This window comes from Aliiglaciecola sp. CAU 1673, assembly GCF_029223185.1.
GTDB lineage: Bacteria > Pseudomonadota > Gammaproteobacteria > Enterobacterales > Alteromonadaceae > Bowmanella.
The window spans coordinates 172306-229976 of sequence record NZ_JARHUG010000005.1 but is presented as its reverse complement, the minus strand read 5'-3'; the positions used below and the strand labels follow the sequence as shown (position 1 = coordinate 229976).

43 protein-coding genes and 1 tRNA gene (2 of these 44 only partly in view) are annotated in these 57671 nt (G+C 51.3%); 25 read left to right on the top strand and 19 right to left on the bottom strand.

The window, feature by feature from the left end; genetic code table 11:
• The 7 genes from P2G88_RS06805 to P2G88_RS06775 all read left to right on the top strand — a co-directional run.
• On the top strand, positions 1-709 hold the 3' portion of the coding sequence (locus P2G88_RS06805; RefSeq protein WP_275795046.1) for a discoidin domain-containing protein. The gene continues 167 nt to the left of window position 1, outside the view; the window shows 709 of its 876 coding nt (coding positions 168-876); its start codon lies off the left edge, out of view; the stop codon is at positions 707-709.
• Between the two features lie 132 nt (positions 710-841).
• Complete coding sequence (locus tag P2G88_RS06800) at positions 842-1549, top strand: transporter substrate-binding domain-containing protein (RefSeq protein ID WP_275795045.1); 708 nt, start codon at positions 842-844, stop codon at positions 1547-1549.
• A 90-nt stretch (positions 1550-1639) separates the two neighbouring features.
• The gene (locus P2G88_RS06795; RefSeq protein WP_275795044.1) at positions 1640-3475 is read left to right on the top strand and encodes an ATP-binding protein; all 1836 of its coding nucleotides are present in this window, start codon (positions 1640-1642) and stop codon (positions 3473-3475) included.
• Positions 3476-3477: 2 nt separating this feature from the next.
• Positions 3478-4830, top strand: a complete 1353-nt coding sequence (locus P2G88_RS06790; protein ID WP_275795043.1) for a sigma-54 dependent transcriptional regulator — start codon at positions 3478-3480, stop codon at positions 4828-4830.
• Between the two features lie 274 nt (positions 4831-5104).
• A complete protein-coding gene (locus tag P2G88_RS06785; RefSeq protein WP_275795042.1) occupies positions 5105-8110 on the top strand; it encodes a TonB-dependent receptor in 3006 nt (1001 codons plus the stop codon).
• 51 nt (positions 8111-8161) lie between these two features.
• Complete coding sequence (locus tag P2G88_RS06780; RefSeq protein ID WP_275795041.1) at positions 8162-9070, top strand: alpha/beta hydrolase; 909 nt, start codon at positions 8162-8164, stop codon at positions 9068-9070.
• An 11-nt stretch (positions 9071-9081) separates the two neighbouring features.
• A complete protein-coding gene (locus P2G88_RS06775) occupies positions 9082-10572 on the top strand; it encodes an SLC13 family permease (protein WP_275795040.1) in 1491 nt (496 codons plus the stop codon).
• A gap of 66 nt (positions 10573-10638) precedes the next feature.
• On the opposite strand, the gene P2G88_RS06770 is transcribed toward P2G88_RS06775, so the two are convergent.
• Positions 10639-11820, bottom strand: coding sequence for a helix-turn-helix domain-containing protein (locus tag P2G88_RS06770; RefSeq protein WP_275795039.1), 1182 nt, complete (start codon positions 11818-11820; stop codon positions 10639-10641).
• Positions 11821-12006: 186 nt separating this feature from the next.
• Here P2G88_RS06770 and P2G88_RS06765 point away from each other — a divergent pair, with 186 nt between their 5' ends.
• Positions 12007-13152 (top strand): hypothetical protein, encoded by a 1146-nt coding sequence (locus P2G88_RS06765; RefSeq protein WP_275795038.1) that lies wholly within the window; start codon positions 12007-12009, stop codon positions 13150-13152.
• Positions 13153-13449: 297 nt separating this feature from the next.
• Here the strand turns inward: P2G88_RS06765 and P2G88_RS06760 are convergent, their stop codons facing one another.
• Genes P2G88_RS06760 through P2G88_RS06750 form a run of 3 tightly spaced genes read right to left on the bottom strand, consistent with a single transcriptional unit; the run spans position 13450 to position 16016 of the window.
• Positions 13450-14094 (bottom strand): response regulator transcription factor, encoded by a 645-nt coding sequence (locus P2G88_RS06760; RefSeq protein WP_275795037.1) that lies wholly within the window; start codon positions 14092-14094, stop codon positions 13450-13452.
• A gap of 10 nt (positions 14095-14104) precedes the next feature.
• Entirely contained in the window at positions 14105-15265 is a 1161-nt protein-coding gene (locus P2G88_RS06755) for a histidine kinase (RefSeq protein ID WP_275795036.1), read from the bottom strand.
• A gap of 1 nt (position 15266) precedes the next feature.
• Entirely contained in the window at positions 15267-16016 is a 750-nt protein-coding gene (locus P2G88_RS06750) for a CPBP family intramembrane glutamic endopeptidase (protein WP_275795035.1), read from the bottom strand.
• A 546-nt stretch (positions 16017-16562) separates the two neighbouring features.
• Here P2G88_RS06750 and P2G88_RS06745 point away from each other — a divergent pair.
• The 3 genes from P2G88_RS06745 to P2G88_RS06735 all read left to right on the top strand — a co-directional run bounded on the left by P2G88_RS06745 (position 16563) and on the right by P2G88_RS06735 (position 21361).
• A complete protein-coding gene (locus P2G88_RS06745) occupies positions 16563-17090 on the top strand; it encodes a hypothetical protein (RefSeq protein WP_275795034.1) in 528 nt (175 codons plus the stop codon).
• Positions 17091-17157: 67 nt separating this feature from the next.
• Positions 17158-18528, top strand: coding sequence for a hypothetical protein (locus tag P2G88_RS06740; protein ID WP_275795033.1), 1371 nt, complete (start codon positions 17158-17160; stop codon positions 18526-18528).
• A 1-nt stretch (position 18529) separates the two neighbouring features.
• Positions 18530-21361, top strand: coding sequence for a tyrosine-type recombinase/integrase (locus P2G88_RS06735; RefSeq protein ID WP_275795032.1), 2832 nt, complete (start codon positions 18530-18532; stop codon positions 21359-21361).
• Between the two features lie 41 nt (positions 21362-21402).
• Here P2G88_RS06735 and P2G88_RS06730 read toward each other — a convergent pair whose 3' ends face one another.
• Positions 21403-21648 carry a helix-turn-helix domain-containing protein gene (locus P2G88_RS06730; protein WP_275795030.1) on the bottom strand — a complete coding sequence of 82 codons (246 nt, stop codon included), beginning with the start codon at positions 21646-21648 and terminating at the stop codon, positions 21403-21405.
• Between the two features lie 243 nt (positions 21649-21891).
• Between P2G88_RS06730 and P2G88_RS06725 the strand changes: the two genes are divergently transcribed.
• Complete coding sequence (locus P2G88_RS06725; RefSeq protein ID WP_275795029.1) at positions 21892-22437, top strand: hypothetical protein; 546 nt, start codon at positions 21892-21894, stop codon at positions 22435-22437.
• An 81-nt stretch (positions 22438-22518) separates the two neighbouring features.
• Here the strand turns inward: P2G88_RS06725 and P2G88_RS06720 are convergent, their stop codons facing one another.
• The 5 genes from P2G88_RS06720 to P2G88_RS06700 form a co-directional block, all read right to left on the bottom strand.
• The gene (locus tag P2G88_RS06720; protein WP_275795028.1) at positions 22519-22797 is read right to left on the bottom strand and encodes a helix-turn-helix transcriptional regulator; all 279 of its coding nucleotides are present in this window, start codon (positions 22795-22797) and stop codon (positions 22519-22521) included.
• Entirely contained in the window at positions 22790-24121 is a 1332-nt protein-coding gene (locus P2G88_RS06715) for a HipA domain-containing protein (RefSeq protein WP_275795027.1), read from the bottom strand. Before P2G88_RS06715 ends, P2G88_RS06720 begins: the two co-directional genes overlap by 8 nt.
• Positions 24093-24392 (bottom strand): hypothetical protein, encoded by a 300-nt coding sequence (locus P2G88_RS06710; RefSeq protein ID WP_275795026.1) that lies wholly within the window; start codon positions 24390-24392, stop codon positions 24093-24095. The genes P2G88_RS06715 and P2G88_RS06710 overlap by 29 nt, the downstream gene beginning before the upstream one ends.
• A 277-nt stretch (positions 24393-24669) precedes the next feature.
• Complete coding sequence (locus P2G88_RS06705) at positions 24670-26667, bottom strand: VIT and VWA domain-containing protein (RefSeq protein WP_275795025.1); 1998 nt, start codon at positions 26665-26667, stop codon at positions 24670-24672.
• A complete protein-coding gene (locus P2G88_RS06700; RefSeq protein WP_275795023.1) occupies positions 26657-27067 on the bottom strand; it encodes a MerR family transcriptional regulator in 411 nt (136 codons plus the stop codon). Before P2G88_RS06700 ends, P2G88_RS06705 begins: the two co-directional genes overlap by 11 nt.
• Before the next feature lie 111 nt (positions 27068-27178).
• Here P2G88_RS06700 and P2G88_RS06695 point away from each other — a divergent pair, with 111 nt between their 5' ends.
• Positions 27179-27799, top strand: a complete 621-nt coding sequence (locus tag P2G88_RS06695; RefSeq protein ID WP_275795022.1) for a hypothetical protein — start codon at positions 27179-27181, stop codon at positions 27797-27799.
• 1000 nt (positions 27800-28799) lie between these two features.
• On the opposite strand, the gene P2G88_RS06690 is transcribed toward P2G88_RS06695, so the two are convergent.
• The 7 genes from P2G88_RS06690 to P2G88_RS06660 all read right to left on the bottom strand — a co-directional run bounded on the left by P2G88_RS06690 (position 28800) and on the right by P2G88_RS06660 (position 34879).
• Positions 28800-29537: a hypothetical protein gene (locus tag P2G88_RS06690; protein WP_275795021.1), complete on the bottom strand. Its 738-nt coding sequence runs from the start codon at positions 29535-29537 to the stop codon at positions 28800-28802.
• Between the two features lie 894 nt (positions 29538-30431).
• Complete coding sequence (locus P2G88_RS06685; protein ID WP_275795020.1) at positions 30432-31178, bottom strand: hypothetical protein; 747 nt, start codon at positions 31176-31178, stop codon at positions 30432-30434.
• A 210-nt stretch (positions 31179-31388) separates the two neighbouring features.
• Positions 31389-31898 carry a hypothetical protein gene (locus P2G88_RS06680; protein WP_275795019.1) on the bottom strand — a complete coding sequence of 170 codons (510 nt, stop codon included), beginning with the start codon at positions 31896-31898 and terminating at the stop codon, positions 31389-31391.
• Positions 31891-32472 carry a DNA-binding protein gene (locus tag P2G88_RS06675; protein ID WP_275795018.1) on the bottom strand — a complete coding sequence of 194 codons (582 nt, stop codon included), beginning with the start codon at positions 32470-32472 and terminating at the stop codon, positions 31891-31893. The genes P2G88_RS06680 and P2G88_RS06675 overlap by 8 nt, the downstream gene beginning before the upstream one ends.
• 33 nt (positions 32473-32505) lie before the next feature.
• On the bottom strand, positions 32506-33435 hold the full coding sequence (locus P2G88_RS06670) for an HD domain-containing protein (RefSeq protein ID WP_275795017.1): 930 nt from the start codon (positions 33433-33435) through the stop codon (positions 32506-32508).
• A gap of 48 nt (positions 33436-33483) precedes the next feature.
• Positions 33484-34647 (bottom strand): DUF3596 domain-containing protein, encoded by a 1164-nt coding sequence (locus tag P2G88_RS06665; protein WP_275795016.1) that lies wholly within the window; start codon positions 34645-34647, stop codon positions 33484-33486.
• Entirely contained in the window at positions 34640-34879 is a 240-nt protein-coding gene (locus P2G88_RS06660; protein WP_275795015.1) for a hypothetical protein, read from the bottom strand. The genes P2G88_RS06665 and P2G88_RS06660 overlap by 8 nt, the downstream gene beginning before the upstream one ends.
• A 154-nt stretch (positions 34880-35033) precedes the next feature.
• On the opposite strand from P2G88_RS06660, the gene P2G88_RS06655 reads away from it, so the two are divergent.
• The 10 genes from P2G88_RS06655 to P2G88_RS06610 all read left to right on the top strand — a co-directional run bounded on the left by P2G88_RS06655 (position 35034) and on the right by P2G88_RS06610 (position 53425).
• Positions 35034-35234, top strand: a complete 201-nt coding sequence (locus P2G88_RS06655) for a helix-turn-helix transcriptional regulator (protein WP_275795080.1) — start codon at positions 35034-35036, stop codon at positions 35232-35234.
• Positions 35235-35310: 76 nt separating this feature from the next.
• The gene (locus P2G88_RS06650; protein ID WP_275795014.1) at positions 35311-36204 is read left to right on the top strand and encodes a WYL domain-containing protein; all 894 of its coding nucleotides are present in this window, start codon (positions 35311-35313) and stop codon (positions 36202-36204) included.
• Positions 36195-36662 (top strand): BREX-3 system P-loop-containing protein BrxF, encoded by a 468-nt coding sequence (gene brxF, locus P2G88_RS06645; RefSeq protein ID WP_275795013.1) that lies wholly within the window; start codon positions 36195-36197, stop codon positions 36660-36662. Before P2G88_RS06650 ends, brxF begins: the two co-directional genes overlap by 10 nt.
• A 34-nt stretch (positions 36663-36696) precedes the next feature.
• Positions 36697-40437 (top strand): DUF6079 family protein, encoded by a 3741-nt coding sequence (locus P2G88_RS06640; RefSeq protein ID WP_275795012.1) that lies wholly within the window; start codon positions 36697-36699, stop codon positions 40435-40437.
• 70 nt (positions 40438-40507) lie between these two features.
• On the top strand, positions 40508-43303 hold the full coding sequence (locus P2G88_RS06635) for a DNA methyltransferase (RefSeq protein WP_275795011.1): 2796 nt from the start codon (positions 40508-40510) through the stop codon (positions 43301-43303).
• Positions 43303-46077, top strand: coding sequence for a DNA methyltransferase (locus P2G88_RS06630; protein ID WP_275795010.1), 2775 nt, complete (start codon positions 43303-43305; stop codon positions 46075-46077). The genes P2G88_RS06635 and P2G88_RS06630 overlap by 1 nt, the downstream gene beginning before the upstream one ends.
• Positions 46078-46099: 22 nt before the next feature.
• On the top strand, positions 46100-47890 hold the full coding sequence (locus tag P2G88_RS06625; protein WP_275795009.1) for an RNA-binding domain-containing protein: 1791 nt from the start codon (positions 46100-46102) through the stop codon (positions 47888-47890).
• The gene (locus P2G88_RS06620; protein ID WP_275795008.1) at positions 47887-50700 is read left to right on the top strand and encodes a helicase-related protein; all 2814 of its coding nucleotides are present in this window, start codon (positions 47887-47889) and stop codon (positions 50698-50700) included. Before P2G88_RS06625 ends, P2G88_RS06620 begins: the two co-directional genes overlap by 4 nt.
• The gene (pglZ, locus tag P2G88_RS06615) at positions 50697-52712 is read left to right on the top strand and encodes a BREX-3 system phosphatase PglZ (protein ID WP_275795006.1); all 2016 of its coding nucleotides are present in this window, start codon (positions 50697-50699) and stop codon (positions 52710-52712) included. The genes P2G88_RS06620 and pglZ overlap by 4 nt, the downstream gene beginning before the upstream one ends.
• Entirely contained in the window at positions 52709-53425 is a 717-nt protein-coding gene (locus P2G88_RS06610; protein WP_275795005.1) for a hypothetical protein, read from the top strand. The genes pglZ and P2G88_RS06610 overlap by 4 nt, the downstream gene beginning before the upstream one ends.
• 263 nt (positions 53426-53688) lie before the next feature.
• Here the strand turns inward: P2G88_RS06610 and P2G88_RS06605 are convergent.
• Positions 53689-53763: transfer RNA gene (locus tag P2G88_RS06605), tRNA-Arg, on the bottom strand.
• Positions 53764-54036: 273 nt separating this feature from the next.
• On the opposite strand from P2G88_RS06605, the gene P2G88_RS06600 reads away from it, so the two are divergent.
• Positions 54037-54435, top strand: coding sequence for a cytochrome c5 family protein (locus P2G88_RS06600; RefSeq protein WP_275795079.1), 399 nt, complete (start codon positions 54037-54039; stop codon positions 54433-54435).
• Positions 54436-54577: 142 nt separating this feature from the next.
• The gene (locus P2G88_RS06595; RefSeq protein ID WP_275795004.1) at positions 54578-57202 is read left to right on the top strand and encodes an EAL domain-containing protein; all 2625 of its coding nucleotides are present in this window, start codon (positions 54578-54580) and stop codon (positions 57200-57202) included.
• A gap of 8 nt (positions 57203-57210) precedes the next feature.
• Here P2G88_RS06595 and rep read toward each other — a convergent pair whose 3' ends face one another.
• Positions 57211-57671, bottom strand: partial view of a DNA helicase Rep gene (gene rep / locus P2G88_RS06590; RefSeq protein WP_275795003.1) — the final stretch only. 1552 nt of this gene lie beyond the right edge of the window; the window shows 461 of its 2013 coding nt (coding positions 1553-2013); the start codon falls outside the window, past its right edge — the gene reads right to left on this strand; it ends in the stop codon at positions 57211-57213.

Genomic DNA, 57671 nt, shown 5'->3' with positions numbered 1-57671 from the left:
TGGCGACTGGCCACTGGAATTCAGTCTCGAGCAGGCCTATACCGACAAGTGGCTGGATTTCCTGATGCTGGCCAGAAACACCAACCAAACCGTGCGGATTGGCTATGAAACCGCTACCGATAAAAATTGTCAGGTTGATTATGTGGCGGTACGTCGCGAAGACGGCTTTGGAAACGGCACCGGCATTGGTGAGGAAGGCGGAAAACTCATCGAAACAGGCGCATTGGGGAATGTGGCCCTAATCAACACCAATGGGCTGACCGCATCCAGTTACAGCGCCAATAGCCATTACTCAGGTGATGTGGCGGCCGCTGCTTTTGATGGCCACACCTGGTCCGAGCAAGTTAACGCCGATGCCGGCGATAAAGTGAATCGAGGACTTTGGCTGGTACGCAAGGAATCTGGCGTGACCCCCTACATACAGGTGGATTTCGGTCAGAAGGTTAAAGTCTCTGGGCTGCGGGTCATTCTCAACGAAAAAGCCAGCGAGTTGGGACGTGGTCCTCAGGAAATCACTATTCAGGCCTCGTTGGACGGCGAAAGTTTTGCCAATCATGAGTATTTCCGATTGGCCAAGTCGCCTGACCAAACTGGTAGTCTGACTTCGGCCATCGAGCTTAAGGTGCTGCGGTTGCAGATCCACAGTAATTTTGGTGACGCCAACTTTATCGAAATTGATGAACTGGAAATCTATCAGGCCACGAACTGATCTAGTCCAAGGCGTGCTGTCACTGCTATGATGAAGGCGTGACCTTCCTGTTGCAGTGACTTCATGCGGATTGTTGTTTTTTGTTTGAGCCTGTTTTTTTGCGCTTTGCCAAATGCGCAGGAACTATTGCGAGTGGCGTATTTCCATTCGCCGCCATTTAGCGTGGTGCATGAAAATGGTTCAGCCAGTGGCATGGACAGAGAAATTCTTGAAGCGATTGCAAAGCAGATGGATATCCAGCTTGAGATGGTGACCTGTCCGTTCAACCGCTGCCTGCTACTAATGGCTGACAGCGAGCTGGATTTGATGATGGGGCTTATCAAAACCGAAGCGCGAGCAGAATTTCTCAACTTTGTTGAGCCACCTTATTACAGCCTGCGCTCCTCCTACAGTTTTTATAAGTTAAACAGTAAGCCGTTCACTGTCAGCGCCTATGAAGACTTATATGATCACTCCATTGCCCATACCAGAGGTGGCGTGTACTTCCCGCGCTTTAACCAAGACCACAAATTGCGCAAAGTACCGCTAATGACTGAAACGCAGCAGTTACAATTATTATTGCGTGGCCGCGTCGACTTGGTGATCAGCGTAGATGAAACCTTCGACTTTGTGTTGCGTTCCATGGGCGTGGATGACCAGCTGGAAAAAGTCGCCTATCAGGAATTTTATCCGGTCAGCAGTTATATGTCCCTCTCCAAAAAATCCGAATTCAATAAACGCATCAATGACTTTGGTGCCGCTATTCAGACCTTGCGTATTAACGGCAAGTTACCAGAAATACTGGCCAAATATGGTATTGAAGAGATTCCTTCTTCGCAGGGGATTCCTGCAGAGAAATAAGCCAGATTGAATCGAAGTTGTAGATTGGCAAGTCAACATCCCGTATCTTCGTCTCACCTGTCGAGATTTCGACTTTCACTGACGGTTTCAATGAAAGAGTGGTTGACGGCATCCAGCCGTATGCCGGGGCGATGGCATCAGAATCTGCCCCATTGGCTTGTCTTTAGTTTCATTTACCTCATTCTAGCCACGGCTGTTGGGGCATTGGCTCATCGCCAAGCTGAAAAGCTGATAGAGGACAGCGCGACCAAAGCCCTCTCAGAGTTGAGTTCCAAGCTTGAAATCGAGCTTGATAAATTTCGCACTCTGCCGAAAGTCTTAACCTTGCATCCTGCTATCGAAAGCGCGCTTTTATGGCAAACGCCAACAACCATTGATACTGCAAATAAACTTCTCAGCCGATACAACGCCTCTCTGCTGACAGATGCGGTTTATTTACTCAATCAAGACGGGGTGACATTGGCCTCAAGCAATTGGGATGCAGCGGATAGTTTTGTCGGTAGCAATTATGGATTCCGACCTTATTTCCAAGAAGCCATGTCCGGCAATCCAGGCAGCTACTTCGCCTTGGGTACCGTGTCGGGACGAAGAGGCTATTACTTTTCAAACCCAGTCTATGTTAACGGAGAGGTCCGTGGCGTGCTGGTGATAAAGGTTGCACTCTCTGCATTAGAGAATGATTGGCCGCAAAGCGATTTTGATTTCTTACTAACCGATATTTATGGTGTGGTGTTCTTCAGCTCGCAACCAGACTGGAATTACAAAACACTGGCGGAATTAGATACCTCTGTCGAGCGACAGTTGCGCAGTCAAATGCAATATGGCGGGATATCCATATTGCCGTTGACGGAGGCCATCGATATTCAGCAGGTATTAGAATCAAGGTATCTCAATATCTCCCATCAGGCATCTCAGGGCAGCTACCGGCAAGTCCACCAGGATATGAGCCCCATTGGTTGGCGGCTATTTGCGTTGGCCCCCGCGGGGATGACTACTCAGTATGTGTTGTGGTCACTGGTGCTTTTCACGCTTTTTTTCTCGCTGGTCTATTTGATCAGTTTCTCATGGCGAAAAACCGCCGATGCTCGTAGGGCGCTGGCTGCTATCAATGAGCAGCTCGAGCAGTTGGTTGAGGGACGAACCATGGAGTTGCGGCAATCGAATGCGCAGTTGATCGAGATTATCGAGAAGTATAAGCAAACTGAGTTGACACTAAAGCGGACTCAAAACGAACTGATTCAAGCGGGTAAATTAGCCATGTTGGGGGAGATGTCTGCAAGCATCAATCATGAGCTGAATCAGCCTCTCGCGGCCATGCGCATTTATACTGAAAATCTGCCCTTGTTGGCAAAGCGTGAAGATTTGCGCAGCATCGAGAGCAATGCTCAGGAAATTCTCAAGCTCAATAAAATGATGGCAAAGATCATCGGCCAATATAAGCTTTTCGCCCGCAAATCAGCCGGTAAGCTGGGGCCGGTATCATTAGCGGAAACGTTGTCGGCTTCCCTGGCCATACTGGACAACAAAATTCAGAGAACGGGTGCTCAAGTGGTTCTGGTTGGCAATGGCGAACAAGTGCAAGTGATGGCCGATGCCGTGCCCCTGGAACAAGTCATTATCAACCTGCTTAACAATGCGTTGCAGGCGACGTCGAATGTCCCCCATCCGCGTATCAAGATCGATGTTCTTGAACACAGTGGCAAAGTCTTGTTGAGTGTGGAGGATAATGGGCCGGGGTTTTCCGATGAAGAACTGGAGAGGGTCTTCGAGCCATTTTACACCACCAAAGGCCAGGGGCTCGGGTTGGGACTCACTATCTCAAAGCGTATTGTGGAATCCTTCGGTGGAGAAATTATTGCTGAGAATCTGTCGCAAGGCGGTGCCAAGTTTGTTGTCAGTCTGATCAGAAATACAACCCAGGATTAAAGATGAGTTTACCCGTCATATTAATCGATGATGAGTCCATTATTTTAAATGCCCTCCAGCAGTTGCTGAGCATTGAGGGCTTTGAAAGTCAGGTGTTCAATTCAGCCTCTGATGCCTTTAAAACATTAACCCCAGACTGGCCTGGCATCGTGGTCACCGACATCAATATGCCAGGCATGGATGGCATTGCCTTTCTGCGTGAGGCTTTGAAGCAAGACCCCGAACTGCCGGTCATCATGCTTACCGGACATGGTGATATATCCACCGCCGTCGAGGCGATGCGCATTGGCGCCTATGACTTTTTGGAAAAGCCGTTTTCCAATGAACATTTGCTGGATGTGCTCAGACGAGCTTCAGACAAACGCAAGTTGGTGTTGGAAAATCGCCAATTGAAAGAAGAATTATCGGCTCAGGGAACCGCCGGCCCGCGCATACTGGGCAACAATCCGAAGATCAAAGCGTTACGTCAAGTGCTTGCCCGCATCAAGGATATTCCTGCAGATGTTCTGATCAAAGGGGAAACCGGCTCCGGTAAAGATCTGGTCGCCCGCTACCTGCATTACAACAGCAAGCGGGCCAATGAAAATTTTGTCGCCATTAACTGCGGTGCCATCCCGGAGACGATGATCGAAAGTGAACTTTTCGGTTTTGAAGCAGGTGCGTTCACCAGTGCACAGAAGCGCCGGGTGGGAAAAATAGAGCATGCCAATGGTGGCACTTTCTTTCTGGATGAAATTGAAAGTATGCCGATGCCGCTGCAGATAAAACTGCTACGGGTGTTGGAAGAGCGCAAAATAGAGCCTCTGGGGACCAATAAGGCCGTTGATCTCGACATACGCTTTGTGGCTGCAGCCAAGGTTGACTTAAAAGAACTGGTTGAAGCCGGCCAGTTCCGGGAAGACCTCTATTACCGTCTCAATGTTATCAATGTTGAAATTCCGCCGTTGAGAGAGCGCAAGGAAGATATTTCCCTGTTGTTCCAGCATTTTACTGCAATTGCCAGTAGTCGCTTTGGCACCGATGTGCCTAAGCTTGACTCTGAGCAGTTGTATAAGCTGGAGTCCCACAATTGGCCAGGCAATATCAGAGAGCTTCGCAATACTGCAGAGCGATTTGTGTTGATGGGAGGCGAATCGGTACAGTCAGAGCCAGTGGTTGACGATGGTCAGGCAACAGGAATGACTCTCGCGGAAAAAGTCGCTTACTTTGAACGTTCCGTATTGCAGAGCGCTTTACAGGAGCATGAGGGACGCCTGGTGGATGTGCAGCAACAGCTTGGCCTGCCGCGTAAAACGTTGTATGACAAAATGCGCAAATACGGTTTGGTCAAAGATGATTTCAAAGTAGTGCAGTAACAGGATTGTGGCGTTTAGTTAAAAAGGAGTGGAAACTCCCCCGCTGAAATCAGTAAATGGGTGGGTTTCCACCCGCTCCCGTCTTATATTTTTCTCGTTAATTTCTCAACTATCTGATTTAAATGAAATTTATTTTTAAATGGTAAGTTGGCAGGTATGTTGCAATTACGTTAATGATGTGAACATTTGTGCCATATTTGGCCGCTTTATTGCGGTCAAGTCACGCTAGATAAGTCACGTATTAACAACAATAAAGCACCTATCAGGTACCACAATGATAAATCCAATAACTCAGATCATCAGACAACGTTACCTAAGCCGCAAGCCTCTGCATCTTCTTACCTTGGCTTCCGTGCTGGCTTCCCCGGTGGTTGCACAAGCGCAATCTGCAGAGCCGGAAGTGGAGAAGATCGCCATCGTGGGCTCGCAGATTAAAGGCGCAGAAATCAGTGAAGCTTTGGCTATGTCCCTGCTTGATGGGGAAGAAATTGAAAGTATGGGCATAGATTCGGGCGATGAGTTACTGCAGCTTATCCCTGAGAATGGACAAAACTTTTTCAATGAAGCGGGCAATATCAGTGGTGGTGTCAACTCGGCCAGAGGTGATATAGGCGCCTTCAATTTACGCAATTTGGGCACTGGCAACACCCTGGTGCTGCTAAATGGCCGTCGTTTGGTAAATGCTGCAGCTTACCAAACAGAAGAGGTTGGAGGCAGTTTTGTACCTGTGAACACAGTCAACTCGCAAATAATTCCTGTGTATGGGATTAAGCGCGTGGAAGTCCTGCGTGACGGCGCTTCAGCCATATATGGTGCAGATGCAGTGGCCGGGGTGGTTAATACGGTTACACCGGATGATTTTGAAGGCTTCAATGTTCATCTTAAATGGACTGAGTTTGAGCATTTACCCCGGGATGACCAGACTCTGTCGATGCAATGGGGTAAAAATTTCAACGAGGGTCGCACCAATGTTGGCTTGATGTTTAATTACTACCAGCGTGACCGTGTTAATTCCCAAGATGATCCACGATGGTCTAATTCCGATTTGACTGACCGCGTAGCTACTGACTCGCCTTGGTATGGCCACCCGGAATTTGACGGCAGCAGCGCCAACTCCTTATTCGGTCAGTTCGATATTGTGGACAGAGTGACCAGTGGCAACAGTTTGCGCCAGAATGGCCTGGTCGATGGCAGTGGAGAATTTGAGACTTATCCGGTTGGCGACCCCCGCTGTGTGTATGAGATTGGCAATGGATTGTGTGCGGCTCCCGACGGTCAGGGCACCTATCGCTTCAATCTGAATGAGAACCGCGATCTCACTTCAGAGTTGCAGCGCATGAATCTGTTTATGAATATCAACCATACGTTCGACAACGGTTGGGAAGCCTTCACCGAGATCCTTGCCTATCGTTCTGATACCAGTTTAATCCGCCATCCCACTTCATCCTTTTCCACCTCCAAGCTGATTGTGGCGGCGGACAACTATTACAACCCGCTCGGGCCTTGTGGCTCACCGAACCGCCTGCCAGACAGCCTGATTGGTGATGATGTTCCCTGCAGTGGATTAGCGCTGGAAATCGATAATTATCGATTTGCCGAGCTGCCACGTATCGTCGACAACGACGGTCAAACCTGGCGAGTCCTGCAAGGGCTGCGTGGTCAGAGTGGGGATTGGGATTGGGAAACAGCCGTATCCTGGTCAAAAGACAAAAAAGACGATATTACCCGCAACAGGGTTTCCAATATCCTGATGCAGGAAGCGCTTAATGACACCACATCTGCTGCTTACAATCCGTTCAGCGGTGGCGTAAACAGCAATATCGAGCGTGCTTTGATTGATGTCAGTCGACTCAGTGAATCAGAGCTCAAAACATTTGATATCAAGGCGTCGACGCCCTATTTGTTTGAACTGCCTGCCGGTTGGATTGGGTTTGTCACTGGCTTTGAATACCGTGAAGAATCTTTCCTGGATGACCGGGACCCGCGTTTGGACGGCACTATCCAGTTTGTAGATCAAGATGGTGACACCTATCCCTTTGTTTCCGATGTGGTGAACTCCAGTCCCACCCCCGACAACAGCGGTGAACGGGATGTATCTTCCTTGTTTGCTGAATTGCAGGTGCCTGTACTGGAGAATCTGGATGTGCAGTTAGCCCTGCGCTATGAAGATTTCTCCGACGTGGGAGACACCACTGTCGGCAAGGTGGCTTTTGGATGGCGTCCGTTGGAGTCCTTGTTGGTGCGAGGTTCCTGGTCAGAGGCTTTCCGGGCCCCCAATTTAGTGACCATCAATGAAGAAATCGTCGCCAGGCAAGGGACCAATACCGATTATGTCTGCTTGTATGCGGCACAAAATGGTGGCGATCCGGAGCAGAACTCACTGGATTGCAGGGATTCTATTCAACGTATCGCCCAGGGCAGTGAATACCTGCAGCCCGAAGAGTCTGACAATACCTCCATCGGTTTTGTGTGGGAGCCGTTGGATGGCTTGGCCATTACTGTGGACTTCTGGTCAATCAAGAAAAAGAACACCATCGGCTTGTTGGGTGAGGAAAACCATACTTTGCTGGATTTGGTCGCCCGATTAGAGCAAGGCCTCAATAATTGTGCTTCCACTAATTTCAATCCGGCCATCAGTCGCGAAGCAGTGGCTGCCGACGATGCGGTGTTCTATGAAAATGCCGGTATCTGCCCGGCTGGCAATATCCGTTTTGTGGATGACCGCTATGCCAACCTAGATAAGCGAACAGTACAAGGGCATGACATCGCGGTTTACTACGATGTGGATACCGACGTCGGTCGCTTCAAGCTGGATTACAACGTCTCTTTCCTGGATAAATTTGAGCAGGAAGCGGGAGGCGATGCTGCCCTTCTTGTAAAAGCGCAGCAGGATGCTGTGTTGCCGGAAAGTTTCCCGGTAGCCGGCTTCGCAGATTTGGTTGGTCGTGATGGTAACCAAGAGGAAAAACATAGTTTGCGGGTCAGTTGGCGGCATGGCGACTTTGGTGCTTCCCTGTCCGGATACCGCATCGGAGAGTTTTATCAGAGTGCGTTGACCCTGGATGACGGCAGCCGCTATGTGATCCCCGCCATGACCACGGTGGATGCGACCTTTGACTATCATACCCAGATTGCTGATGCAGACACCCGCCTGCGCCTGGGTATTAAAAATCTGACCGATGAGCGGGCGCCATTGGCCGCCTCTTCGTTCGGCTATTTTGAGGATGCCCATCAGGATTATGGCCGGTATTTCTATCTGGACGTGAAAGCCAGTTTCTAATCTTAAGTTCCATGGGCGGGTCAATCCCGCCCTTTTCCACGGGAAATTGTAATGTTGCACTACATAATCAAAGGCGCGACCGGACTCTCTCTGCTATTTGCCAGCTGTCTGATGGCGCAATCGACGATGCCAAACCAAAGTCTGCCTTGGCAGAATTTGGAAAAGGGCAGCTACACCTACAACGGATGGGCCGACAAAGTATTAGAAATCGCCTTCACTGTGCCCAAAGGCAGCGATGCCGAGACGCCGGTGTTATTGGTTATCCCAGGCGCCAAGCGAAATGTCCGGGATTATCGGGATCACTGGCATGAACTGGCCCTGGAAATAGGTTTTATTGTGCTTTCCATCGGCTGTGACAGACACAACTGCCCGGGTGAGTATCAGTATAACCTGGGTGGCTTGCTGGATGAAAACGGCACAGAGCAGCCACAGGGAAAGCAGTTCTTTTCTGCGCCAGAGCTGGTCTTTAACGATTTTGTAAAGCGCTTCGGCTCTAACCAAAAGTACTTTGCCATTTATGGTCACTCTGCAGGCGGCGGCTTCGTACATTTGTATATGTTGGCCAGGCCAAATGCACCTGTAAGTCATGCAGTGTCAGCTAATGCGGCGTTCTTTACTATGCCTGACCTGACAGAGGCCTATCCTTTTGGCTTAAAACTGACAAGCGTCAAGATGGATGAGATCAAAGCGTGGATGCAGCAACCGCTGACATTTTTATTGGCAGATCAGGATTTGGCCCCACGCACCAAAGCGCTCAGTAACAGCGAGCAAGCGCAGAAACAGGGGCTTAACGTGTTTGCACGTGGTCTTTCCTTCTACGCGCGCAGTGTCAATTGGGCCACCGAGCACGAGGCATCACTGATATGGAAACTGGATATAGTTCATGGTGTTGGCCATGACAGTGGTGCAGTGACTCCCCGAGCTTTGCCATATCTTTTCCCGCAATTTCAGGAGCAATGAGGGTGGCAGAAGTGAGTCAACAATTCACCTCCGGGAAAGGGCAAGATACAGAGGTCAATGCAACTTACAGGCCTTGGTCTTTGATTGCAGGACCCTTGATCGCCTTGCTTATGCTGTGCATACCGGCGCCGGAAGCATTGGGGCAGGCAGGTTGGGCAACGGCCGCCATTGGCATTTGGATGGCCATTTGGTGGTCTTTTGAAGCCATACCCGTAGCGGTTACCGCCTTAATTCCTTTGGTGTGCTTTGCGCCCTTGGGCATTGTGGACATGAAATCAGCCGCTGCCCCCTACGCCAATCCAACTATCTACTTGTTTCTGGGTGGTTTTGTATTAGCTGCGGCAATGCAAAAAAGCGGTTTGCACAGGCGTATCGCGTATTTGATTTTATCCTTTGTCAGTCAAGGCGCACGCTCGATTGTATTGGGTTTTATGCTGGTCAGTGCCTTACTCAGTATGTGGATGACCAACACCTCTACTACGATGATGCTGCTGCCCATTGCCTTGTCCATCATATCCACCTTGGATCTGAGTGAAGAGCAAGCTACCCCGAAGGCGCGTAAGCATTTTCAATTGTCTTTGCTGCTTGGCATCGCATATGCAGCGACGATTGGTGGCATGACAACCCTGGTGGGGACACCACCTAATGCCTTTTTGGCCGGCTTTATGAGCGAAACCTTTGGCATGGAGATTGGTTTCGCCCAATGGATGGCCCTTGGTGTGCCTCTGGCAGTCATCCTGCTGCCGCTTACTTGGTGGTTGTTGACTTGCTGGATCTACCCGGTGAATTTCAAAACACCCCAGGAAGCCAAGGTTAAACTGATGCAGCAGCGTAGTGCATTGGGGGCGGTCAGTCCGGCTGAATGGCGTGTAGGCGTTATTTTTTCATTGGTAGCGCTGGCCTGGATGATGCGTCCGCTTCTGGAACAGTGGCTGCAACTGGACGGGCTTTCAGATGCGGGTATTGCCATGCTGGCGGCCGTCTCTTTGTTTGTCGTCCGGGATGGCAATACGGTCTCGGACACCCTGATGAACTGGGATGATATGCGGGATATCCCCTGGGGGATTTTGCTCCTGTTTGGCGGGGGATTAAGCCTGGCTGCCGCAGTTTCCAGCACCGGTTTGGCACAATGGCTGGGGCAAAGTCTGGTCCATTTAAACAGTTTTGGCGTGTTGGTGCTGGTATTGAGTGCGACTGCCATGGTGATCTTTCTAACTGAAATGACCAGCAATCTGGCAACTGCGGCTACCTTTTTGCCCGTTGTAGCAGCTATCGCCCTTGAAATCGGCGGTATGCCGATGAGTCTGACGGTGCCGGTGGCATTGGCTGCCAGTTGTGCCTTTATGTTACCGGTAGCGACACCGCCCAACGCTATTGTGTTTTCATCTGGTCACATCACCATTGGGCAGATGGCAAAAGCGGGATTTATCTTGAACTTACTGAGCATTGTCTTGGTAACTGCGGCTTCCCTGTGGCTGGCGCCCAGAATATTCGGCGCTTAAAATAAGGATTTGGCTGCCTTCTCAATAGTGGGAAAGGCAGCCAATATCGGGCTGGTTCGCTATAAATTAGCTTGCCTCCCGCACCTGCTTCTTATAATCCGATGCAGTGCCGCCGGTGATTTCCTTAAACGCTTTGCTAAAGGTTACGCGGTTACTGAAACCTGATTCCAAAGCAATACGTTCCAATGACCAACTCAATTTTTTGTCTTCTATTAAGCCGATGGCATGTTGCACTCGATAGCCATTGATGAGTTTGTAGAAATTGGAATGCATCTGTTGGTTTATTACCTGCGACAAGATGTGACTTCTCAGCTCCAGCACAGCTGCCAAATCACTCAGGGTAAGCTTGTCATTAAGATACAATTTATGTTCCCCCAGACAATTTTCAATTTGCTTGGCAATTTCGTTTGCGGCCGTTTCTGATAAGCTGGAATGGAAGTATTTAATATTGGAGTCAGATTGATTGCTTTGCTGTTTCTGCGACTGCAACAGCACTCGCTCTTCACGGGTGAATACAAAGTGAGGGTGTTGCAAAGCAATATACCCAAGTGTCAGTAACACCAAGGACAACAACAAAAGCCAGATATCACTGACCATGGCTAAAGTGCCCACAGCAAAAAACTGTTGGGCACAGAACAGTACTACCCACAGCACTTCCAGACCTAGAAACGTCATTACCAACATTGCAAGTTGGGTGGTGAATATGGGGGTGGCATCGGCTCGCAACTGCTGCGCAGCCTGACGTAAGGTTTTGAGCTCGCACCAACTGGCCCAAAGATAACTGGCAAGGTGAATTTTGATCAGAAATAACAGGCCCACAATCATCCAAGGCAGGCTGACCGTGCCAGAAGAGTCCAGAACGCCATCCCACATTGCAACTTTTGCTTCTGCATTGCGAAATATGCCAGGTAGCTGATAGAGCCATAAGGCCATAGCCGGAGAAAAGTGCAGCCATCGGGGTAGCCGAGCTTGGGTTTGATTGCCGCCGCATTGAAGGGCATAAAAATAAATCAGTGGACCAATCAACAGCACTTCGCCAGGCAGCAAATCCAGCAGATGCGGCACTGCGTGGTAAAGTCCGGTATACAGCATGCCCGCTTCAAATAGTTTATAGGCCACCACCATCATCACCAATGACAATACACGGCCTGGCTCGCTGGCTTGGGTGCGTCGCCAAAGCACGAATGCCAGCATCGCCGCGTGGCTAAAAGCGATCAGATAGATAACGCCCAGCAGAGTCTGATTCATCAAAAATGTCCAACAGTGTTTGTGGCCTTATAAGGCAGTAGCTGCATCAACCTGTAAAACTCCATAAAGATTTACCCATATTCTTGTTGCTGGTGCTCGTAGCCGTAATTCTCCACCCATATTTACAAACGCCGTCAAGCACGGAAATAGTCTGGAGCTGCTTTTGTAACAATGCCGGAGAGCAGAATGAACAGACATTTTATCAGAAAAAGCCTACTAGCCGCTGGATTGCTATCAAGTACGCTAATTAGTATCGGTGTCATGGCCAAGGAGCAATATTTTGGCCATCTGATGTTTAGAGAAACCCCCTACGCCAGCTATCGTGGAATTCATGCCATGGCGGAGACTAACAACCCTAACGTTGCCCATTACGAATTTCAGTACGACGACAAAGGTCGGGTGACGCAGATTGCCTATCAATTGGGCGATAAGTTGATCCGCAACAATCAGGTATGGGACAGCTTTATCTGGTTTGCGCCTATGGTCAAGATCGCCTATTCACCAGGTAAGGAAGTACATACTTACTTTGATGCCAACGGTAACCAAATCGAAACCCATGGTAAGGTTTTCCGGGCTGAATACAAACTCAACCAAGAAGGGCAACGCACTGCTTTGGCGTTTTTTGACAAAGACGGCAAGCCCAGTGAAAGCGAGTGGGGCGTGCACAGATACGAGTGGCAGGTAGCCGGTGATCGCCTGATTAGAGAGAAGCGCTTTGGCCTGGATGGTGAGCAAAAGACTATTCGACCGGACTTTCAATTCCATGAGATAGAGTTGGAGTACGACAAGGACGGCAAGCTGGCTTTTATGCGTAATCTTGGGATCAATGGCCAGCCTACCAACAATGACAGCGGAGCAGGTATCGACCGCATTACCTATGATTTGGCTGGCAACTTTATCCGCTGGCAGGTGTATGACAAAGACGGTAATCCGGTGGAGGGAAATGACCCAATGGTGCATTTGGGTGAGCACCTGTATGACGCCAGAGGCAACAAGATTGGTCTTCGCGGTTTCGACCGCCATGGTAAGCAAGTAACCTTCAGCTGGGGCGTTTATGAGCATGCCATGAGCTATGATAGCCACGGTAACCAGACCGATCACAAGACCTATAACGAGCAGGGCGAATTGCTCAGTCATTTGAATTTTCAGTATAACCCCACTGGGACGGCCTTTGCCTGGCTGAAATCACTTGGGCAAAACGGACAACTTCAGGAAAGTCCCATGCTTGGTGGGGCGGCAGCCCTTGAATTCAGCTACCAGCAAAATGGTCAGGCAGAACGCAAGCGTTACGACAGTCAGATGCAGCCGATCGTGGCTGAGGCGCCAAGGTAACTGAATTAGCTTTACCATAGTCGGCAGCCGCCAAAAGACTAAGAAAAGCCCGCTGATGCGGGTTTTTTTATGTTGAAGACAATGAATCGGGTAGTTCCCCTACAAGGCAGTAGGGCTCAGGCCACTGTTGCAGAACAAATTAAGACTTTATGTTAGTTCCAGGGTAAAGGTCACTATGATGGCAATGCTGAAGCTGAAAATGTGTTCTCGCTTTTCTCGGAAAAACCCATCAGGCGTAAAAGCCCTTTGAATACTGTGCTAATCTGTTGTTTTGATTAGGAAGCGCCGAAACCATACTTAATCGATCAGCTTCTGTTCTTTGGCGACGCGCACAGCCTGATAACGATCCGGCGCCTGCAGTTTTTCCAGGATTTGTGTAACGTAATTCTTTACTGTGCCCTTGGCTAGTGCCAGTTTATCGGCAATATCGCGATTACTTGTATTCTTCGCCAATAGTTTCAGAATTTGCTCTTCCCTGACTGTCAGAAACGGCTTCACATTGGTTTCATTGTTCTCAGACAAGGCCCGATAGCTCTCCATCAGCATTTCAGTCGACTGGCTATCCAAAACGGCCTTTCCCTGACTGATTTTGCGAATTGACTGTGACAACTCTTCTGCCGATACGGCCTTTAACAAAAAGCCCTGGGCACCGGCCAATAGGGCATTGCTGAGATATTCCTGCTGGCCAAAGGTAGTCAATACCATCACCTTCGCGCCCGCATCCAGGGTCTTAATCTGGCGTGTCGCATCAATCCCATTCATGCCTGGCATCTCAATATCCATCAATACCACATCGGGTGCGCACTCCTGGTAGAGTCTGACTGCTTCATGCCCATCACCAGCCTCTGCAATCAGCTCAATATCCGTCTCCAGATCCAGCAACATTTTAATGCCATCACGCATCAATTGCTGGTCATCCACCAACATCACCTTAATTGACACTCTCTTTTCCTCATATCCCCGCTGGGACTAAGACTCTAAGCCTGGTGACGCCGTCTTCCCGGGTAAAAGTCAGTTCACCATTCAGTTCAGCGACCCGACTTTCGATGGATTTCACGCAGGGTAAAGGTTGCCCCTGGAAATTATCTAGACGCACACCATTGTCTTCCACCAAAACCTCGATGGCGCTCCCGGCTTTGACAGAGCTAATGTTGATGTTAGCCGAAGTGGCATTGGCGTGACGGCTAATATTGGTCATCGCCTCTTGCACTATACGAAGCACATGGACTTTGCGTTGATCGGACATGCATGAGCTGTCGCAAGTGAGTTGCAAATCAATAGTCAGGCCTGTGGCCGATTTAAACGCACTGACCATCGGCCTGACTAGGTCCTCAAGTGACTGCCTACCGAATTTATCCTGGTCCAGTAGGCGCACGATATTGCGGGTTTCAGCCAAGCCGTCTTTTAGAACACTTCGCACAGTCGGCAGAATGCTCTTTACTCTTTGTGGTTCGAGATCCAGGTATTTTTCGGCGGCTTCAAGTTGCACAATAGACGTGGTCAGTCTGTGACCCAAAGTGTCATGTAATTCACGAGATAAATGTTGTCTTTCTTGCAGCCTAGATTGCCGCTCATGCTCGGCAATAAAGGATGCCAGTTGCAGGTTTTTATCTTCCAATTCATCCAGCAACTGACGGTTCTTTTGTCTACCCTGTTCCGCCTCGCTCCTCAGAAAAGCAAAACCACTGATAAACAACACCAGTAAACCGTTGACGATGGCATCCTGAACACTTGAAGGCGAAGGTGAATAAAACAATTCGGTGCCAAACACACTCGCTATGCTTAGGCTAACCCAAAACATGGCTGTCGGTTTTGGCTGGGTTTCAATCGCCAGTAAACACACCACCAGATAAAGCATGGTCAGATGCTGATGAATCTGGACCGTCATTAAGGTGACAAGCACAAGAAGCAATGCCCATATTGCTTGATGGCCCTTACTGACATAGGAGCCTGTCATCAGTGTACTGAGCAAGGTTAACAACAACCAGGTTGTTGCCAGCCACCACTGGCCGCTCCCTTTGAGCCCCATGGCGACAAAATATCCGCCGCCAAGGATTAAGCCAAGGATGCAAAGCTTCACCCAGCGGGAAACAACAGGCAAAGCGTCCGTCATATCATCTACACCAAAGCTTTTTATTCAACAATAAGGGTAATGCCAGTAACCATAATAGTCCGCTGTAGATAAGAAAAGCGGTGTTATTGCCGGTGATCTCTGGCAGAAAGGGCAAGGTATTAAAGGCCATATTAGAAGACACATGAGCCAAAATAACCAGGTAGACATTTTTGGTCCAATGATAAAGGTAGGCTATCAACAAACTGGCGGGGACTAACATCAAGGCAAACAAGCCAAATGACAGTTCATCGGGCGTTCCCATGCCAACAAGATGGCCTGGATAGTGCCAGAAAAGCCATATAACAGACACTAACAGTGCCGACATCATAAAACTATAGTGGGATGACAAGCGTGCAAAAGCATACCGACGCCAGCCATATTCCTCGCCCGTCATTAATATCAATAAAATAGGCAGTTTCCCCGGCATGATGGAAAACGCTGGCAATACCCATTTTCCGGTATCCAGGGCGATACTGAATATCATTAAGGCAAAGGGTAAAAACAGCGCCAGGCAAAACGCCAGCACATTAAACTGGAAACCTTGAGGATGACCCAAAAAGGACTTTACTGCCGCCCAGCGACCTTCGTAAAAGCTAAAAGCAATGGCCAGCAACAACGGACTGATCACGCCCAACAAAACGATAGGGATAATATTAAAGAGCGACCCTAACTGGGTGGTTAGGGTGATGGCCAGCAAGGTAGCAGCCAAATAAATATAGGTAAGTTTTCGCGTATCAGCGGCATCTTTCATAATGTTCCCCCGGATAGTAATGTCAGTTATCAGGCTATCCGCCTTGGGGTCATGAAAAGAAGTGCCGCGGGTCATATGACTTGCGAATATGCCAACATACCATGCCCAGCGCAGAGCTATTGCTGCACATCGGCCAGTAACGGGCTGCTAAAAGGAAAAGATAAACTTAGATTCGAGAGTGAGATGGGCAAAATCTCTGGATAGAGAAACGGGCCAGGAATAGTCCTAACAGTCAGGGGATAGATTAGTCTTAATGGCGCTCTCGATAGGGATCGAACCTATAACTTGGCCTCCGGAGGGCGCCCCTTCTAAAAGTTTTCAATTTACTCATTTCGTCGTTAAATGATATTGATAGATAAATCAACAGCATATAGTCTTTGTGTTATGAGGCCAGTTAACGCCAGCAAGCAACTTTCACTTTGGCATGGTCACAGAAATGGTCACAAAATAATGCAGAAAAATCTACATTAACTGAGCGTGGCGACGCTAAAGAAGCGTGATTCTTTGGGTAGTTAAGGGCGGTTGTAAAGTGCGCAAGAGGTGAATATGGAATGGAAACCGGTGGGGATAATAAACGTCAATGCGGCGGATATTGTTATCTCCTCAGAGGCAAGAGATGCATTCCTTTTCACTCAGGAATTGCGCTTCCTACTCGATAAATTGACCCTGACCGATCTGATTGATGATGGGGCGTTTGTGCTGCCTATGGTAGTGAAGAGCGAAGACAAGTCTCGCTACGAAGTGTTCGCTAATTGGTTGCCATTGCTCCCCCAAAGAAGGACAAAGCGGGAGCAATTTGATGCCATCCTCTGTGAGATACCTGGATATATTTCGATGGGAACAGTAGACCGAATTGCATGGGGATACGCCACGCAATTGGTCTCATTGTCATTGAGCAACACTACCGTATTGGCGCATGTTGAAGAACTTTTCGAAAAAATCTCAACGAAGTTTGCCAAGAAACTTTCGGCTGATCTTGAGGGGCGTTCGGCTAGATCTTTGTGCTGCCACTTTACAGAGAGAACCCGGTCTCAGGTTGAAACACACATTAAAAATCTAGCCCAGAAAGCCTGAAAAATTTATGGAGCATTAGGGTAAATTGTCCCCTGAACAAGGTCGTACATCTGTCAGTAAACATCATATGGCCAGAAGACAAAAACGGCTTTATGGTGACTATGAACTGCTGACCACATACGACATTTGTAAGTTAATACAGGTTTGCTCTGAAGATATTTCCAGAACTGAACATGCCCTACTTTTATCTTCACTTTTGACCGGTCGAAGCATTGAACAGTTACTTGATCCGGCAATTGATTTTAAGCGGAGTTCCCCTGCACTACCGCTGCAAGGGCATGGAGTTTTTTTCTCAAGTTGGCAGCTTCAGAACCAAAAAACTCTCTCAACAATAAGCTCTTTCACGCATGACTCTTTTTCCCAGGGAGCGACGTTGATAGCAATTGAAGTTACCGGCTCTTTGCAGAAATTGCGGAGGTTGGAAAGGGAGTGTCAGCCAACAGAAGAATCGCTACAAAGGTACCTTTCGAAGATAAATAGGTCCTACAACACGAGGTTATCGCTAGCCAGAATCCGACATCATTTTCATGTTTGGTGTGTGCAGTTTGGTATATCTGAAGTCGTTTATGCAGCAATATCTGGAAAGCCTATCGGTTATCACGCCGGAATCTACTATACCCGTCTGAGCAACAACGTATTACTCGAAAAGCTGCGGCAGTATTGGCAATGTTTATACAAGGGAACAGGGATAGAAGAACCATCTTTGCCGGAGATAGAGGCGAAACTATTTTGGGGTAGTAATCGCGTTCCCATTGATACTCAAGTCAGCAACTTTTACCGTGATACGGCAAAAATTGTTGGCCGCGCAAAGCGCGCGCCACGTCACTTGGACCTTCTACACGATTATTTTTGTGCCTATTGTTTGTTAATACTGATGCTGCTGACTGGACTGCGGCCTACCAACAAATTTTTCGGGCCAATCACCAACTTCGACTTATCAACCGGTTTTGTGGCAATAAAAGACAAGGGGGATGCGTCCAGACGCCATGTATACTTGCCCCCAAAAGGACAAACGCAACTTAAGCAATACTTAGATTTTCTGGAAGTGCTGAGTCGATACCTTCGATTTAGAGAGCCCGAGCAATACCAGGTTATCAAGGCGAAACTAAGCGGGAATGCTGACTTGTTTACATTTTTGGGGGAAAGAAATAGCTCTGCCAATAACGACCTTCAGCGTTTACGTGAACTCTTTGTTCACTACTACCCCATGCCCCTGAACTGGAACCGGCATCTCCTAAGAACGAAGCTGGAAAACGCAAAGTATCCTCCAGACATAATCGATCATTTTATGAATCATGAATCGAAGCTGGATAGTTCACACGGGCAATTTAGCAGTGTTTCAAGGGCTGCTCTAATAAATATTGCCCACTTCATCGAGAAGCAAACTGTCGATGAGTTGGGGATACCTTTGCTTGCCAACCCACTGAAAGGTAAGTGAATTGGCAAAGGCTATTCCCCATGCAATAACGTCAGATATGGAGCGTGATGCACGCCTGTTATCAGATTTTTATGCCGTCTTAATCGCTGATCTTGGTTCAACAACTCCCAGTTACATTTGCAACAGACATGATCGCGCGGCATTGGTTGCTGTTTTTGCAGCCATTCATGGTGGCCTGTGTCATAAGGAGGGGGTCACAGCTTTGATTAATCAGCTGCGCACGGCAAAACGCCCCTTGCTGCAGAGCGATAGTTGGCTCCATGTTGAGTTGGAGTTTCGAGCCGGTTGGGCTGCACTGAATCATAACCAAAATGGTGAACGTGTTACTTTGCTCAGATTCTTCCCGGACAAACTAACACTTTGTGCCATAAGCGCTTATTTGCGTCATCAAGAGCCAGCAGCCGAACAAGATCTAATCCAAGAGCAGGATTTATGGCAACTTATTACAGATTTATGGGGGCGCACAGGGCTAAAGAAACTTCCAAGTTTTGAGCGTTTTTGTAAGGCCGCAGCGGCAATGCTTTTGGCACGGAACAAAAACCTTCCCACTTTTCTAGTTAGTTATGCGCGTGGAGCAAAACATGCAGCGTCAATGCCACTGCAGTGCTTTCAATATTATCTGGGGCTAAAAACCAAACAAGCATTCCGCACAAATGCATTCAGTACCAAGCACACTGGTCAAAACTTTTTGCTCGGGTTTAATGATAGCCAGGAGAGCATTGACTGGGGAAGCATGGACGAGGCAAGTGCTTGGATTTCTCACATCAACAAAGCTCTAATCACTGACCCCACAATAACCCAAGACAATAACTGGCAACAAAAAATTGCAGAACGCTTGGAAGCCCTTTTGGGCGTTGATTCCCCAGTGTCGGTGAGAATCCTCGCGAGTCGCATGATAGACAAACTCATATCCAAACGTTGGAAAAGTACTGCAACGCCGAAGAAATACATGCAAGAGATAGGGGAGGTGTGGCTACGCAAAACCATCAATTTGTCGTTGCTAGAACTGGACTCGGATGAAGTTGAGGCTCTGCAAAACGACATCAAAAGCAATATTAAGAACCTGACTATTCAAAAGGTACTGAGGTTGCATGATCTAATCGAATTTGCAGTTTTGCGTTTTAATATGGCGCCTCCTGCGGATTTTGAGTCAGAGCTGATAAAAAAGCGGAAGTACGTTCGCTCTTTAGTGGTACCTGAAAGAATATTCCAGCAGACCCGTGCCGATATTCAGCAAATACTTTCAAGAGAGCCTTGTATGATTCGGCGCGGTGTCGACCTCCTCCTCATACTCGCGATGAGAACAGGGCTTCGGCCAAAGGAGCTCTACAAACTGAGGCTCTGTGACATTGAGCCTACGGGGGACTGGTTATTCGTTTGTTCAAACCAATATGGCAAGAACAAAACGACGACTTCCCGCAGACGCATCGACTTGGGACTTTTGCTTGCCTCAACTGAAAAACAACTTTTCAATGAATATCTGAAACGCAGAATGTTGTTCTGCGATAACAACAAGGGGGCACTGCTTTTTAGCAAAAGTCAGTTGGAGCAGATTCCTTATGCAGAGCAGGATATCAATGATCTTTTCTCACCCAGCATTAAAGCCTGTTTATTTATTGAGGCTCCCCTGCATCAGCTTCGTCACAGTTTCTCAACCAACCTGATGCTTACGCTGTTTGGCAGCGAGAAGCTTATTCGGACACTTACTCCGTATGACCTGAGTCATGCGAAAACAATGCGTAAAATGATTGGAGGGAAGCACTCGAGCAATCGGCTTTGGGAGGTCTCTGGAATGATGGGGCACCTCACGCCGGACGTGACATTAGCCTCATACTCACATGCTGTAGACGTGCTACTCCACCAATATGTGGATAACGCTGATATCCACAAATCACTAAATTTTTGGCAAAACTTGTGCGTGATTTCCGAGCGAAAGATTCGCCCTCTCCGAGCTTTGGTAGATAAGAATAACTGTCTCAATATAGACGATGTGATGCCTTACATCAGAGCAAAACTAAACACCGCCATCATTAACAGTGCCGAGAAGGACAGACGTAGACTAGGCGTAAAGCCTGTCGCAACCAGCACTGAATCCATAGATATTGAGCTTTGCATTAAAGTCTTGCAGTTGAGAGATAAAGGACATCCAATTCAAGAAATTTGTAAAAGGGTACCGACCGACCCAAGGCTGGTCGATAGATGGATAGAGATGGCCTCATCCATCAAAAGCATGTTCATCACAAAAAAGAAACAAAGCCGACTTTTTCCCGCAAACTCAAATGCACTTTGTCCACCGGGCCCAGCAAGCAAAGCGGAAGTTGCTGTTCTTAGCAGCATGCAAAGCGCTTTTGAATATCACTTTATCAAGCGTAGAACTGAGCTTACCTGGTGCATGGGATACGTGTTGAACAATGTCTTGGCTAGCCACGCTTACATAAAATTTATTGAACCAACACATCTACATAAATTCCTTAAAATAATGGATAGGCTGGTCCATCCTGACTTATGGTTGCTGGAAGTTGATGTTGGAAATGTTGAGCAACATCGCTCAATGTGGCGTGTAAGGGAGAGTTTGAAAATCAGGTTTTGCCAGAAGACCGTTGATCGCTATACCCACTATCCATGTGGCTTAGGGCGCCTTTATTTTTTACACCCAGAATGGCAGCAGGTGCTGAGGACTACCAAAATCAGAGGAAGTAAGTACGCTAGCCAAGCATTGCAGTACTTACTTCACACCAATGCAATCTTTCATGCAGGGATGGATGAAAGCCCCGAGCCAAATCATCTACTAACGTATCTTGCTGTTTCAGACTCGTCATTTGTGCACCCTTAACGTCATTAAACCCACTCATTACTTATTAAAAATATTGAGGTCTACCAGCTCTCATCCCATGCCTGATCTCGACTGTCACCACGGCGTTTGACTTCAAGTTGCAAATCAAGTGCTGCCAAGATTTTGAACAGCGTCTCCAGCTTCGATGACTCGGTGTTGTTTTCAAAATCTGAAACCGTGGCAATGCGCATGCTGACACGCTCGGACACTTGTTTTTGGGTTACACCTATCTTTTTTCGGTGCACTCTGATGGCATTGCCGAGTTGATCGGGGCGGGTAATATTCATCTTTGTGCCTTACATCGAATTTACGTTGTGGCGTAATATTAAGGAAGTTACGCCATGGCGTAAATGAGGGGGCCTTCGCTCTAACGAAATCCCAATATTCTTTCGACAATATTTGCCACTAAATTCAACGGAAAGTATCGATTTACAAGGGCTGTAGGCTCTTTTTTGTTAGTCGCTTCCGGTCGTTTTGGGGATTTATGTGCAAATATCTGGCCCATCAACCACCGCGTGAGGGACCACGATATGAGCCAAAAACTCCCCGAAATTACCTGGCTGGCGGCCAAGGATATCCATGCCGCCAGCTTTATCCACCCGCTGGCAAAACCTCTGTTCGAGTTAACCAATAGCTTCAAGTACCGCTGCAATGTAAAGCAATTGCATGCCAATGGATTAGGCATGAAAACAGCAGAAATACCCTGGGCGGTGAAAAGCGAAGACAAAGCTGGAATCTATAGTGGCTGGCAAGCCCTGACGGACGCCTTTTGCCCCCTACCCGAAAGATTACCGGTGTTGCTGTTCCATGATCTCCCGAATAAAGTCATTGAGACAGAGGCCATCTGTTACGCCTTGCAACTGATCAGTCGGCAGCTTCATCACAGGCATTTCGCCGGCCACTATTTTGATTTAGCAAACAGAGTTGCACCTCATGATCTTGCCGCATTACTTGGTGGAAAGTCAGATAAAAAGCCTTTGGAGCGGGTTTATAGGCATTGCCGGATGGACAAAAAAACCTTGGAGCGTCAATACCGAGCTTTGGCGCAGCAATTCCAACCTCTGAACAAATTGTAAGAGGCTTAAAGTATGTCAGTTGAGATAGAGTAAGTGGATTCTATGCAACTGAAATCAGGCTCTTGCAACCACGCATGCGAATCATAGCGAGGTTTTCACACACTTGGCGCTTAGGGTAAAGCCGCCAGGGGCTAAGAGTTTATTGATAACCGACAAGCGCGCGTCGGTATTGCCTTTTTCCACATCGCGCAGGGTTTTGTCGGACACTTTAATAAAGCGTGCATACTGGGTTTGCGTCATGCCGTACAACTCGGTGCGTATGGCCTTGATGGCTTCACCGATGGATAACTCATCTTGCGCCAACTGCTTTTCAATGGCTTGCATGATAGCTTTTCGCTCGGCGACAGAAAGGTTAGCCATGTTGTACCCCCATGTTATCTAGCTTTTGCGCAATATAATCAAAGCCAATAGCTGGGAACTCGAGAATATCCATTGGGCAACCTAATTCGTTGAGCAATGCTTTGAGGGGGAGGAGTTTTACTGCCAGCATGTTGAGGTATGACATTAGCTCCTCCGGTTCACAAAAAGTGGCCAGCTCTTGGGCTACCTTGTTAAATCTGACCGTTCCGGAGGATTCACACCCACGTCCCCACTTGAATAGTCTGGTTACCATCTCTGGGTCGGCTTTCATTGGGGCGAAGTCGTAGATAGGGGCAAACCTGATCTTCCCTTCTTGTTTTAAAAAGGAAATATTACGGCCGTGGTTATCCGAGTTGCCAAAGACTTGGTTAAGGAAATCTCGAGCTACATATTGCTTTGCAAACTCTGCTGAAGTCATTGGGGTGCAACGACTGATTTTTTGCCATACCGCTTCCATCACAAAAAAGTGGTCTTGGTAACTGCCTGGCTCAGCATTAATAATGGAGTAAACGCTTTCCAGGCCAAGACGACTGGCCAGAGTATTGATTATCTCGATGTCAAAACGTGGTAGCCAAAGACTTACCTGCCCATCGTGATCGAAGGTCATCATGCGACTGACATCTATGGATTCGATATTGGTCCCTGCCAGGATCTTCGCTAATGCTTGGTAAAAGATCCCTTCGGCGCGCAGAATGTCGTTGTCCCGTTTGCTGCGCGTATTGCGCGCAAACTTGGTCAAATAGGGTGTGGCAGTTAAAGGTTTCCCTGCAAAATCACCATCGATATAGACTTCCTCTTCTTCTACCATCAATAACAATTTTGGCGCTACACCACCTGCGCCAGTCGCCCCGCCTACGGCCGCACCGTGCTCATTGGCGTATTCCAGAAAGTCGTGCTGCAAGGTGACAACGTCTTGCAACGAAAAACGTTTATCACTCTTGAAAGTGGGTTGGGTGGCAGCCTCTTTAATGCGAAGGTTACCCACCGGTGCCATGCAAGCGTGGATGAGTAGGGCGTAGTTTTGTGAAAATTCATTACTCCTGCTTAAGTTCAGATGCTTGAGCCACCACTCTTTGGATTTTCCGACGGGCAGAAGGTCGTCCAATAGTGCCGGCCAGTTTGGATATTCAACGGGGATAATGCTGACCGGCGCATTGACGGAGCATGCCCAACTATCTATGGCCTCATAACTCAGACAGTTCGCCATGTAGTCAGGAAAGTATGCCAAGGTGACAGGTGCTGCCATTTGCTCCTTGTCGAAAAGCAATTCAGCAGCATCCCACCATTGTCCCCTGTTAAATAACTGTAGAGTGGCCCTTTTCATTAATCCTGCGGTAGTTTGTTACTGTATTTTGGATAAGATAGATAAAAAAACGGTAGTAGTCTACCGTTTTTGTGAGCTGTTGGATTTTAATGGGTAACAAACTACCGAATTTTGTTTCGGATGAATCATTTTCCGGTAGTTTGGTTCCGCAGCGAAGGGGGGCTTCATCTCCATCGCCACTGGTGATATTTTCCCATCGTCTTTTCTGACATAAATGCCACTTAGCACAAGATGCCAGCAACCAATCCACCATGACATAGATGTTGGCCAAGGGGTGCTGTGACTTCCTTATATCCGGGACCGAAGATGCACGCGCGGAGATGTTTCATCCCCAATATTGTGGTTACGAGTTCTTTGTCTCACCCAATATCATCCACTCGGTGGACATGGTGTTGGTGATGCATCCAAGCCTTGCCAGTATGCAAGAAAAGTTGAATCAGCAAATGGCCAGATTTATCCAATCAGGGAAGCGTGACGCCTCTATAAGGCGTCTCGTTGGCAAGGATGTGTTTCCTAAGTTGGCTTGCTCCCTGCAAAGTACAAAACCCCTATGCTGCTGACGGCTTTGCTATTAATTGCTGCTTGATATCCAACATGGCCTGCTGGGGAATATCCTTTTGCCAGCGGGCTAACCGCCGCTGTAACCGCTCAGTGACCGTCAGGCCATGATGAGTGGTGTATTGATCAAGGTAGCCAACGACCATCGCCCACAATGGCACTTTATGGTGTTTGGCGAGTTCAGTTAGTGATTTGATATCGGCCTCTTCGAACCCAAGGTCCCTCAGCAGTTCCTCATCGATGCCGCGCTTTAAGAAAAAGCGGCCATCAATTTGGTCTAGCAGTCGCTGTTCGGGTGTGCTTTGCTCAGGCCGCTCTACCCGTAAAAAGGCGGGGATGTCGTAGTAACTCACATTTGACTCGCACAGCTGTATGCAACTGACGCTCGCAATATTAAGCATCTGCGGCACAACCGTTATTTGTGCTTCGCCTTCAACCTGCGCTCCTGAGTTGTCCACCATTATCAGGCTGGTGTATTGGCATAGAATGCCCAACTGCTCGGCCAAATTGGTGCCTGCACTGTGCTCCAGTTCCACTATTTGCCGCAAGGCACCCAATTGCACCAGCGCTTTAGCCCAATCGCCTTTTAGTCTTTCCATTGCTACCGGGTTGCCATCGGCACTTTGCATATGGCTAGCCTCGCCACTCAGCTTGGCCATCATCAATTGCGGCAAGTTGCTGTAGGTCTTACGGGGTATGGTGTGCCAGGCTGGCGCCGGTTCTATATGCAATGAGCTGACATCACTTACATGGCTCATGGCATGGGCTATATCCATGATGGCGTGACTCAACTCGCCATTGGGATTGACCACACGCAAGACACCGCCGCTTTGGTCGGTAAGCCGATGCAGCAGGTATTCATTGACCCCGTAGCCAACACCAATGGCATGCAGGATGCAGTTACGCTGCTGGCACAGCAACTGGATGGCGGCAAAGTCTTCTTCCGTGAGATTGGTTTGTCCATCGGTGATGAGTAGTAGATGATTTATCTCATCAGTCTGCACCGGCAGTGATTTCAGGGCACTTAGCAGAGCTGCACAGATTTCGGTACCGCCCATATCCGCGTTCATGCGTTCAATATATTGGCGTAAGCGCTTGCCGGCCTCGCCTTCCAGCGTTTGTGCACAGCCAAACAGAGTTTCATGGTGGCTGCCAAAGGCCGTCAGGTTAACCTTGGTGTTTTGCGCTAAGGTGCCAAGTAGGGTTTTCATAGCTTGCCGGCACAGGGCTATGCTGGCTCCCGACATGGAGCCGGAACGATCCAGCACCATATGCAAATTATGCTGGGACGCTTGCGCTGACTGTTGCTCGCTTGGGCTAAGGTATCCCAGTAGATAGTGTTGCCCGGCGTATTCGCCGCTAAAGCAGCGCTGCTTGGCATCTACTTCCAGGGTGAAGAAGATATCCCGGTCCATAAACCCGCTAAAGCACAGCTTGTCTTCACCGTCTGCCTGTATTGGGTGGGAAGAAGAGGTGAACTTCAGAGGCTCATCACTGATCACCCTAGCCAAAAAAGGATACTCAGCCAGTAAATGGTACTCGGGGTCGATGTCATTCCCACTTTGGCCATAGCGCGGGGCAATATTGGTCGGTAGGCGATAGGTCAGCTGGCGGCCACCATGGTAGCTGCTTAACACCTGCGCAATACGAAGCTCTATCTCGATACTCTCCCCGGCATCCAGGTTGCCAATATTGATGGCATATACCCCATCGCGCAGGGACTCAATCAGCACAGTGCGCTTGTTATCGAACATGGCCTCTTCGTATTCTTTGGCGGCCTGATTGCGCTGCATCAGCTTGGCGCAAAAATGGTGGCCATCAACCCAGGCTTCGCAAGCAAGCACCGTCGCCATGCGCGGCAGGGTGAAATGGTAAATGGCCTCGATGGGAGTGCTTTGCTGGTTGTCATAGTGCAAGCGATAGCGGGTGATGGCCAATATGCCCTTTATTTCGACATCAATGCTGGCAGATAAAGGATTAATGCTCATCTTGGTTTCCTTGTTGCTGATTGAGGTAATCACCAATGATGCTGGCTAAACCGCGCACCGCCTCATCGCTGAGCTGATTCTTTCTAGGGTCGATATCCAATGTGATGCCGCTGGCAATTTGCATGCGGGTAATCACCCTGACATCGCCTATATCCATATCATCAGATGATGCAGACCCTTCCTCATCCTTACCCAGCAAGGCCGCAATCCGCGCCAGATTAAGACCGGCTTCCTTGTACTTTCTTACTTGCAGCAATTGCTCTACATGGCGTGCGGTGTAGCGGGGCGTTTTCCTGGCACCAAAGGGGGCCTCCACCAAGCCTTTTTGGATGTAGTAGCGGATAGTGCGCCGCGCCAGGCCGGTTAGCTGCTCAAGTTCATCGAGGTTGTAGTCGGTCATGCTTATTTGACATAATATAAAACACCAATAGTGTTATATAAATCCATGTGGGATTTGTCAAATACAGAAGTGCTTACTGCCAACAGTGAACCACGAAAGGATAAGTAGACCTTGGACACCTACCTAAAAGAAAGGATCAGAAATGTTTATCCAACCGGTTTTATTAGCGAGCCGGACACTGAGCAATTTGATGCCAACAACATGCTCAGACGACTGACCCATGTGCTCCAACTGAGCAATATCCAGTTACCTTTGTATTACCGAGGATCAAGCCATAGGCGTGGCCCGCCTATCTACGATCTTGCTTTTACACACCGAAATACAAGGGATATGGATATGTGGGTTGCGCTAAGCAACGCCGAGAAAATCGCCCTGATAAGGGAATGGCGACATCCTTTCACGGTGCTATCAATAAGTGTTAGCCGGGTGGCGGATTTTTATCTTTGCCACTTTAACCATTGGCACCCAAGAGGGGACACAGGGTACCTGGATGCAATTAGCACTGAGGAACCATCATCTGAATGGCAAGGGTATAAAGAAGGGCTGTGCAGATTATTGCAGGTACAGGGTTTCAAGGATGCCACAGCACTGCCCCTTGAACAGATTGTTCCCGGCACAAAGGCTTGGGGAGGTGATGAGGTGCCAGATGATGATCCCAGGTGGGAAGACATTGAATTCGATCCCGAGCCTGTCCCCGCTACCTTGTATCAGTGCCTATATGGAGAGTGGTGAGCCGATTCACGCTTTAAAAGTCGAAATTTCACATAATTGCTGGGGTGTGTATCACTAAAAATAAATATCTTTCTTCTTTTCTTAAATTCGCTCAGAAAGTTAGTGCTGAGGAATGCCAAATCCTTTGAATAAGACAACTTTGCAGCCAGGGGGATGCATTGTGTCAATTCTCTGGGTTTATCGGATGCGACAAATGCCTTCTTAGAATAGGCCAAGTGTAAAGGTGGAGTTAGGTACACAGATAGATCGTTGTGAACATCCATTTGAAAGCTGACTTCAATGGATATACAGATAGTGTTCTGACACGTTCCGGCTATTTCTATTTCATGTACCCAATCACTGATGGAGCGAATCCGTATATTATGAGAACCATCCATCCATGAGATTTTCCGATTGCAGGACACTGGTAATTCTCGGTTTATACCATTTTCACCAAATCGGACATGCCCACGAATAAAAGATGCGCCATCTTGCAAGCCGATGTAGTACTTCCTGGTCTTATGGTTAACGGAATCCGGAAATACTCTGATTAAATAGTCTGCGAAGACATAATTGTTCAATACGCGAATTTCCGCAGTGACAGTTGGTGTATTTGTTCCATGCATAACTATTTTCCCCCGATGGTAATAGTGTGTTTTGCTTCCTGCTCCCTAGAACACTCGTATGTTTTTTTACTTTCTTCAAGTGGTTTTTAATCTGTTTCATCGGGGTTTTTTCTTAAAGTTTTATCTAAGAAAATGATTGCATTGTTTTTAATGGGGAATATTTGCGTTGGTTGGAGAAAAATAATTTTCATTGAGAATGAAATTAGTTTTTCTAGAAGTCGTTTCAGCTATGTCGAGCGGTATGGTCACTTGCGACTATAGTAGATATTGCCTATTGTCACTGGCAGCCAGCCGTCCCTTCCGAGAGAACCCTCTATTCGGAAGAAGTACCCAGCCCCGCGTTTATCCTCTGGGGCTGGGATGCTGGCGTCATACTCATCACGCCACCTGGGCAGTTAACCTGCTTCTGAGTACAGTTCGGAGTCTTCATGCTCATAAATGTAGGAGATGAGGTCAGATAGGCTGCAGCCCCAAGATGCTAGCCATTGCTCAGCTTCTTCTCCCAAAACATCACAGATAGTCGCAAGCAGTTGACCATGCGACTTACAGGAAAGCAGGGGATGCACATGGTCAATATGGCTGTGAAACCATTCACCAATCAACTTCCGCTCAGATCCAAATTCTTTGGCTTTATTCAAAAGTTCATCCGGCAAATACTCCAAAGAGTCTGCAGAGCCTTCCTCAAGCGATTCGCTTACGAATGCTCTGAGCTCTGCGACATCTTCCTTGGTTAGACTGCGCTGACCAAGCTCAAGGTAACGGATATTGGGATGCCAAAGTCCTCTGCCATGGTCTTCGTACAGGTGAGGTAATAACTGAAAGTCATCTTTCCAAATGCCAAAATACAGGCTCCAATCCTGTCCTCGTGGCACATAACAGGTTGTTAAGTCCGCAAAAACATAATTCAGATCTTCAACATTTATGTTCTGCTGGAGACTTTTCATTATGCTCCCTGATTCTATCAATACAAGCTTACGCTTATTCATTGCATTGAAAGAATCAAACCCGATTGCTTTAGCAAATTCATTTCGCCAATTATTAAGTTTCCAAGCTGCTTGATTTCTTAATGGAGAGATGATTTTCTGGTCAATTATTGAAGGTGACAAGATTAAGGCTGGTGAGAAAGCTAACATATAAACACCTGTGTTAATTAGTCATTAGTCTAGTGGGCGCTGGTAGCTGCAAGACTGACAATTAAATATGTCGTATCATGGCTAGCAGAGTGTTTGTTATGTGGGTTTTCTGCGCCCGCAGATGGCCACCGCCGCTGATTAGATTATTCGTTTTTTGTTTCTTGTCAACTGCCGGAAACCCCAAAATATTGATTTTAATTGAAAATGATATTTGCGAGAAAAACCTTTTTGAAACAATTTCGTTGTTTTTAGTGTGTTATTTTTCTCTTGGGTGGATGTGAAATTATTTTTTAAGAAAATGAAAAAAATTCTCAAAGTCCTTCAAAGTTCAACATCGAGCTTCTTGGGGCGGTTACTTTCCCTTAAACCATTAGGTATTGTTGGTGGCAGCCAGCCGCCCCTTCCGAAAGAACCCTCGATTCGGAACAAGTACCCAACCTCGCGTTTATCCTCTGGCGCTGGGATGCTGGTCTATCAAAGCCTTACCCCAAGAGCTGGGTAACATTGTTGCGAGCTTCTCCGGGTCTCGGGCCGTAGTAACTCCGTGTCTTTCTGATATAGTGATTTGGCCTAGTGGGTCGGTCGGGCGAATGCAAGTCGTGGCAATACGTCAAGGAGTATAAGCAGTTATGCAAACCCTTAAAGGTCTTTGTGTTGGACTCGTCAGTTACGTAGCACTCTATGCTGTGGCGCTTTTATACACTGGCTTCACCATCACAGATCGATCATTGCTGGTGTTGGTTTGGTTGCTTCTCACGTTCTTGTGCTTGGGGAGAGGGATAGCAATAGTCCTCAGCTACGCCCATCATATTAGTGCTTGGGGAGAGCGCTAATATGATGGGGAATCAAGGCAAAAAGAACACCTGTGACTTTACGTGAGTGATGGATTTCTAATTACAGAAGCCCTTCCAGTAACTCCTGTGCTTGTTTTTTTGTCATTTTTCCTGTTATTTCCAGCTTCTTTTGCAATGAGTTAGAGAAAGAAGTTTGATTAAAACTAATATTTTCCTTCTCGAAAACTCTATCAAAGAATTTCTCAATATTTTTTATTTTATCCTGATTGGATAGTTTTCCGTATGTGTAGAGTGGCTTTCCTATCAGTAGTTTAATTGGGTCGCGACTTTCGGCGTCAGCTGGCCTATCTTTTCCGTTTAAAATGTCTTTCTCGCAATAGCCTAGGAAAACTCTATCTCTAGAGGAGCTAGTTATTTCTCTTGCTACAGCTTCAAAAATACGCCTGTCCTTTAAATATAGTATGCTTAAACATTTTTGATAAATTTCCTTGTCATTCCCTTCGCATACTGCATCAGCCAGCAGATCTATTGTGGATATATCCTCAACTAATATTATTGGTCTTGACAAGTTTTCTGTTGAATTAATCGATTCCAAGTAGTCGCTATTTTTTATTTTATAAGGTTTAAGGATTTCAAATAAAATTGATTTTATCTCGTCGGGTAATTGGTCTACTTCACTGAGTGTCCAGTTTCTGTAGATGAACTCTGCTACTTCTGTGGCAATAGGATAAGTTGTGGTGTCACAGAGACTCAGGCGTGAACACGCTTCACTAATAGAAAGACCGTCTTCGCTCCATTTTCTATAGCGCTCCTCATACCCGTTAAAAAAATCATCAGTTAGACACATGCTTATATTCTCCAAGTGTTCTGTTTAAGCTCAGCGTAGATGCAAAGTTTGGAGCACTCAAATACTTTCACTAGCTCGTGAGATGGCGATCCCTTTTATTCAGGATCTTTTTGAAGAGATCGGTAGAAATTAGATCCAGCTATGATCCTTTTCAAAAATTAATTTTTGTGTGAACCATTTATGGGGATCGCCTGAAGGTCTGGATATGGCTCAGTGCCTACTGAACATATCTTCTGACATCAACACGCCACCGGTTGCTAATGCCAGTATCTCCGGGCAGATTTGCATGGTGGCGAGTTCTTTTTGGTAGGTCATCAGCAGCTCGCCGGCGAGGCGAAATTCGAGTTGGGTCATAAACGCTCTCATGCCGGTACTGATTTTGTAGTCAAAGAGGTTGTTGGCGATGCACTCAAAGCCGCTGAGTAGGTAGCGAATGGCCATCATATTGGATTGGATGGGTCCGTGTTGGTTGTTGCGGGGCGACAATGAACGGCCCAAACGCAGCATGCTAAACGGGCAGGCACAGCTACCAAAGAACTGCAAAATGGCTTGGGCTTTGACATCGGTGGCCGGCTCCAGGCAATGCCCCTTGAAGTGGGTGTCATACCATAGCACCCAATTGCCATCGGTGAGCTCCATCTGGTACTGAAATTCCCTGTCCAATTGCTTGAGCAAGGTCTTGCCGGCCAGGGCCGTAAAATCGCAAATATCGCTATGCATTCTGTTTTATCTCCTGGGGCTGTGGCGCGGTTTTGTGTTTGGGGTTTCTGTTTTCATATACTGAAAGCCGGCCTCGTAGTTCCGAGTTTTCAATCAGCAGCTTGGCGTTCTGGTCGGCGAGTTGCTGAAGCTCTTGCTGGGTATCGGCCAATTCCGATTCCAGGCGGGTGATGGACTGATCCGCTGCTTGCTCGCATTCCTGCAAGTAGCTCAGCTTTTCCTGATGGGCCTTGTCCATGGCCTTGATGCGCTTCTCGAAGAGTTGCTGGCTTTTGCTGTAGGCCTCTATGGCCAACTGCTCCAAGGCTTCGCTTACACGCGACATAAGCTGTGAGGCTTGCCCGGCGTAGTCGTCGGGTAGGGCATCAAAACCTAACTCCTGGTGTGTTTTGGGCAGCAATTCCTGTTGGCGCTTGGCATTGAAGGCCTCCCAGATGGCTTTGATGCGTAGCAGCCCGCCGCGATAGCCAAGATGGGCACGAATGGCGCCAGGGTTTGGCGTTTTGCCCAACCCTTCCAGCTCTAATCCCGCTTGGATAATGGCTTTTTCCGCTACATCAGGATGTCGGGCCATAGCCTGCTCCTTTGATTAATTGCATTAATTTAATTAGTTGGCTGCGCGTTCACGCATGATGTCGGTGACATCATCGAAAATCGGCAGGCTCGCCACATTGCTTGGGGTTTTGGCGCTAAGTCTATCTGCCCGCTGCACATGCCGCGCTACACGGGTTTGTGGCTTGTAGCCAAAGCGGGCGTTGGGCGAATAGCAGGTCCAGGCATGGCGCAGCTGATGGGCAATCTTGGGGGCTTCTTGTTCCAGCGCTCGAAGCGGTTCAGCGCAGATTTCCAGGGTCAGTTGACTGTGATCCACCAACTCGCCAATGGCCGTGCGGGTCATATCCGGGGTCAAGGTCAGGGTTTTGCCAATATCATGTAAAAGCGCTGCGACTACGGCGATATCCCGCTCCAGGGTTGAAAGCTCCTGAACACCGGCCACATCCCAGGCAATCTCCACCGAATGTTGTAACAGCCCACCGCGATAGGCGTGATGATGACGCAGGCTGGCCGGGCATTGTAAAAAGCGCAGGCCTACCCATTGTTGCAATAGCACCTGGCGCAGGAAGCGGCGAAGCAAGGGATGCTGCAGCCTGCTGGCCAGTACTATTAGCGCATCAAAGGTTTCTGGATTGGAGCAGAAAGAGCGCGGTAACACCGACAGATCCATCCCCAGGGTGGTTTCATCGGTGGTGGGTAGCAGGTTCTTGCAGCGGTAGTAAGCCGTACCCTGGTTTTGGCGAAGGGCAGCCTCCACCAAAATCATCGAATGGGGCTGCAAACGATGCGCCATCAGGTCTGGATTATTGCAGTACACCTTAAAGTCACCGGAGCCGTCAGACAGGTTCAACGCCCAACAGGGCTGACCCTGTGAGTCGGCTTTGGTGACGAGTCCGGTTAGAAAGTAACGGCCCATAAAACGGTGGTAGTTGGGCACATCGACAAGCAAAGGTTGCAGGGAATCGATTGGTAAGGCGTTCATAACGGCCTCCTAATGCTGCTGGAGTTGAAAGGGGGGAAACGGGTTGGGTTAAGCCGAGACTATCTGGCTAAACAGATTGTCTGCGGCACTGCCGTCTTGCCGGGTAAGGTTGGGCACGTAGCGGCTGTAGGTGCGAAACAACATCTCGGTATTGGCATGGCCCATCTGCTGGGCAATCCACTCCGGATTCTCGCCGCTGGCCAGCCACAAGGTGGCCGCCGTATGGCGCATTTGATAGGGCACCCGCTTGCGAATGCCTAAGCGCCGTAGCAGCGGATACCAAATAGTTTTGGTAACCTGGTTATGATCCAGCGGCCGGCCGTCGGCATGGCAAAACACATAGCTAAGGTGGCCGGTGCGCGCCTGCATGCGCCGCATGGCGGCATACACCACGTCGCTCATTTGGATATCCCGTTGGGAGAAATCGTTTTTGGTGTACTCCTCATGACCGGACACCAAGGTTTCGCGCACCGAAATAACCCGGCGTGTGAAATTCACATAGCGCCATTTCAGCCCGTCGATCTCGCCGGTACGCATACCGGTGAAGATGCGCACCGTGAAATAGTCGCGAAAATCCACACGCACATTGTCCAGGATCAGGCTGATTTCCTCCGGCGTCAGCGGGTGGATATCGGTGCGTGGGATCTTAAGGGGCTTGATGCCACGGTATGGTGTGGTGAAATCATAGCGATCGGCCGCCTCATTTAAGATCATGCGCAGCATTTTCATATGCCGGTTCACGTGGGTGGCGGAAAACACCTCACCGTTTTGTTTGCGAGTTTTTGCCAGCTCAGTACGAAAATGCAGTAACTGCGCCTTACTGATGTCATTTACCCGCATCTCACCAAAGTACGGCACCAGGCGGTTAAACACCACATTGCACACCGTTGCCCGGTAGCTGCGTCGCCACTGCACCTCCATCTCGGTGAACCAGGTTTGTGCAAAGTCGGCAAAAAGCGGCGCGCTGGCTGCCTGCTCGGCAATGGCCTTATCCACTGGAATCACCTTGGCCAGCATACTGCTGTTGGGAAAAGTACGGGCATAGTCAAAGCTACCCAGCAGAATCTCCGCCTCGATTTTCTCCAGTACCCCCTGCAACTTCTTGCGGTTAGCCGGTGTATCGCGCAAGTCTGTCTGCTCGCGGCAGCGCTGATTACGGTAACGAAAGTCCAGATACAACTTGCCGTACTTGCGTGCATTGATACTACCCATGGCAAAGCCCTCCCTTACTCATGGGAATGGCCATGGCCTGCTGAGAAAACTTACGCATATCCTTTTGGATAGCTTCCCAGTCATACAAGATCTTGCGCCCGCCAAAGGGCCGGATATAGTGGATCCCTTCAATTAGCACGGAGTCTTTTAGTTGCTCGCGAATCGTGCGGCAGTCGTATTTGATGAGCTTGGCCAGCTCAGCGGTCGTGACATAATTTGACGTGGTTTGCATCGCGTTCACCTCTACTGCATGTTAAGCTAGGCGGCAAATATTCATTCAGTAAACCAATTTGCCATCCTGAATGACATTTTGCATCAAAAAATGCACTTGTCAATGGCTTTTTGCCATTTTGGATGACATTGTGTCATTTAAGAGGTTAAACGGCGTGATAAGGTGTCACTTAGCTCGACTGATGGGCGAACGGAAAATGAAGATCATGGATGTGGCCAGAGAAACCGGCCTAAACCGCAATACCGTCACCCTGCTCTACAAAGAAACCGCCCAACGCATCGATCTCGAAGCCATCGATAAATTGTGCGATTTGTTTGAGTGTGAAGTGGGCGATTTGTTGGAAAGGGTTAAATAACAACAAGATAAAAATGTTGATGCCCGTATCAAAATGATACAGACTCAGTCCACTAAGAAACCAGCAGGGGACATGTATGGACTGGAAGGACTTAAGCTTTTCCCAAAAGCAAAGGCTTGCCTACATCGACTTCAAGCTTCTCTTTGTTGGATACGTCACAAGGGCGGAAGTCGTTAACTACTTCAGCCAAGGCCTTTCTTCAGCTTCGCGGGATATCACGCTCTATAAAGAGCTGTGTCCTAGCAATATGGAATATGATTCTCGTGATAAGTGTTATTACCAAACTGCGCAGTTCAAACCTTTAGTCGAGCACGATGCCAAGAAAACACTGGCAAAACTTGCTAATCAGATCTCTGATGGATTGGATGCCATAGCGGATATCGATTTTCCTGTTGAAGCACCTAGCCAACTTAATGTGCCGGACATTTTTATTGTTGCTCGCTTGGTGCAAGCCACCATTAACAAGAAAGCTGTCAGCATTATTTACACATCTCTAAGCAGCGGATCTGGGGCAAGAGAGATTGTGCCTCATAGCATTGTGGATAATGGCCTTCGCTGGCATGTTCGCGCATTTGACCGCAAATCCTCTAGCTTTCGAGACTTTGTCATTACTCGTATATCTAAAGCCAGCATTTTAGAAGCTGAAGTCAATCATGGGGAAGACAAGCTTGATGATCATCAATGGATGCGTATGATGCCACTGCGACTGGTTCCCCATCCTTACAATATTAGACATCCCAAAGCAATAGAGTTGGACTACTCAATGACCAATGGCATGCTTGAGTTGAATGTGCGGGCTGCAATGGCGGGGTATTTGCTTCGGCGCTGGAATGTTGATTGCTCCAACAAAGCCTTGTTGAGGGGAGAGGAATATCAGCTTTGGCTTGAGAATACTCCGACGCTTTATGGTGCGCAGAACCTGGAGATAGCACCTGGTTACCACTTTGCTGATGAAAATGGGTGGAAATAGAGGTGCTTGCGAAAGTTGAACAAATGACACGTGAAATCGGTGACCTCAATAGTAAGCTGATGCTGTTGGTGGGCCCCAGCCGCAGCGGCAAGACCCAGCTGCTCCGACAATTGGGTGCCAAGCTCAGCATCGAGCCGCTCAACGTTGGCCTGGAGCTAGGCCGCCGTTTGGCTGCCATGCCGATGAAGAAGCGCAGCTTATCGGCAGGCGAGCTGCTGCGCGAAATCGCAGACAAGGAACGCACCGACGCTCCGCTACTTCTCGACAACCTCGAACTGCTGTTTGAGCCGAGCTTACAGATCAACCCGCTTGACCTCGTCAAGCGGTTGGCTCACTCCAAACGTGTCGTGGCCGTATGGCCGGGCGAGCTGCATAGTGACCGCTTAGTATACGCCGACATTAGCCACCCAGAACATCGAGACTACAGCCGCGATGGCTTGGTTGTACTCGAAATTTGACGTAAAAATTTAAAATAAGGGAAGAGAGAACCATATGGCAAAGAACATGAAATACGGAGATCTGATCCAGTTCGAGCAGATCGAGTCAGTCATTCAGCTGCTCGATGCTGGGCACCCGGACGAGGCCAAGAAGCTCGTCGCGACCTATGTCATCTCCGACGACATGGCCGAGCGGATCTCCAAGCTTATGGTTCCCCAGCTCAGTTTTGAGGACTCGGTCGATCACAAGGGCGTGCTGATCGTCGGCAACTACGGCACGGGTAAATCGCACTTGATGTCGGTGCTGTCGCTGGTGGCTGAAGACGCCACCTATGCATCTATGATACGTCATCCGAAAGTTGCTGAGGCGGTTGCCCCGATCGCTGGTCGTTTCAAGGTCCTGCGTATTGAGGTGGGCGGCCTGCAGATGCCGTTGCGCCAGATCATCACCCTGCAGCTTGAGCGATTCCTGGAAAAGCTCGGCGTCGACTACACCTTCCCGACCGCCGACAAGGAGCTCAACAACAAGGACTCGTTCGAAGAGATGATGGCTGCGTTTGCGGAAAAATTCCCCGACCAGGGCTTGCTTCTGGTTGTCGATGAGTTCCTGGAATATCTGCAGTCCCGCCGCGATCACGAGCTGGTGCAGGACTTGGCGATCCTGCGTCAGATCGGCGAAGTCACCAAGCACCTGAAGTTCCGCTTCGTGGCTGGTGTGCAGGAAGCCATCTTCGACAGCGTGCGCTTCCAGCACGTCGCCGACAGCATGCGGCGAGTCAACGAGCGCTTCACCCAGATCCTGATCGACCGTCAGGACGTCAGCTTCGTCGTCTCCGCGCGCCTGCTCAAGAAGACGGCTGACCAGCAGAACAAGATCCGCGAATACCTCACGCCGTTCGCCAAGTTTTACGGCTCTATGAACGAGCGCATGGACGAGTACGTGCGGCTGTTCCCGGTTCACCCGGACTACCTGAAGACCTTCGAGCAGATCCACTTCACCGAGAAGCGCGGCGCACTCAAAACCATCGAGGCCGCCATGTTGGCCATCCTCGACCAGGAGGTGCCTGCCGACAAACCGCTGTTCATCAGCTACGAGAGCTTCTGGAACACCGTCAAGGCCAACTCGGTCCTGCGCGCCGACCCGAACATCAAGGAGGTCATGCGCGTGTCCGAAGTGCTGGAGTCCCGCGTGCAGCAGGCCTTCACGCGCCCGGCCTACAAAGCCATGGCGCTGCGCGTCATCAATGCGTTGGCCGTCCACCGTCTGACCACCGGCGGCGACATCCATGTGCCCATCGGCCCCACGGCCGCCGAGCTGCGCGACGCATTGTGCCTGTTCCAGCCGGGCGTGGAGGACATGCCCGGCGATCCGGCCGAGAACCTGCTGTCGATGGTCCAGACCGTCATGCGGGAAGTGCTGAAGACCGTCAACGGCCAGTTCATATCCAAGGCGCCGGACACCGAGCAGTACTACCTGGACCTCAAGAAGGACATCGACTACGACGCGCAGATCGAAAAGCGTGCCGAAGCCCTGTCCGACGATGCGCTGGACCGCGCCTACTACAGCGCCATCAAGGCACTGATGGAGTGCAGCGACGACCTGCGTTACCCCGGCTTCCAGATTTGGCAATACCAGATCGAGTGGCAGGAACGCCGCGTCGAGCGCATGGGCTACCTGTTCTTTGGCGCCCCCAATGACCGCCCCACGGCCCAGCCCGAGCGCGACTTCTACATCTACTTTATCCAGCCCTTCGACAAGCCGAAGTTCAGCGACAACAACCTGGCGGACGAAGTGTTCTTCCGCCTGAAGTCGCCGGACGAGGACTACAAGCGCTATCTGTCGCAATACGCGGCGGCACTGGATCTGGCGTCCACCGCCAGCGGCGGCGCGAAAGCCATCTACCTGTCCAAGGCCCAGGACTCGCTGCGCGCCATGAGCAAGTGGCTGCAGGAAAAGCAGATGACCGCGTTCGAGGTCACCTACCAGGGCAAGACCAAGACGCTGCAGGACTGGTCCAAGGGCGTGTCCCTGCGCGACCGTGCGCGACTGGGCCCGGACGAGCGCATCAACTTCCGCGACGTGGTGAACATCGTCTCCGGCCTGGCACTGGGTCAGCGCTTTGCCGACATCTCGCCCGAGTACCCCACCTTCTCGGTGCTGGTCACCGAAGCCAACCGCAAGCAACTGGTGGGCAATGCGCTGCGCGCGCTGGCTGGCGGCACCCGAACCAAGGATGCCGCTGCCATCCTCGATGCGCTGGAACTGCTCGATGGTGACCGCGTCGACCCCGCCAATTCCCGCTACGCGCAGGAAGTGCTGAACCGCCTCAAGGCCAAGGGCCACGGCCAGGTGCTCAACCGCAGCGAACTGCTGTCGGGCACATCGGACGTCGAGTATTTCGCGCCTATCAAGTACCGGCTGGAGCCCGACCTGTTGGTCACCGTGCTCGGCGGCCTCGTCTACTCTGGCGACATTGTGCTGTCGATCACCGGCGACAAGATCGACTCCGGCAAGCTGGTGCAGCTCGCAGAGCGTTCGCTGGAAGAGCTCAAGCAGTTCAAGCACGTCGAGGCACCCAAGGAGATCAACCTCGCGGTGCTGCGTGCCCTGTTCGAGTTGTTCGATCTGCCGTCTGGCCTGGCCCAGAAGGCCAGCCAAGGCGATACCGAGCCAGTCATCAAACTGCAGGAGAAAGTCAGCGCACTGGTGCCGCGCGTGCTCAAGGCTGGCTCCGACCTGCAGCAAGGCAAGCTCGGCTTCTGGGGCCAGAACCTGCTGCGCGAGGAAGAAGCCAAAGACTGGCACGCACGGCTGGATTCGCTGAAAAAGTTCACCGAGTCGCTGACACCGTACAACACCGTCGGCAAGCTCAAGAACCTGCGTGTCACGCAGGAAGACCTGGACGGCCAGAAGAAGAATCTGGAGATCCTGGCCGCCGTCGAACGCCTTCTCGAACTGGTGGTGGAACTGGGCAGTACGGCGTCCTACCTCTCGCAGGCCGAAATGGTGCTGCCTGCCGAGCACCCCTGGGTGAAGCAGGCCGAAGCAGCCCGCAAGGCCCTGCAGGACAAACTGAGCCAGGACCGCACAGCCGAGCACGCCGCCGAATACCGGCAGACGCTCAACCAGCTCAAGAAGGACTACATCACCGCCTACATCGCCAGCCACAGCAAGGCGCGGCTGGGCGTGGCCGAGGACAAGACCCGCAACGCCCTGCGCAAGGATGACCGCCTGCTGGCACTGCGTGTGTTGGCCGGCGTGTCGCTGATGCCCACCAGTCAGCTCACCGCGTTCGAGGAATCGCTCAACGGCTTGAAGAGCTGTTCCTCGCTGGATGAGCCGACCCTGGTCACGGCCGCCGTCTGCCCGCACTGCCAATTCCGCCCCTCTGCCGAGCAGTTGGAGCTGATCCCGGCCGCCAACCGCCTGCACAAGCTGGATGACGATCTGGATGAACTGCTGGCCAACTGGCAGCAGACACTGCTGGAGAACCTGGAAGACCCGTTCACGCAGGACAGCCTGGGCCTGTTGCCACCTGCATCCAAGAAGCTGATCGACGCCTTCCTGACTTCACGCAAGCTGCCGGACCCGATGACCACCGAGTTCACCAATGCAGTGCAGGAGGCGCTGTCGGGGCTGGAGAAGATCGCGGTCAAGGGCGACGAGATCAAGCAGGCACTGCTGCAAGGCGGCTCGCCGGCCACGCCGGATGATCTGCGCAAGCGCTTCGACACCTTCATGAACGAGCGCTGCAAGGGCAAGGATGCCACCAAGCTGCGCTTCGTGATCGAGTGACGTGGTGGATGAGAACCAAGAGTCGGCGCTGGCGAGAAGGCGATGACAACAAGAATTTGAGGAACGACTGATGAGTGATCTTTTCCAGAACCACGCGGCCAAATCCGGCCCGGTTGAATGCCTCGGGCAAACCTTCCCTAGCGATGAGGCTCGCCGCGAGCACTACCTGAAGCTGCTTGCTGAGAAACTCAAGGACCCTGCGTTCCGGAAGATCGAAGGCTTTCCCCAGGGTACAGATGAGGCAATTCTGGCTCTATCTGATCCGCCGTACTACACGGCGTGTCCAAATCCGTTTATCGGGGACTTTGTCCGGCACTATGGCAAGCCTTATGACTCGTCTGTTCCGTACAGCAAAGAGCCGTTTGCAGCCGATGTTAGCGAAGGTCGAAATGACCCGATATGTAACGCTCACAGCTATCACACCAAGGTTCCGCCAAAAGCTGTAATGCGGTACATCCTTCATTACACAAACCCTGGCGATCTCGTATTTGATGGCTTCTCTGGAACCGGGATGGCTGGGGTTGCTGCCCAGCTGTGTGGTGACCAATCCGCAGTTCAATCCCTCGGCTACAGGGTAGATGGTAACGGGGATATTTTTGGAGAGACCCGGAACGAACAGGGCGAAACAAAGTGGGAGAAATTTTCAAAAATTGGCGCTCGCAAAGCGATCCTAAATGATCTCGCGCCAGCTGCAACATTTCTTGCGCACAACTTCAATTCCGGGTCAGACCCAATTGCATTCGAAGCAAAGGTTAAGAAGATATATGACGATGTAAGAGCAGAGTGCGCCTGGCTTTATGAGACTTCTCATACGGATGGTATATCGAAGGGGCAGATTAATTACGCTCTTTGGTCGGATGTTTTTAACTGCCCGGAGTGTGCAGGGGAGATAGTCTTTTGGAATGTAGCAGTTGACTCGGATGCTGGCGAGGTCAGAGAGCGATTTGATTGTCCTCATTGCTCAAAGAATCTAAATAAGAAAGCGCTTGAGCGAGTCTGGATCACGAAACACGACCGATTAATCGGTCAGACCATCAAACATGCGAAACAGATCCCGGTGCTAATTAATTACACTTTTAATGGGCGACGGTATAACAAGAAACCAGACCTGGGCGATTTCGAGTTACTCGAAAAGATAGAAGAGAAAGATATTCCCTATTGGGTTCCAACAGACGAGTTGCCAGACGGTTTTAACACTAGGCAGCCTAAGTTTTCCCACGGGATTACGCATGTCCACCATTTCTTCTACAAAAGAAATTTATGGACGCTAGCGGCGTGCTGGAGTCGAGCCGATTCGCCAGAGCTGAAGTTTTTGTTCACATCCATGATGTACAAGTCAACTCAACTCTGTGCGCCGCTTATGTCGAATTATTTCGCTGCGCTTAAAGGACAGAATCGGGGCGGCTGGGTAGGAAAGGAAAGAACGGGAACACTCTATTGCCCCTCAATTCACAGCGAAGTCCCTATATTTCCGCAGATTTCTTCGAGGTCATCTTCGGCATTTGTCAATGTAGGAAAGATTGAGAACGTTGCGATTGGTACGTCATCGACATCAGTCTTGGATATTGATTCCAACTCTTTGGACTATGTTTTTATTGATCCGCCTTTCGGCGCAAATATCAATTATTCGGAAATGAGCTTCCTCTGGGAAGCATGGCTAAAGGTGCGCACGAACAATAAGACAGAAGCCATTGAAAACGACATTCAGGGAAAAGGTGCCAACGAGTACCGTCAAATAATGACGACTTGTTTCAAGGAGGCCTATCGCATTCTGAAGCCAGGTCGTTGGATGACTGTGGAGTTCTCTAATACGAAGGCTTCGGTTTGGAATAATATTCAAACTGCCATATCTGAGGCCGGGTTCATTGTTGCTAATGTCTCGGCGCTCGATAAGAAGCAGGGAAGTATCAACGCCTACATTTCAACCATTGCAGTCAAGCAAGATCTTGTTATTTCTGCATATAAACCTAATGGTGGACTTGAGAATAGATTTGCATCCTCCGGCGGGACAGAGGACTCAGTTTGGGACTTTGTTCGAACCCATTTGAGTTATCTACCAACCGTAAAGGTACGAAATGGCAGTTTGGAGTTCATAGCTGAGCGAGATCCGAGGATTATCTTCGATCGAATGGTTGCGTGGTTTATTCGGCACAATGTCCCGGTTCCCATGTCCACGCATGAATTTCAGGCAGGCCTGTTGCAGCGCTTTGTTGAGCGGGATGGGATGATTTTTCTGCCTGATCAGGTTTCTGAATATGACAAGAAAAGGATGCAAGTCGCAGTCGCGCCTCAGATGGAAATGTTCGTTTCCGATGAGCGCAGCGCAATTGATTGGTTGGCAGATTTCTTGAAGCGGCGACCTTCAACATATCAGGAGATTCATACTGATTTCATCAGCCAGTTGGGTGCAGGTTGGAAAAAGCACGAATCAAAGCCAGAGCTTTCCGCCTTACTCGAAGATAACTTTATCGAGTACGACGGCACGGGTGAGGTTCCGAGCCAGATTCATAGTTATCTCTCGACCAACTACAAGGATCTTCGCGGGCTGGACAAGAACAGCCCTGCACTGGTGGCCAAGGCCAAGGATCGCTGGTACGTGCCCGACCCGAACAAAGCACAGGACTTGGAGAAGAAGCGCGAGAAGGCGCTGCTCAAGGAGTTTGACCAATACCGTGCCTTTACTGGCCGGCGTCTGAAGGAGTTCCGACTGGAGGCGCTTCGTGCAGGCTTCCACGCGGCATGGGCCGCCAAGGATTACCAGACGATCATCGATATCGCGAAGAAGGTGCCCGATGAAGCGCTGCAAGAGGACGAGAAGCTACTCACCCTCTATGACCTCGCGCTGACCAGAACGGAAGAAGTTTAATGAGTGATCTTTTCCAAAACCACGCTGCCAAGACAGGCCCGGTCGAATGCCTTGGCCAGACATTTCCCAGCGAGCAAGCCCGACGCGAGCACTTCACCAAGCTGCTGGCCGAGAAGCTGAAAGATCCGGCGTTCCGCAAGATCGAGGGATTTCCGCAGGGTACAGACGAGGCGATTCTCGCGATGTCGGACCCACCTTACTACACCGCATGCCCGAACCCCTTCCTTGAAGACTTCGTGCGTCACTACGGCAAGCCTTACGACCCCAGCGTGAAGTACAGCCGCGAGCCGCAGACCATCGACGTCTCGGTCGGCAAGACAGATCAGCTTTACAAGGCGCATTCGTATCACACCAAGGTGCCGCACCTCGCGATCGTCCCGTCCATCCTGCATTACACGGAGCCAGGTGACATCGTGCTCGACGGCTTTGGTGGCTCTGGCATGACCGGTGTAGCTGCCCAGTGGTGCGGATCGGCACCATCATCCTATCGGCATGAATTGGAAACCGAATGGAAGAAGCAAGGTAAGTTAGTACCTAAATGGGGTGCTCGGCGCGTCATCCTGAATGACCTGTCGCCAGCAGCCACCTTTATCGCAGCTAACTACAACCTGCCGTTCGACGTAGACGCATTTGCCAAGGCCGGAAAACAACTGCTTAAGGAAGTTGAGCAGGAAATTGGCTGGATGTATGAGACGACGCACACGGACGGCAAAACCAAAGGCAGAGTCGAATTCACGGTCTGGAGTGAGGTTTTCACGTGCCCGCATTGCGCAGGTGAAATCAACTTCATCGACGAGGCCCTAGACGAGGACAGTAAGAGAGTAAGGGACACCTTTCCTTGTCCGCACTGCGGAGCAGACGTGAACAAAGACAACCTTGACCGGGTTCTCGAGTCTCGAGTCGACCCTGCGACTGGCGAAACATGGAAGCGCGTTAAGTTTCGTCCGTCAGTGATGTCTTATGTTGCGGGAGGGGTTCGGCGAGAAAAACAGGTCGACCAAGACGATCTGGCTGTTTTGGCAAAGATCGATGCAATGCCGCTGCCGGCCGGTATGCCTACAGTTCGCTTTCCTATTGAGCAGATGTATCACGGCTCGCGAATCGAGCCGAAGGGCTTTTCGAGCGTCCACCACTTTTTTTTGCCTCGTGCTGGGCACGCCCTTGCTGCTTTGTGGACAAAGGCCAACGCGCATCCGGATAAACGTATTCGCGAAATGCTCTTGTTCTTCATTGAACAATCGATCTGGGGTTTCTCGGTTCTAAATAGATACAGTCCGTCCCACTTCTCACAGGTGAATCGTGCACTTAACGGCGTCTACTACGTAGCGTCGCAACACGCGGAGTGCAGCCCACAGTACAACCTTAGTGGGAAGCTTGATCGCTTGATAAAGGCATTTGGCGCCTACAGGACTGCACCAAATTACGCAGCGATCAACACCGGAACCGCTGCTGGATTACCCCTTCGTGACCAGAGTATTGATTACGTTTTCACCGACCCGCCGTTCGGAGAGAACATTTACTACGCTGACCTAAATTTCCTTGTCGAGGCGTGGCACGGAGTGGTCACGGATGCGAAGCCGGAAGCCATTGTCGATAAATTCAAGAATAAGGCGCTTCCGGAATACCAGCACCTGATGCAGCGCTGCTTCGCCGAGTATTACCGCGTCCTCAAGCCCGGACGCTGGATGACGGTGGTCTTCTCCAACAGTAAAGCAGCAGTATGGAACGCCATACAGGTGGCATTGCAGCAAGCTGGATTCGTAGTGGCGGAGGTTACTGCGCTCGACAAGGTGCAGGGTAGCTACCGGCAGGTCACGTCGACCACGGCAGTGAAGCAGGATTTGGTGATCTCTGCGTACAAGCCAAATGGCGGCCTCGAAGACAGATTCAATCGCGATGGCCCGACCGTGGATTCGGCTTGGGACTTCGTGCAGACGCACTTGAAGCAGCTGCCTGCCGTGAAAGTCACGTCTGGGTACCCGCAGGAGCTTCTGAACATCGTAGAGCGCGACCCTCGTCGCATCTACGACCGCATGGCGTCTTGGTTCATCCGCCACGGCGCGATGGTGCCAATCTCGACGCCGGAGTTTTTGGCTGAACTACCCGTTCGTTTCCGCGAGATGGACGGCATGGTGTTCTTGCCCGAACAGCTGGTCGAGTACGAAAAGGCGCGGTCGCGCATACCGCAGGTGAAGCAAGCGGAGTTGTTCGTTTCTGACGAACGTAGCGCCATCGACTGGCTGACCAACTTCCTGCTCAAGCGCCCATCGACTCGATCGGAGATTCACCCCGAGTACATTCCGCAGATCGGGTCGGCCAAGCGCAAGGGCGAGATCATTCCGGAGCTGGACGATCTCCTTGAAGACAACTTCCTGCGATATGACGGCGACGGTGACGTTCCAAATCAGATTTCCAACTATTTATCCAAGAACTTCCACGACTGTCGTGGGCTCGATAAAAGTCACCCAGTGATGAGGTCCAGGGCCAAGGATCGCTGGTACGTGCCCGACCCGAACAAGGCGCAGGACCTGGAGAAGAAGCGCGAGAAGGCGCTGCTCAAGGAATTCGAGACCTACAAGGCGTTCACAGGTCGCAAGATCAAGGAATCGCGCCTTGAGGTGCTACGCGCCGGTTTCCGCGCGGCATGGGCAGCCAAGGACTACCAAAGCATAATCGATATTGCCAACAAGTTGCCTGAAACGACTTTACAGGAAGATGAGAAACTGCTCACCCTCTATGATCTGGCGCTGACCCGTACCGAGGACGGTATTTGATGACCGAGGTGGGGAAAAAAGTGTGAATCAGGACGAATTGCTGGCTCGGCTGAACGGAATCGAGTGGAACGATTTTGAGTGCAAGCGCGCCCAGCGCGGCGTGCCGGAGGATGCCTATAAAACCGTTTCGGCCTTTGCCAATACGGCGGGTGGCTGGTTGGTATTTGGCGTCAGTGAGGTGAATGGCGGGCTGGAGGTGACCGGCGTCGAAGAGCCTGACAAGGTTCAGAATGACTTTCTTGCCGTGTTACGTGGGGGGCAGAAGCTCAACCGGGTCATTGCCGTTGATGCCCATCGCGTTGATGTCGACGGTAAACATGTCTTTGCGTTCCATGTGCCTGAGCTGCCGCGTTCTGAAAAGCCGGTCTACCTCAAGGGTGATCCGCGGCAGAGCTATATTCGACGTGGCGCGGGCGACGAACAATGCACACAAAGTGAGCTGGAGCGCTTTCTGCGCGATGCGGCACAGGATCGCTACGACGGCGCGGTGCTGGCCGAGCTTACTGCGGAGTCCTGCTTCGATCTGGAGACCGTCAAGTGGTACCAGGCGCAGTTTGCCCGCCGCAACCCCGAGCATGCCGAAATCACCGATCCGATAGCTTTTCTGTTGAACTGGAATTTTGTGGTTGAGCAAGGTGGCACGCTGCACCCCACTCGTGCGGGTGTGTTGCTGTTTGGCACTGGCCGTTTCGTGCGCCAGATCCTGCCCAGGCCGGTGCTGGACTATCAGCGCATCGACACGGTTTTTGATCAGTGGTCGGCCGAGCAGCGCTGGCACGACCGCTATGTATTCGAGGAGAACATCTTTCAGACCTGGCAAGGCTTGGTGGCGCGCTATATGCGAGTTGCCGAGCATCCGTTCTCGCTCGACCCGACCACGCTGCGCCGCAACGATGATCCGCCCGACTATGTAGCCTTCCGCGAGGCGGCCATCAACCTGCTGATCCACCAGGACTACGGCGACCACGGGCGCAAGGCATCGATCAAGCTGTTTACCGACCGCACGGTGTTCTGGAACCCCGGCGATGCCTTCGCAACCGAAGCCGAGTTGCTTGACCCGACCGAAAAGGAAGTGCGCAACCCGGCCATCGTGAAGGCATTTCGCCGCATTGGTCTGTCGGATCAGGCAGGTACCGGTATTCGCGCCATCTTCCGAAACTGGCATGAGCTGGGGCGTACGCCACCACGGCTGAAGAACGACAAGGCGCGCAAGGAATTTGAGCTGGTGCTGATCAACAAGCCCTTGATCACCGATGCCATGCGGCGCTTCCGTGAAACTCTGGGAACCAATTTGACGCCCGAGCAGGCCGATGCGCTGGCGTTGGCGCTGTCACTGCCAGAGGCCGAGCCGCTCACCCTTACGGCGATCCGCAGCCTTGGTATCGGCACCACCCAGCAGGCCCGGGCGGTGGCCGACCATCTGGTGCGGCAACAGTTGCTCGATCAGCTTAGTGATACGCAGTTTCAGGCCCGCGAAGCGATCCGTCAGCGCTTTGCCCAAGAGGCGCAAGCGCAGGCCAAGGATCAAGCTGGGACCAAGTCGGGACTAAGTGGGGGTCAAGTCGGGACCAAGTTGGGACTAAGTGTTGAGCAGCACACAGTGTTAGCCCAGATGACCGATGAACACGATGTAGCCACCTTGATGCAGTGGGTCGGACGCAGCAACAGGAGCAAGTTTCGCGATGTAGTGCTGAAGCCCTTGCTGGCATTGAACCTTGTCGAAATGACCGTCCCTGACAAGCCTAACAGCAGCAAGCAGCGCTATCGCCTGACTGAACAAGGCAAAGCACTACGCGATGAGGTCGCTCGATGACGCAAGCTGAGCGTGACTTCACCATCGGCGACTGGTGCTGGTTCACCCGGCAGGCATCGCCGTGCCGCGTGATCGAGCGCCAGGACGTGTGGGGCGAGGTCGCCTACCGCGTCTGGCTGCCGGCTAAGGACGCGGTGGTGCGCGCTCGGGCAGCTGACCTTGATGCGCTGGAAAGCGTGCGCCCGAGCGTGGAGCAGATCCTGCACACCACGGCAGCAGCCAAGCTGCTGGATGCGCTGGAGGACAACCTGCTGTTGGCGCCGATCCAGTCCAGCGTAGTACCGCTGCCGCATCAGCTCTATGCGCTGAACCGTGCGATCAGTCGTGACTGCATCCGTTACCTGCTGGCCGATGAGGTAGGCCTCGGCAAGACCATCGAGGCTGGCCTGGTGCTGCGCGAATTGAAGTTGCGTGGCCGGGTGAAGCGCATCCTGGTGGTGGCGCCCAAGGGGCTGGTGCGCCAGTGGCAGGCTGAAATGCGCCTGCACTTCGGCGAGAAGTTCCAGTTCATCGAGCCGTCCGAGCTGGCAGCCTTCCGCCAGTGGCGCAGCGGCGGCGCGGGCGAGGAAGAAAACCTGTGGCGCATGCACGACCAGGTGATCTGTTCGCTGGACTCGGTGAAGCCGCTGGAAGGACGTCGCGGCTGGAGCCTGGAGCAACTCAATACCTATAACCGCGAGCGCTTCGAGGACCTGATCTCGGCATCGTGGGATCTGGTCATCATCGACGAGGCTCACCGTATGGGCGGCAGCACCGAGCAGGTGGCCCGCTACAAGCTGGGCGCGGCACTGGCCGAAGCCTCGCCCTATCTGTTGCTGCTGTCGGCCACACCGCACCAGGGCAAGACCGACCAGTTCATGCGGCTGATGCAGTTGCTGGACCGCGAAGCCTTCCCGGACGAGAGCAGCGTCAGCCGCGACCGGGTTCGGCCCTTCGTGATCCGCACCGAGAAGCGTGTGTCCATCAATGCCGAAGGCCAGCCGCTGTTCAAGCCGCGCGTCACCCGGCTGCAGGCCGTTGCCTGGCAGGCACGCCACGGTTCGCAGCAGCGCCTGTACGAGGCGGTGACCGACTATGTGCGCCACGGCTACAACCAGGCTATGGCGGCCAAGCAGCGCCACATCGGCTTCTTGATGATCCTGATGCAGCGGCTGGTGACTTCCAGCACGGCAGCCATCCGCACCACGCTGGATAAGCGCCAGGCTCTGCTTGAAGCACCGCAGCCGCAGGCCAACCTGTTCGAGAACACCAGCTTTGAGGAGTGGGCGGACCTGGACGGTCAGTCCCAGGTGGAGCTGGCGATGCAGTCCAGCGGTTGGGAGCTGGAGAAGTCTGAAGTCGAGATGCTGCTGGATCTGGCGCGGGAAACCGAGGCCGCTGGCACCGATGCCAAGGCCGAGGCATTGCTGGAGCTGATCTACAAGCTGCAGCAAGAGGAAGGCGACCCGGCGCTGAAGGTGCTGATCTTCACCGAGTTCGTGCCCACGCAAGCGATGCTGGCCGACTACCTGGAGAGCCGTGGCTTCTCGGTGAAGACGCTCAACGGCAGCATGGACCTGGAAGCTCGCACGCGTGCGCAGCAGGCGTTCTCCAAGGATGTGCGCGTGCTGATCTCGACGGACGCCGGTGGCGAAGGTCTGAACCTGCAGTTCTGCCACGTCATCGTCAACTTCGACATGCCGTGGAACCCGATGCGGATCGAGCAGCGCATTGGCCGGGTGGACCGCATTGGGCAGAAGCACGTGGTGCGCGCCATCAACTTCGTTCTTGAAGACACCGTGGAGCACCGCGTGCGCCAGGTGCTGGAGGAAAAGCTGGAGGTTATCGCGCAGGAGTTTGGCGTTGACAAGGCGGCCGACGTGATGGATTCGGTCGAAGCGGACCCGATCTTCGACGAGCTGTTCGTGCACGGTCTGCAGAACCCGGACGCCATCGAACAGGAATGCGACGCGGTGGTGTCGCAACTGCGATCCACCCTGGCAGAGTCGAAGAAGAACAGCGACCTGCTCACTACCGAGCACGATCTGGACGCCGACGATGCCCGCAAGTGGCGTGACCACCCGGCGCAGTTCTGGCTGGAGCGTGCCATCACCAGCGGGCTGGCCGCCCGTGGTGGCTCGGCCACCAAGGTGGGCAATGCGTGGCGGGTGAAATGGGCAGACGGCAGCGAGTCGGCACAGGCTTGCTTTGACGCCCGCACGGCGGATGAGAACCCGGAGTTGGAATGGGTCACGATGGAAGACCCACGTGCCCGGGCGGTGATCAGTGAGCTGCCGCGCTTTGTCGCCGGGCAGCCGCTGCCGGTGATCCGCGTGACCGGCTTGCCGGATTCGGTACGCGGCATCTGGTCGCTGTGGGAGATCAGCCTGGCGGCTGAGGGATTGAGCCGGAAGCGTTTCCTGCCGGTGTTCATCAACGAGGAAGGCCGCCCCTTTGTGCCGACCGCGAAGCGCGTCTGGGATCTGATGCTCACTGAAACGGTGGACGTGTATGCCGTCACCGGTGCCGAGGAGTCAGCGAAGTGGTTCGAGGCATCCCATGCCTCCGCCAGTACACAGGGTGAACGGATCTTCACCGAACTGCTGACCGAACACCTCGCCCGGCTGAAGGAGGAACGTGAGCGTGCGGTGTATGCGTTCGAGGCCCGAGGCCAGGCCATTGGACGAATTGGCCTGCCCGCCGTGCGTGAGCATCGGCGCAAGCGACTGCTACAAGAACACGAGGCACGCATGGCCGCCCTCGATGACATGGAAGCCAGCGTGCCGGATTTGAATGCCGTGATGATGGTGCGCGTCGGAGGTGATGCATGAGCCTTTGGACGGACCGCATCCTAAGCCAGTTCACGGCCGACCTCACCCGGCTGTGGGTGGCGTGCGACCCTGATGATGTGTTGCTCGACGAGAAGCTGTTGACCAAGCTACGCGATCGTGGCTTTGAGCTGATGCTGTACGAAGACCCGTTTGCCTTCCGCGCTGAGTACGAGGAGCGCTACCGCGCGGCATGGGATCGAGGTGAGCAAGGACCAGCGCCCTCGCTGGTTTTGCATCTGCGCAGCACCGACGCGAATGCGTTGCCATGGGACATCGTGCATCACGGGCGTGTGGTGCGCCTCAGCCTTGCCGATTTGTTCCCCAAGCTGGCTTACAGCGCCGTGCAACAAGTCGAGCCGGAGCATCTTGCCGGGCTGTTTCATTCCCATCAGACCGAACTCCAGTCCGTGCGCGGCGAGAACGAGTCCAAGGACTTCATCCTCGAACACGTCTACCAACTGGCGCCGAGATCTATTCGCAACCCCGTGGACTTCTGGCGCGAGTTGCTGCGGATGCACTTTGCCAACCGCTCGCTGCCGCCCCTGTTTGCTCAGCACGCGGCAGGCATCGTTCAAGGAAAGGGATTGTTCGCCGACCAGCCTGTCGCCACATGGCTGGCATCGAAGAGCACGCTGCTGCGCGTGGTGCAGGATGCGTGGTATCGCTACCTCAATACCCTGGGGCTCGATGGCATGCGCACGGGCGAACCGCCACCGCCAGACTACGTCGCCAAGATCGAGATCCCGTTCGAGCATTCCGATGTGCAGGTACTGGTCGACTCCATGTTCCTCGACGGCAGCTTGCATCCGCTGGCAGTGCACAGCGTCCCGGCGGGGATGCCGAGCTGGATCAAGGCGGGGATCGTTCAAGACCCGGCGGCGTTGCAGGCTTTGGTGCTCAAAGGCATTAATGGCCTGATCGAGACGACCCCAACGGAAGCTTCTTCGCACAAGGACTGGAGCGAGTTCGCCAAGCGCTACGGTGAGATCCTGGCCCGCACGCACGGCCTGCCTGGCACGGAAGGCAGCGAACACCTGCCAGTGATTCGGGAGCGGCTCAAGACCTTGCAGGCGCAATCGGACGAGCATCTGCAAGCCTGGGTCGCAGCCAAGCACTATGCCGACCTGATTCTACAGCCGGTAACCAAAGGCCCGGTGATGGTCCACCACGTGCCGCGCTTTTTGCGCCATCGGCGATCCGCAGGGGAAACCAAGGTGGCTCTGCTGGTATTCGACGGACTGGCCTTCGACCAATGGGTTCAGATCCGCGAGCGCCTGATCTCCACCACGAAACGATTCGCGTTCGATGAGGGAACCGCGTTTGCATGGCTGCCGACCGTGACATCGGTGTCGCGGCAGGCGCTGTTCTCCGGTCTGAAACCTCGTGAGTTCGACGACTCCATCGACCGGACGGACAAGGAGGAATCCTTGTGGAAGACGTTCTGGCAGAACGAAGGCGTCAACACGAATGAAGTGATGTACCGACGCGCGCTGCGCCAGATTGAGCAACTGGATGCGCTTGAGGCGGACTTGAACGACCGGTGCCCGAAGGTGGTGGGCCTGGTCATCGATGAGGTGGATGATCGGCTCCACAAGGAGCGATCGAAGAAAGACGTGGCGATGTGGATCGGCAACTGGCTGACAACCGGTTTCGTCGATCGGCTGTTCTCGCTGCTGCTGGACAAGGGTTATAATATCTATCTCACGGCGGACCACGGCAACGTGGAGTCCACCGGCGTCGGCAGACCCAACCAGGGCGTCATTGCCGAGACGCGCGGTGAGCGCGTGCGGGTCTACCGGAGTGAACCGCTGGTGGCCGATTCCGCTGCGGCCTATCCCACCACAGTGAGGTTGGACATCGCTGGACTACCCGCGAACTTCATGCCCCTATTCGCAGGCGGACGAACCGCCTTTGTGCCGGAGGGCGAGCAGGTGGTGGTCCATGGCGGGGTGTCGGTTGAAGAGTTGATCGTGCCCTTTGTGAAAGTCAGTTATGTGATTGGTTCCGAATGAATTCATCAGCCCCAAAAATAGGCTTTGATCGGTTCATTCAGCTTGATTGGGCGGCTGCGGCACTGAATATTCGTGCGGGCGTGGCTGGGCTAGATGATCTGAATGCACTGCTTGATGCAGCCGAGCTTGGTGTAGAAGCCAAGAAGAAAACACGCACCGTATTGAATCGGCTGTGGCTGGAACCACGCGCCGAACTGGTCGATTACGCGGATCGTGGAGTGGCCATTCACAGGACGCAGCCGGACATTCCGGTCGCCGCGCTGTGCTGGGGCATGTCCGTGGCGACCTACCCGTTCTTTGGCAAGGTGGCTGAGCTGGTAGGCAGGCTGTCCGCCATTCAGGGCGACTGCGCGTCCGTCGAGGTGCATCGCCGGATGAGCGAAACCTACGGAGAGCGCGAAGGGACCCGGCGCATGACCAACATGGTTATTCAAAGCCAGACGAGCTGGGGCGCCGTGGAACGGGTCAAAAAAGGCAAGCGCATCATTCGCTTGCCACAGACGAGTATCGATAACGATGCGCTGGCTGCTTGGCTGACCGAAGCTGCTGTCCGCTACGCCGGCAAGCCCCTAGCAGTTCCCAGTCTGCAGTCACTACCTGTGCTGTTTCCTTTCTCACTTAACCGGCCTTTACCCTACGTTGTCTCAAATAATTCTAACCTTGAACTTATATCGGAAGGCCCGAGTAATCAATTTGTCGCCTTGAGAATTTAAACAGAACATAGACTAGAGTTGCTGATTACCGGGACAGTTCGCTGGACAAGGATGCCTAATGTTTTACAACACTACCCACCACAACAGCGACTAATTTTTTAAACTGGAATTTGTTTGAGAAGTATGAAATATCTGAACATCAGATGATTATGAATGATAGCTCTGACTGGAGGCTAACAGTGTTGGCCTGACCACTTATGGTCACCATATGGTCACCGATTGTGATATGTTAGTAATCGCTATCTATAAAAGTCTTTTGGGGCTGGCGCTCTCGATAGGGATCGAACCTATAACTTGGCCTCCGGAGGGCCACGTGATATCCATTTCACCACGAGAGCGTATTTGCGCGAGCTATCTTCGCCATGCATTCATTTAGACATGAACTTATCTGCGAAGGCGGCGTACTATGCCTTAACTCAATGTCTAAATCAATCCTACCGGTCCCTGGAATGCTTGCTCTGCTTGTTCTGGCAGGAGGATAGGTTAGTGAAATCTATAGCGTTAATAGTATCGGTGATAAATGGTTGTCGGTGCGTTAATAACCTTTATAATCATACGCCTTTAGACCCAAATTTCAGATGAAGAGCGGGAGTGCGCTTGTGAAACTAAGAATGATTACTTTGTTAGCGGGGTTATCTTTGGCTTTGGCTTTGGCTGGTCAGGCTGCTCAGCAAGCTGACAACTCAAATGAAGCCATTAAGGAACGTATCAAGCCCGTTGGTCAGGTGCGCGTTGCTGGTGCTGAGGCGCAAACAGCATCCACAGCCGGTGGTGCTCGCTCAGGTGCCGATGTTTACGGCAGTTCCTGTATCGCTTGCCACGGTCCTGGTGTACTCGGTGCACCAAAAGTCGCTGATCCTGCATGGAAAGAACGTCTGGAAAAGGGTATGGATACCTTGCTGCAACATGCACTGGATGGTTTCAATGCAATGCCTCCTCGTGGTACCTGCAGCAGCTGTTCAGATGATGAAATCAAAGCGGCTATCGAACATATGATCGAGGGCGTGTAAGCGCCTAATAATCAGAGTCTTTTAGACGTCGAAAAGACCACCTTTTTGGTGGTTTTTTTGTTTAAATTAGGTTAATTTGAATCGGATAACCTTTAAGCAGTTGTGCTGTAAAGAGACAGCTTTCCAGCAATAATGAGACGATATGGCGGCCATTTCGAGCGCTGATGCCATGAGTGCCGAAGAGCTTAGGGCTCTGGTACCTCAGCTTCAGCAGCTTACCGAAAAATACAAGCAGGCAGAGGCATTGCAAAAAGCCCTGTTTGATATTTCTGAACTCGCCAATTCTGTTAGTGAGCTAAGCCGCCTTTACCCCGCCATTCACGAAATTATCGCCGGCATGATGAATGCCCAAAACTTTTTCGTCGCTATGTTTGATCAAAGCGGCGAAGTGGTGGAATTTGTCTACTTTGTGGATCAATTCGATGAGCTGATGGTGCGCCAGATGCCTGCTGCCAAGCTGATGAGCGGCCTGACTGGGTATATTCTGCGAAGTGGCAACTCTCTGTTTCTTACCAAGGAAAATTTCAAAGAAACAACCCAGGGACTTGGTATTGAAAACCTGGGCGCCGATGCAGTGGATTGGATTGGTGTACCGCTAAAACGCGGTGCACAGGTGATTGGCGCCATGGTAGTTCAGAGCTATGACGACGCCATCCGCTACAGTGACAAGGATCTGGAGCTTTTGCTCTTCGTTTCCCAGCATATTGTCAATGCGCTGGATCGTGTCAAAAACAGGGAAATAACCGAGAAAACCATTCGTGATCGTACCCGTCAGCTTCGTCAGATAAACCAGGAACTGCAGGAAGAGATCCAAGAAAGACAAAAAATTGAATCGCTGCAACAGGCGCTGTTTGAGATTTCAGAACTCTCCGCCAGGGTGGAGCAGGATATGGAAGTCTTTTATGCCAGCCTGCATGGTGTACTTGCCCGGCTATTGAGTGCACCGAACTGTTACATTGCGCTGTTAGATGATCAAAGACAGAACCTGGTCTTTCCTTATTTTAGTGACGAGAAAGATAAAACCGCTGCGCCGCGTCCCGTTAGTAAGGGACTTACCGAATACGTTATAGACAGTGGCCAGGCAGCGTTAATCGATGCTATTCGCGCGCAGGAATTAGTGGCACAAGGCATGCTGGATCCCGCTGTGAGCGAGCGCATGAAAGAGCGCTCTAATAGTTGGCTGGGTTCACCATTGGTCGTGAAAGGTGAAATTGTCGGTATTGTTGCGGTACAAACTTACGACAACAAAAAGACATATAGTCTTAAAGACTTGGAGCTTTTAAAGTTTGTTTCGCACCATATTGCTGTGGCCATGGAGCGAAAACGTGCTGCCGATGCGTTGCAGGAATACAGTCAGCAACTCGCAGACAAAGTAAAGGAGCGCACCGAAGAGCTGTACAAAACCAACCAGCACCTGAAGAAGCAAATAGAAGAGCGTAAAGAGATTGAGCTCAAGCTTATCCATGATGCGCATCATGATGCCCTGACCGATTTGCCTAACCGGGTGATGTTCAGCAATCGCTTGGAATTAGCGGTTGCCAATAAAAGACGCCATCCGGAAAACAACTTTGCCGTACTTTTTATCGACCTGGACAGGTTCAAGCTTATCAACGATACCATCGGTCACCATGCCGGCGATATGTTCTTGATAGAAGTGTCCAAGCGCATCGCTGAATGTATCCGAGGTCATGATCTGCTGGCCCGTCTGGGTGGTGATGAATTTGTGATTCTGCTGGATAGCCTGGAGCAGGAAGAGGATGCCGAGGAAGTCGCTTCCCGCATTATCGAGCTACTGTCCAAGCCCTACATGTTAGATGACAAAGAGATGTATTCCGGCGCGAGTATCGGCATTGCTTTTGTGCAGAGCTGGTATGGTAGTGCCGAAGAAGTCATTCGCGATGCCGATGCTGCAATGTATCAGGCCAAGGCATTGGGCAGAGGGCGCTATATCAGTTTCGATACCAGTATGCGCGAGCGCCTGTTGGAAGAGTTGGAACTGGAGAATCAGTTCCGTCATATGCTCAAAGAAGGGCTGTTTGAATGCTATTGTCAGCCGGCCACGAACATCATTAACAAGCAATGGATTTACCTGGAATGCTATGTGCGTTGGCTGCATCCTACCTTGGGGAAGGTGAAGCGCGAGCAGTTCTGGCAAGTGGCAGAGCATAGCGGTCTGACCATCGAAATGGACCGCTTTATGCTGGATAAGGCCTGCCAGCTTCTTAATGCCGCACAAATGGGGGCGTCTGATTTTCCAGTTGGTACCAAGGTGGCATTGAACCTTTCCATTAACCATCTGATTCAGAAGAAGTTGGTTGATCAACTACTTGAGCAAATTGCCGAGGCCGGGGTAGAGCCATCACAGTTGGTGCTGGAATTCGATGAAAATGCCCTCAACAGACGTTCGCAGCATGTGCTTCCGGCCCTTAAGCATTTGAAGAAGGCGGGGATAACCCTGGTGCTGGACAACTTCGGCAGTGGGCTTGCTTCGCTGAGCTATCTTTATTCCTATCCATTCGATTATGTGAAAATCGATCACCGCTTTATCAAGAGTCTGCCGCGCTCCAGCAAAAACCTGAAAATGATCCAATCGGTACTCAGCATTGCCGAGCATTTGGGCTTTCAACTGATCGCCGAAGGTATTCAGAATAAAGAGCAATTGGATGCGCTTTTGGACATCGGTTGTGAACTGATCCAGGGGGCTTACGTTGCACCTTCTCGCCCTCTTCTGGACTATATCCCAGAGCCGAGCCGGCAGGCGCTTTAAGACTAAGCTTACTTCTTAAGCAAACTGCGCAGATTAGCTATCCCCACTTCGCCTTTTTTCTGTCTGACTTCGGCGCTGTCCTTCACTTTTTTATGCTCCCACACAAGATCGTCCTGGGGTAATTCATGCAGGAAACGGCTGGGTTCAGGATTCATTACCTCACCATACTGCCTGCGTTCTTTGGCGAGTGTGAAAATCAACTCACGCTGGGCCCGGGTAATACCAACATAAGCCAGACGGCGCTCTTCTTCGATGTTGTCTTCGTCTATGCTGCTCTGATGAGGCAATAAGCCCTCTTCCATGCCCACCATAAACACATAGGGAAATTCCAGGCCTTTGGACGCATGCAGCGTCATTAGCTGTACCTGGTCGCTATCGTCGCCGTCTTCACCACGCTCCATCATATCTCTTAAGATCAAGCGGTTGACCACTTCCTGCAAGGTCATGGGGGGATCCAGTTCATTGCCCT

Coding starts and splice junctions, on each gene's coding strand:
- P2G88_RS06795 (WP_275795044.1), top strand. CDS start 1,640: ATGAAAGAGTGGTTGACGGCATCCAGCCGTATGCCGGGGCGATGGCAT.
- P2G88_RS06790 (WP_275795043.1), top strand. CDS start 3,478: ATGAGTTTACCCGTCATATTAATCGATGATGAGTCCATTATTTTAAAT.
- P2G88_RS06785 (WP_275795042.1), top strand. CDS start 5,105: ATGATAAATCCAATAACTCAGATCATCAGACAACGTTACCTAAGCCGC.
- P2G88_RS06780 (WP_275795041.1), top strand. CDS start 8,162: ATGTTGCACTACATAATCAAAGGCGCGACCGGACTCTCTCTGCTATTT.
- P2G88_RS06770 (WP_275795039.1), bottom strand. CDS start 11,820: ATGAATCAGACTCTGCTGGGCGTTATCTATCTGATCGCTTTTAGCCAC.
- P2G88_RS06765 (WP_275795038.1), top strand. CDS start 12,007: ATGAACAGACATTTTATCAGAAAAAGCCTACTAGCCGCTGGATTGCTA.
- P2G88_RS06755 (WP_275795036.1), bottom strand. CDS start 15,265: ATGACGGACGCTTTGCCTGTTGTTTCCCGCTGGGTGAAGCTTTGCATC.
- P2G88_RS06750 (WP_275795035.1), bottom strand. CDS start 16,016: ATGAAAGATGCCGCTGATACGCGAAAACTTACCTATATTTATTTGGCT.
- P2G88_RS06745 (WP_275795034.1), top strand. CDS start 16,563: ATGGAATGGAAACCGGTGGGGATAATAAACGTCAATGCGGCGGATATT.
- P2G88_RS06740 (WP_275795033.1), top strand. CDS start 17,158: ATGGCCAGAAGACAAAAACGGCTTTATGGTGACTATGAACTGCTGACC.
- P2G88_RS06730 (WP_275795030.1), bottom strand. CDS start 21,648: ATGAATATTACCCGCCCCGATCAACTCGGCAATGCCATCAGAGTGCAC.
- P2G88_RS06725 (WP_275795029.1), top strand. CDS start 21,892: ATGAGCCAAAAACTCCCCGAAATTACCTGGCTGGCGGCCAAGGATATC.
- P2G88_RS06720 (WP_275795028.1), bottom strand. CDS start 22,797: ATGGCTAACCTTTCTGTCGCCGAGCGAAAAGCTATCATGCAAGCCATT.
- P2G88_RS06715 (WP_275795027.1), bottom strand. CDS start 24,121: ATGAAAAGGGCCACTCTACAGTTATTTAACAGGGGACAATGGTGGGAT.
- P2G88_RS06705 (WP_275795025.1), bottom strand. CDS start 26,667: ATGAGCATTAATCCTTTATCTGCCAGCATTGATGTCGAAATAAAGGGC.
- P2G88_RS06700 (WP_275795023.1), bottom strand. CDS start 27,067: ATGACCGACTACAACCTCGATGAACTTGAGCAGCTAACCGGCCTGGCG.
- P2G88_RS06690 (WP_275795021.1), bottom strand. CDS start 29,537: ATGTTAGCTTTCTCACCAGCCTTAATCTTGTCACCTTCAATAATTGAC.
- P2G88_RS06685 (WP_275795020.1), bottom strand. CDS start 31,178: ATGTGTCTAACTGATGATTTTTTTAACGGGTATGAGGAGCGCTATAGA.
- P2G88_RS06680 (WP_275795019.1), bottom strand. CDS start 31,898: ATGCATAGCGATATTTGCGATTTTACGGCCCTGGCCGGCAAGACCTTG.
- P2G88_RS06675 (WP_275795018.1), bottom strand. CDS start 32,472: ATGGCCCGACATCCTGATGTAGCGGAAAAAGCCATTATCCAAGCGGGA.
- P2G88_RS06670 (WP_275795017.1), bottom strand. CDS start 33,435: ATGAACGCCTTACCAATCGATTCCCTGCAACCTTTGCTTGTCGATGTG.
- P2G88_RS06665 (WP_275795016.1), bottom strand. CDS start 34,647: ATGGGTAGTATCAATGCACGCAAGTACGGCAAGTTGTATCTGGACTTT.
- P2G88_RS06660 (WP_275795015.1), bottom strand. CDS start 34,879: ATGCAAACCACGTCAAATTATGTCACGACCGCTGAGCTGGCCAAGCTC.
- P2G88_RS06650 (WP_275795014.1), top strand. CDS start 35,311: ATGGACTGGAAGGACTTAAGCTTTTCCCAAAAGCAAAGGCTTGCCTAC.
- P2G88_RS06640 (WP_275795012.1), top strand. CDS start 36,697: ATGGCAAAGAACATGAAATACGGAGATCTGATCCAGTTCGAGCAGATC.
- P2G88_RS06635 (WP_275795011.1), top strand. CDS start 40,508: ATGAGTGATCTTTTCCAGAACCACGCGGCCAAATCCGGCCCGGTTGAA.
- P2G88_RS06630 (WP_275795010.1), top strand. CDS start 43,303: ATGAGTGATCTTTTCCAAAACCACGCTGCCAAGACAGGCCCGGTCGAA.
- P2G88_RS06620 (WP_275795008.1), top strand. CDS start 47,887: ATGACGCAAGCTGAGCGTGACTTCACCATCGGCGACTGGTGCTGGTTC.
- pglZ (WP_275795006.1), top strand. CDS start 50,697: ATGAGCCTTTGGACGGACCGCATCCTAAGCCAGTTCACGGCCGACCTC.
- P2G88_RS06610 (WP_275795005.1), top strand. CDS start 52,709: ATGAATTCATCAGCCCCAAAAATAGGCTTTGATCGGTTCATTCAGCTT.
- P2G88_RS06600 (WP_275795079.1), top strand. CDS start 54,037: ATGATTACTTTGTTAGCGGGGTTATCTTTGGCTTTGGCTTTGGCTGGT.
- P2G88_RS06595 (WP_275795004.1), top strand. CDS start 54,578: ATGGCGGCCATTTCGAGCGCTGATGCCATGAGTGCCGAAGAGCTTAGG.